Origin of the sequence: Acidovorax lacteus, assembly GCF_039540375.1 — a bacterium.
GTDB lineage: Bacteria > Pseudomonadota > Gammaproteobacteria > Burkholderiales > Burkholderiaceae_C > Acidovorax_G > Acidovorax_G lacteus.
This window is the reverse complement of the sequence record NZ_BAABEX010000013.1, coordinates 1-57,274: the sequence shown is the minus strand read 5'-3', so window position 1 is coordinate 57,274 and position 57,274 is coordinate 1. Positions and strand designations below refer to the sequence as shown.

45 protein-coding genes and 1 riboswitch (1 of these 46 cut by a window edge) are annotated in these 57,274 nt (G+C 68.3%); of the genes, 19 read left to right on the top strand and 26 right to left on the bottom strand.

Features of this window, described 5'->3' with window-relative positions; translation table 11 throughout:
* Both ABD866_RS09630 and ABD866_RS09625 read right to left on the bottom strand, forming a co-directional pair.
* On the bottom strand, positions 1–1,148 hold the 5' portion of the coding sequence (locus tag ABD866_RS09630; protein ID WP_345063885.1) for an ABC transporter substrate-binding protein. 436 nt of this gene lie to the left of the window's left edge; the window shows 1,148 of its 1,584 coding nt (coding positions 1–1,148); its start codon is at positions 1,146–1,148; the stop codon falls past the left edge of the window.
* A gap of 121 nt (positions 1,149–1,269) precedes the next feature.
* Complete coding sequence (locus ABD866_RS09625) at positions 1,270–1,908, bottom strand: LysE/ArgO family amino acid transporter (protein ID WP_425549571.1); 639 nt, start codon at positions 1,906–1,908, stop codon at positions 1,270–1,272.
* Positions 1,909–1,972: 64 nt separating this feature from the next.
* Here ABD866_RS09625 and ABD866_RS09620 point away from each other — a divergent pair, with 64 nt between their 5' ends.
* A complete protein-coding gene (locus ABD866_RS09620; protein ID WP_345063878.1) occupies positions 1,973–2,878 on the top strand; it encodes a LysR family transcriptional regulator ArgP in 906 nt (301 codons plus the stop codon).
* Between the two features lie 230 nt (positions 2,879–3,108).
* Here ABD866_RS09620 and ABD866_RS09615 read toward each other — a convergent pair whose 3' ends face one another.
* The gene (locus ABD866_RS09615) at positions 3,109–3,933 is read right to left on the bottom strand and encodes a hypothetical protein (protein ID WP_345063875.1); all 825 of its coding nucleotides are present in this window, start codon (positions 3,931–3,933) and stop codon (positions 3,109–3,111) included.
* Complete coding sequence (gene alr / locus ABD866_RS09610; RefSeq protein ID WP_345063872.1) at positions 3,930–5,054, bottom strand: alanine racemase; 1,125 nt, start codon at positions 5,052–5,054, stop codon at positions 3,930–3,932. The genes ABD866_RS09615 and alr overlap by 4 nt, the downstream gene beginning before the upstream one ends.
* Positions 5,055–5,185: 131 nt before the next feature.
* Between alr and lplT the strand changes: the two genes are divergently transcribed.
* The 3 genes from lplT to ABD866_RS09595 all read left to right on the top strand — a co-directional run bounded on the left by lplT (position 5,186) and on the right by ABD866_RS09595 (position 7,992).
* Positions 5,186–6,490, top strand: a complete 1,305-nt coding sequence (lplT, locus tag ABD866_RS09605) for a lysophospholipid transporter LplT (protein ID WP_345063869.1) — start codon at positions 5,186–5,188, stop codon at positions 6,488–6,490.
* A gap of 44 nt (positions 6,491–6,534) precedes the next feature.
* Positions 6,535–7,425, top strand: coding sequence for a DMT family transporter (locus ABD866_RS09600; RefSeq protein ID WP_345063867.1), 891 nt, complete (start codon positions 6,535–6,537; stop codon positions 7,423–7,425).
* A gap of 81 nt (positions 7,426–7,506) precedes the next feature.
* Positions 7,507–7,992, top strand: coding sequence for a glutathione peroxidase (locus ABD866_RS09595; RefSeq protein ID WP_345063863.1), 486 nt, complete (start codon positions 7,507–7,509; stop codon positions 7,990–7,992).
* A 19-nt stretch (positions 7,993–8,011) separates the two neighbouring features.
* On the opposite strand, the gene ABD866_RS09590 is transcribed toward ABD866_RS09595, so the two are convergent.
* The 7 genes from ABD866_RS09590 to ABD866_RS09560 all read right to left on the bottom strand — a co-directional run bounded on the left by ABD866_RS09590 (position 8,012) and on the right by ABD866_RS09560 (position 15,211).
* On the bottom strand, positions 8,012–8,998 hold the full coding sequence (locus tag ABD866_RS09590; protein WP_345063860.1) for a sensor domain-containing diguanylate cyclase: 987 nt from the start codon (positions 8,996–8,998) through the stop codon (positions 8,012–8,014).
* A gap of 197 nt (positions 8,999–9,195) precedes the next feature.
* Positions 9,196–9,792, bottom strand: a complete 597-nt coding sequence (locus ABD866_RS09585) for a ProQ/FINO family protein (RefSeq protein WP_425549570.1) — start codon at positions 9,790–9,792, stop codon at positions 9,196–9,198.
* Positions 9,793–10,051: 259 nt separating this feature from the next.
* Positions 10,052–11,287, bottom strand: coding sequence for a glycolate oxidase subunit GlcF (glcF, locus tag ABD866_RS09580; protein ID WP_345063854.1), 1,236 nt, complete (start codon positions 11,285–11,287; stop codon positions 10,052–10,054).
* Between the two features lie 31 nt (positions 11,288–11,318).
* Positions 11,319–12,428: a glycolate oxidase subunit GlcE gene (gene glcE, locus ABD866_RS09575; protein ID WP_345063850.1), complete on the bottom strand. Its 1,110-nt coding sequence runs from the start codon at positions 12,426–12,428 to the stop codon at positions 11,319–11,321.
* A gap of 201 nt (positions 12,429–12,629) precedes the next feature.
* Positions 12,630–14,066, bottom strand: a complete 1,437-nt coding sequence (amt, locus tag ABD866_RS09570) for an ammonium transporter (protein ID WP_345063846.1) — start codon at positions 14,064–14,066, stop codon at positions 12,630–12,632.
* A 31-nt stretch (positions 14,067–14,097) separates the two neighbouring features.
* Complete coding sequence (glnK, locus tag ABD866_RS09565; RefSeq protein WP_005800325.1) at positions 14,098–14,436, bottom strand: P-II family nitrogen regulator; 339 nt, start codon at positions 14,434–14,436, stop codon at positions 14,098–14,100.
* 43 nt (positions 14,437–14,479) lie between these two features.
* A complete protein-coding gene (locus ABD866_RS09560; RefSeq protein ID WP_345063840.1) occupies positions 14,480–15,211 on the bottom strand; it encodes a TorF family putative porin in 732 nt (243 codons plus the stop codon).
* 195 nt (positions 15,212–15,406) lie between these two features.
* Here ABD866_RS09560 and ABD866_RS09555 point away from each other — a divergent pair, with 195 nt between their 5' ends.
* Positions 15,407–16,942, top strand: coding sequence for a YifB family Mg chelatase-like AAA ATPase (locus ABD866_RS09555; RefSeq protein WP_345063838.1), 1,536 nt, complete (start codon positions 15,407–15,409; stop codon positions 16,940–16,942).
* A gap of 10 nt (positions 16,943–16,952) precedes the next feature.
* Here ABD866_RS09555 and ABD866_RS09550 read toward each other — a convergent pair whose 3' ends face one another.
* The 4 genes from ABD866_RS09550 to ABD866_RS09535 are packed head-to-tail and all read right to left on the bottom strand — an operon-like array spanning position 16,953 to position 21,669.
* Positions 16,953–17,693, bottom strand: coding sequence for an ABC transporter ATP-binding protein (locus ABD866_RS09550; protein ID WP_345063835.1), 741 nt, complete (start codon positions 17,691–17,693; stop codon positions 16,953–16,955).
* Positions 17,690–18,484 carry an ABC transporter ATP-binding protein gene (locus ABD866_RS09545; protein WP_345063832.1) on the bottom strand — a complete coding sequence of 265 codons (795 nt, stop codon included), beginning with the start codon at positions 18,482–18,484 and terminating at the stop codon, positions 17,690–17,692. The genes ABD866_RS09550 and ABD866_RS09545 overlap by 4 nt, the downstream gene beginning before the upstream one ends.
* A complete protein-coding gene (locus ABD866_RS09540) occupies positions 18,481–20,385 on the bottom strand; it encodes an ABC transporter permease (RefSeq protein WP_345064472.1) in 1,905 nt (634 codons plus the stop codon). Before ABD866_RS09540 ends, ABD866_RS09545 begins: the two co-directional genes overlap by 4 nt.
* A gap of 42 nt (positions 20,386–20,427) precedes the next feature.
* Positions 20,428–21,669: an ABC transporter substrate-binding protein gene (locus tag ABD866_RS09535; protein ID WP_345063829.1), complete on the bottom strand. Its 1,242-nt coding sequence runs from the start codon at positions 21,667–21,669 to the stop codon at positions 20,428–20,430.
* Between the two features lie 221 nt (positions 21,670–21,890).
* On the opposite strand from ABD866_RS09535, the gene ABD866_RS09530 reads away from it, so the two are divergent.
* Entirely contained in the window at positions 21,891–22,664 is a 774-nt protein-coding gene (locus tag ABD866_RS09530; protein ID WP_345063827.1) for a ferredoxin--NADP reductase, read from the top strand.
* 105 nt (positions 22,665–22,769) lie between these two features.
* On the opposite strand, the gene ABD866_RS09525 is transcribed toward ABD866_RS09530, so the two are convergent.
* Entirely contained in the window at positions 22,770–23,549 is a 780-nt protein-coding gene (locus ABD866_RS09525; RefSeq protein ID WP_345063825.1) for an outer membrane lipoprotein, read from the bottom strand.
* A gap of 321 nt (positions 23,550–23,870) precedes the next feature.
* Here ABD866_RS09525 and ABD866_RS09520 point away from each other — a divergent pair, with 321 nt between their 5' ends.
* The 3 genes from ABD866_RS09520 to ABD866_RS09510 all read left to right on the top strand — a co-directional run bounded on the left by ABD866_RS09520 (position 23,871) and on the right by ABD866_RS09510 (position 25,580).
* A complete protein-coding gene (locus tag ABD866_RS09520; RefSeq protein WP_345063822.1) occupies positions 23,871–24,134 on the top strand; it encodes a PepSY domain-containing protein in 264 nt (87 codons plus the stop codon).
* A 14-nt stretch (positions 24,135–24,148) separates the two neighbouring features.
* Complete coding sequence (locus ABD866_RS09515; RefSeq protein ID WP_345063820.1) at positions 24,149–24,697, top strand: cytochrome b/b6 domain-containing protein; 549 nt, start codon at positions 24,149–24,151, stop codon at positions 24,695–24,697.
* A gap of 88 nt (positions 24,698–24,785) precedes the next feature.
* Positions 24,786–25,580 carry a transporter gene (locus tag ABD866_RS09510; protein ID WP_345063817.1) on the top strand — a complete coding sequence of 265 codons (795 nt, stop codon included), beginning with the start codon at positions 24,786–24,788 and terminating at the stop codon, positions 25,578–25,580.
* A gap of 15 nt (positions 25,581–25,595) precedes the next feature.
* Here the strand turns inward: ABD866_RS09510 and ABD866_RS09505 are convergent, their stop codons facing one another.
* Positions 25,596–26,531 carry a YihY/virulence factor BrkB family protein gene (locus tag ABD866_RS09505; protein WP_345063814.1) on the bottom strand — a complete coding sequence of 312 codons (936 nt, stop codon included), beginning with the start codon at positions 26,529–26,531 and terminating at the stop codon, positions 25,596–25,598.
* Between the two features lie 158 nt (positions 26,532–26,689).
* On the opposite strand from ABD866_RS09505, the gene ABD866_RS09500 reads away from it, so the two are divergent.
* Entirely contained in the window at positions 26,690–27,862 is a 1,173-nt protein-coding gene (locus ABD866_RS09500; protein ID WP_345063811.1) for a serine hydrolase domain-containing protein, read from the top strand.
* Positions 27,863–28,057: 195 nt separating this feature from the next.
* On the opposite strand, the gene ABD866_RS09495 is transcribed toward ABD866_RS09500, so the two are convergent.
* From ABD866_RS09495 to ABD866_RS09480, 4 genes are all read right to left on the bottom strand, one after another.
* A complete protein-coding gene (locus ABD866_RS09495; protein WP_345063807.1) occupies positions 28,058–32,224 on the bottom strand; it encodes a beta strand repeat-containing protein in 4,167 nt (1,388 codons plus the stop codon).
* Between the two features lie 606 nt (positions 32,225–32,830).
* Positions 32,831–37,036 carry a beta strand repeat-containing protein gene (locus ABD866_RS09490; protein WP_345063804.1) on the bottom strand — a complete coding sequence of 1,402 codons (4,206 nt, stop codon included), beginning with the start codon at positions 37,034–37,036 and terminating at the stop codon, positions 32,831–32,833.
* A gap of 321 nt (positions 37,037–37,357) precedes the next feature.
* On the bottom strand, positions 37,358–40,078 hold the full coding sequence (gene metH, locus ABD866_RS09485; RefSeq protein ID WP_345063801.1) for a methionine synthase: 2,721 nt from the start codon (positions 40,076–40,078) through the stop codon (positions 37,358–37,360).
* Positions 40,079–40,115: 37 nt separating this feature from the next.
* Positions 40,116–40,207: riboswitch (S-adenosyl-L-homocysteine riboswitch) on the bottom strand.
* A 54-nt stretch (positions 40,208–40,261) separates the two neighbouring features.
* Positions 40,262–40,684, bottom strand: a complete 423-nt coding sequence (locus tag ABD866_RS09480) for a PACE efflux transporter (protein WP_345064469.1) — start codon at positions 40,682–40,684, stop codon at positions 40,262–40,264.
* A gap of 152 nt (positions 40,685–40,836) precedes the next feature.
* Between ABD866_RS09480 and ABD866_RS09475 the strand changes: the two genes are divergently transcribed.
* From ABD866_RS09475 to ABD866_RS09465, 3 genes are all read left to right on the top strand, one after another.
* Entirely contained in the window at positions 40,837–41,742 is a 906-nt protein-coding gene (locus tag ABD866_RS09475) for a LysR family transcriptional regulator (protein WP_345063798.1), read from the top strand.
* A 97-nt stretch (positions 41,743–41,839) separates the two neighbouring features.
* Positions 41,840–42,688 carry a PPK2 family polyphosphate kinase gene (locus ABD866_RS09470; RefSeq protein ID WP_345063795.1) on the top strand — a complete coding sequence of 283 codons (849 nt, stop codon included), beginning with the start codon at positions 41,840–41,842 and terminating at the stop codon, positions 42,686–42,688.
* A gap of 189 nt (positions 42,689–42,877) precedes the next feature.
* Positions 42,878–44,179 (top strand): Glu/Leu/Phe/Val family dehydrogenase, encoded by a 1,302-nt coding sequence (locus ABD866_RS09465; protein WP_345064467.1) that lies wholly within the window; start codon positions 42,878–42,880, stop codon positions 44,177–44,179.
* Positions 44,180–44,879: 700 nt separating this feature from the next.
* Here ABD866_RS09465 and ABD866_RS09460 read toward each other — a convergent pair.
* From ABD866_RS09460 to ABD866_RS09440, 5 genes are all read right to left on the bottom strand, one after another.
* Positions 44,880–46,265 (bottom strand): immunoglobulin domain-containing protein, encoded by a 1,386-nt coding sequence (locus ABD866_RS09460; RefSeq protein WP_345063792.1) that lies wholly within the window; start codon positions 46,263–46,265, stop codon positions 44,880–44,882.
* A gap of 420 nt (positions 46,266–46,685) precedes the next feature.
* The gene (locus ABD866_RS09455; protein WP_345063788.1) at positions 46,686–47,834 is read right to left on the bottom strand and encodes a hypothetical protein; all 1,149 of its coding nucleotides are present in this window, start codon (positions 47,832–47,834) and stop codon (positions 46,686–46,688) included.
* 413 nt (positions 47,835–48,247) lie between these two features.
* Complete coding sequence (locus ABD866_RS09450; RefSeq protein ID WP_345063785.1) at positions 48,248–49,312, bottom strand: homocysteine S-methyltransferase family protein; 1,065 nt, start codon at positions 49,310–49,312, stop codon at positions 48,248–48,250.
* Between the two features lie 21 nt (positions 49,313–49,333).
* Positions 49,334–49,837 carry a GNAT family N-acetyltransferase gene (locus tag ABD866_RS09445; protein ID WP_345063782.1) on the bottom strand — a complete coding sequence of 168 codons (504 nt, stop codon included), beginning with the start codon at positions 49,835–49,837 and terminating at the stop codon, positions 49,334–49,336.
* Positions 49,831–50,292 carry a rhodanese-like domain-containing protein gene (locus ABD866_RS09440; protein ID WP_345063780.1) on the bottom strand — a complete coding sequence of 154 codons (462 nt, stop codon included), beginning with the start codon at positions 50,290–50,292 and terminating at the stop codon, positions 49,831–49,833. Before ABD866_RS09440 ends, ABD866_RS09445 begins: the two co-directional genes overlap by 7 nt.
* 106 nt (positions 50,293–50,398) lie before the next feature.
* On the opposite strand from ABD866_RS09440, the gene pdxR reads away from it, so the two are divergent.
* The 6 genes from pdxR to queC all read left to right on the top strand — a co-directional run bounded on the left by pdxR (position 50,399) and on the right by queC (position 57,029).
* Positions 50,399–51,874 (top strand): MocR-like pyridoxine biosynthesis transcription factor PdxR, encoded by a 1,476-nt coding sequence (pdxR, locus tag ABD866_RS09435; protein WP_345063778.1) that lies wholly within the window; start codon positions 50,399–50,401, stop codon positions 51,872–51,874.
* On the top strand, positions 51,871–53,799 hold the full coding sequence (gene recQ / locus ABD866_RS09430; RefSeq protein ID WP_345063775.1) for a DNA helicase RecQ: 1,929 nt from the start codon (positions 51,871–51,873) through the stop codon (positions 53,797–53,799). The genes pdxR and recQ overlap by 4 nt, the downstream gene beginning before the upstream one ends.
* A gap of 97 nt (positions 53,800–53,896) precedes the next feature.
* Positions 53,897–54,745, top strand: coding sequence for a hypothetical protein (locus ABD866_RS09425; RefSeq protein WP_345063772.1), 849 nt, complete (start codon positions 53,897–53,899; stop codon positions 54,743–54,745).
* Between the two features lie 19 nt (positions 54,746–54,764).
* Positions 54,765–55,964 carry a threonine ammonia-lyase gene (locus ABD866_RS09420; RefSeq protein ID WP_345063769.1) on the top strand — a complete coding sequence of 400 codons (1,200 nt, stop codon included), beginning with the start codon at positions 54,765–54,767 and terminating at the stop codon, positions 55,962–55,964.
* Positions 55,965–56,086: 122 nt separating this feature from the next.
* Positions 56,087–56,230 carry a hypothetical protein gene (locus ABD866_RS09415; protein WP_345063766.1) on the top strand — a complete coding sequence of 48 codons (144 nt, stop codon included), beginning with the start codon at positions 56,087–56,089 and terminating at the stop codon, positions 56,228–56,230.
* A 97-nt stretch (positions 56,231–56,327) separates the two neighbouring features.
* Entirely contained in the window at positions 56,328–57,029 is a 702-nt protein-coding gene (queC, locus tag ABD866_RS09410) for a 7-cyano-7-deazaguanine synthase QueC (RefSeq protein ID WP_345063764.1), read from the top strand.
* Positions 57,030–57,274: the final 245 nt, after the last annotated feature.

Sequence of the window (57,274 nt, the reverse complement as noted above, 5' to 3'; positions counted from 1 at the left end):
AACTGCTCGTCGTTGATGTAGCGGCCTGCGCTGCACGCGAAATCGACCTCAAAGCCCTGCGGATAGCCCGCCTCGGCCAGCAACTGCTGGGCGGCCTTGGGGTCGTAGGGCCAACGCGCGTCGGCCTTGGCCGTCCAGCCGTTGACCTGGCGCGCAATCAGCGTGCCCGTGGGCTGGGCCAGGCCGCGCAGCACCACGCGCTGGATGCTCTGGATGTCGATGGCCTGGTACAGCGCCTTGCGCACGCGCTGGTCCTTCAGCGGGTTCTTGCCCTTCACGTCTGAGCCCGGCAGCTCGTCACGGAACTGGTCCAAGCCCAGGAAGATGGTGCGGTACTCGGGCCCTTCGAGCACCTGCAGGCCCGGGGTCTGGCGCACGCGGGCCAAGTCCTGCAGGCTCGGGTCGATCACGAAGTCCACCTCGCCCGACAGCAGCGCCGCGGTGCGCGTGGCGTCGGCCTTGATCGGGGTGTAGACGATCTCGGTCACGTTGGTCGGGAACTTGCCCTTGCCCCACCAGTGCGGGTTGGGCTCCAGCACCACGCGCTGGTCGGGTGTCCACTGTTTGAGCTGGAACGGGCCGGTGCCCAATGCATTGCGGTGGGCGTAGGTTTCGTCCTTGGTCTTGATGTCCTTGGGTTCGAGGGACTTGTGCTTCTCGGCCCAGGCGCGGCTCATGATGCGCAGCTCGGTGAGCTGGTTCACGAGCACGGGATTGGGCACCTCTGAAAAGATGTCCAGCGTGTGGCTGTCCACCTTCTCCACGCGGTCGATGCCCAGCGTGTAGACCGCAAAGTTCGAGCTCTTGGCCTTGGCGCGCTCCAGCGAGAACTTGGCATCGTCGGCGGTGAACTCGCTGCCGTCGCTGAACTTCACGCCCTTGCGCAGCGTCAGGCGCAACTGCGTGGGCGACACGCGCTTCCATTCGGTGGCCAACGAAGGCTCGGGTTTGAAGGTCTGGCTGTTGTACTCGACCAGGGTGTCGTACACCGCGGCATGCATCGTGTTGTTCACGCCCACGTTCTGGGTGTGAATGTCCCAGGAGGACACATCGACGGCGCGCGTCCAGCGGAAGGTCTTGGCCTGCAGGGCAGAAGCCGGCAATGCCAGCGCCAGCGCAGCGGCCAGCATCAGGGGAGGGAATCGCATGGTGTCAAAAAAGCCGCCCCGCGGGCGGCCAAAGGTTGGAACGTGCCCGCATCATCCTGCAGCCACGCTGCAGAAGGAACGAATTTGTCGTTGTATGGATATGCGCCGCGGCCCGCTGCGCTCAGAGCACACCGGCCATCAACGACACCGCGAGCAGCGCCATCGTGAGCGCAATGCCGCCATCGAGCCACTGCCAGGCACGCGGCTGCGCAAACCAGGGCGCCAGGCGCCGTGCGCCCTGCCCCAGCAGCACGAACCAGCACAGGCTGGCCATGGATGCGCCCAGCGCAAACGCCAGCTTGCCCGGCGCAGCGTAGGGGCTGGCCAACGTGCCCAGTAGTACCACGGTGTCGAGGTACACATGCGGGTTGAGCCAGGTGAGCGCCAGCGTGGTACCCACCACCTGGCCCCAGGGCGCGCCAGTGCCGCTGGCCGTGGCCGTGAGCGCCTGCGGGCGCAGCGCCCGGCGCAGCGCCAGGCTGGCGTACCACAGCAAGAAGGCCGCCCCCAGCCAGCGGGCCGCCTGCGCCAGTGCAGGCACCGCGCTGGTGAGCGCGCCCAGGCCCCAGACCCCCACCTGGATGAGCAGCGCATCCGACAACGCGCACAGCGCAACCACGGTGCCCACATGCTCGCCGCGCAGGCCCTGGCGCAGCACAAAGGCGTTCTGGGCGCCGATGGCGACGATCAGCGCGACGGCGGCGGTAAAGCCGTGGGCGGCCGCGGCGGCCAGCAGGTCTGACGGATTCATGCCGCGCATGCTAGGGGGCGGCGCCTCGTTACGCCAGCTATACTTTTTTGCGATCCGTTAGCCATTTTCACGCATGCTCGACTCATCCCAGCTGGCAGCTTTTGCCGCCGTGGTTCGCGAAGGCAGCTTCGAGAAAGCCGCCGCCACGCTGCATGTCACGCGCTCGGCGGTGTCGCAGCGCGTGAAGCTGCTCGAAGAACGCCTGGGCCAGGTGCTGGTACAGCGCAGCAGCCCCTGCCAGGCCACGGCAGCGGGCCAGGCGCTGCTGCGCCACGCCCGGCAGGTGGCCCTGAGCGAGGCCGACACCCTGCGCACGCTGGGCGCGGCCCCGGAGGCGGGCGGCGCCCACGGCGCCCACCTGGCCGTGGGCGTGAACGCCGATTCGCTGGTCACCTGGTTCATTGCCGCGCTGGCGGCCGCGCAGCAGGCGCTGCCCGGCACCACGTTTGATGTGCTGGTGGAAGACCAGGACCATTCGTCCGACCTGCTGCGCGAGGGCCGCGTCATCGGCACCGTGACGGCCGAGCCCCGCGCCGTGCAGGGCTGCGAGGTGCACGCTTTAGGCACCATGCGCTACCGCGCCGTGGCCAGTCCGGGCTTCATGGCACAGCACTTTCCGGGCGGCGCGGTGGATGCGGCCCACCTGGCGCGCGCACCCATGCTGGTGTTCAACCGCAAGGACGGCTTGCAGCACGTGTTCTTGCGCCGCATCACCCGCCGCGCGCTGCAGCCACCCGTGCACTGGCTGCCCTCGCCCGAAGGCTTTGTGCGGGCCGCGCAGGCGGGCATGGGCTGGGGCATGGTGCCCGACGGGCTGCTGCACGGCGGCCCCGCAGCGCATGGCCTGGCCGAATTGCGGCCCGGCGCGCCGGTGGATGTGCCGCTGTTCTGGCAATGCTGGCGGCTGCACGCGCCAACGCTGCAGGGGCTGACCGAGGCCATCCGCCAGGCCGCGGCGCAGGCGCTGCAGGCAGCCTGAAGGGGCGGCACACCCAGGGCGGGCAGCCGCCAGGCGGCGTATTGAAGGCCCGCGCGCTGCCGCACCAGCCCCCCTCCTGCACATGCCGCCATCCCATCCAGCGCAAGAAGCCCTGCAGGCCACCCGATAGCCTGCAGGCCCGGTTTTCAAGCCTTTTTGGTCGCTAAACCAGCAAAGCAGAGCACGAGCAGCTATTAAATTAATAGCAAACTCGCCCGACAGGCCGATCGCTACAGGCCCTGCAGATGCCGCAGCGCGCCCAGCAGCGAACCCGTGCCGGGCAGGTAGTGGTCGATGGCTGCGCCCAGGGCCACGGCGCACAGCAGCGCGCCGAGCATGGGCTTCCAGGTCAGGCGCACCGCGGCCTGCAGCCAGCCCGCGCGCTCCACCCCCATGGCCGCACGCGCGGCGGTGAAGGAAAACGCCAGCTCCACCGCCACGGCCAAGAGCGCGTCGGTGCCGAAAAACAGCCAGGCCAGCGAACCCGCGCCCATGACCAGCAGGGTGCCGATCACGAAGATGGCGATCACCGGCACCACGACCACCGCGCCTTCGTCGCTGTCGCCCAGCGCGCTGGCGGCCGATCCGGCGGCATCGGCCAGCAGGCTGCCGCCCTCGCTGGCCACATCGGCCGCGGCGTCGCGGCCCAGGTCGCCCAGATCGACCGCGCCGCGCCCAGGCACAGGGGCCGAGCCAGGCTCACAGCCCCGGCCGGATGACCAGCTCAGGTCGGGCAGGTCGCCGTCCCAGCCGCTGTCGCGTCGGCCGTCGTCCGGGCGCACCAGACGTTCGGCCCACCAGCGCAGCACCAGCAGGTAGGCGCCGTAGCCCAGCGCCAGCGTGAGCGCGTAGCGCCAGGCCAGCGCCTCCACCCCCAGCACGCGCAGCAGCGCGGCCGATGCGGCCATCACCGCCATGACGAATGCGCCGATCAGCAGGCCGTGCAGGCGCAGCGCATGGCGCTGGCGCAGCTGGTCGGCCAGCGAGACAGTGCTGGGCAGGCGCATACCACGCCAGCCCGAGCGCCGCTTCGATGCGGGGGTTGGGCGGCTCATGCCGCGGGAGCGTCCGGTTCGACCACCACGGGCACGCGCTGCGCCAGCGCGCACATCAGCTCGTAGCCAATGGTGCCGGCCGCCTGTGCCACGTCGTCGATGGGCAGCACGGCGCCGCTGCGGCTTGCGCCCCAGAGCGTGACTTCGCTGCCCACCCCGGCGGGCACACCTGCGGCGTCCAGCGGGGCCAGGTCCACGGCCAGCATGTCCATGCTCACGCGGCCCACGGTGCGCGTGCGCACGCCGTTCACCAGCACCGGCGTGCCGGTGCCGCAGTGGCGCGGGTAGCCGTCGGCATAGCCGCAGGCCGCAATGCCGATGCGCATGGGCTGCTCGGCCGTGAAGCGCGAGCCGTAGCCCACGGTGTCACCGGGCTGGAGCTGTTGCGTGCCGATCAGGCGCGTGGCCAGCGTCATGGTGGGCTGCAGGTGCCAGTGGCCGACGTCGTGCTCGGGGTGGTCGGGCGCACTGCCGTACAGCACGATGCCTGCGCGCACCCAGTCGGCCCGCACCTCGGGGGCCTGGGCATGGCGCAGCACGGCGGCGCTGTTGCTCAGGCTGCGCTCGCCGGGCAGGTCTTGCACGGCCGTGGCAAAGGCCTGCACCTGGTGGGCAATGCCGCGCGGGCCGTCGGCGTCGCTGAAGTGCGTCATGTGCGAAATCTCGTCCACCTGCGGCAGCGCATTCAGCCGCGCCCAGGCGCTGCGGTAGCGCTGCGGCGCAAAGCCCAGGCGGTTCATGCCCGAGTTCAGCTTGAGGAACACGCGGTGCGGCACCTGCGTCTTGTGCGCGGCCAGCATGTCGATCTGCTCGTCGCAGTGCACCGCATGCCACAGCGACAGGCGCGAGCACAGCTCCAGGTCGCGCGGCTCGAACACGCCTTCAAGCAGCAGGATGGGCCCGCGCCAGCCCAGGTGGCGCACGCGCTCGGCCTCGGCCAGGTCGAGCAGCGCAAAGCCGTCGGCACCGCGCAGCGCTTCAAACACACGCTCGATGCCGTGCCCGTAGGCATTGGCCTTGACGACGGCCCAGACGCGGGCATCGGGCGTGGCGTGGCGCACGCGGGCTAGGTTGTGGCGCAGGGCGGTGGTGTGGATGGTGGCGTGGATCGGGCGGGGCATGGAAAGTACCGGGTCGAATGGCGGGATTCTGGCACCGACGCCGCTGGACCCCGTGATATAACCGCCTGTCGTTTTCGCCCGGTCCCTATCTTTCACACGGCATCAGCGCCGCTGATGTCCACAGCCTTTCGATGAAGCGCGGTTTCTACACCATCATGTCGGCGCAGTTTTTCAGCTCGCTGGCCGACAATGCCCTCTTCGTCGCGGCCGTGGAACTGCTGCGCACCGGCGGAGCCCCCGAATGGCAACGCGCGGCCCTGGTGCCGATGTTCGCGTTGTTCTATGTGATCTTGGCGCCCTTCGTGGGCGCTTTTGCCGACAGCCTGCCCAAAGGCAAGGTCATGTTCGTCAGCAATGCGATCAAGGTGGTCGGCTGCCTGATGATGCTCTTCGGCACGCACCCGCTGGTGGCCTATGCGGTGGTGGGTTTGGGCGCAGCGGCCTACTCGCCCGCCAAGTACGGCATCCTCACTGAACTGCTGCCCGCTTCGCAGCTCGTCAAGGCCAACGGCTGGATTGAGGGCCTGACCATCGCGTCGATCATTCTGGGCGTGCTGCTGGGCGGCCAGCTCGTGGGCCCTGCGCTCGCAGGCTCGCTGCTGTCGATCGACCTGCCCATGATCACCACCGGCATTGACACCGCACCCGAAGCCGCCATCGCGTCGTTGATTGCGGTGTACGCGATCGCCGCCTGGTTCAACACCCGCATCCCGCACACCGGCGTGGAGATGCGTCCCATGCGCAGCGACCCGTCGCGCAGCGCGCTGGCCAATGCGCTGGCGTTGATCCCCGACTTCTGGGGCTGCAACAAGCGCCTGTGGAACGACAAGCTCGGCCAGATCTCGCTATCGACCACGACGCTGTTCTGGGGCGTATCAGGCAACCTGCGCTACATCGTGCTGGCCTGGAGCGCCGCTGCCCTGGGCTATAGCACCACGCAGGCTTCGGCCCTGGTAGGCGTGGTGGCCATCGGCACGGCCGTGGGCGCGGTGGTGGCGTCCATGCGCATGCGCCTGGACATGGCCACGCGCGTGATCCCGCTGGGCATCGCCATGGGGCTGCTTGTGATCCTCATGAACGTCATCTCCAATGTCTGGGTGGCGGTCCCCTTCCTGATCCTGCTGGGTGGCCTGGGCGGCTTCCTGGTCGTGCCCATGAACGCGCTGCTCCAGCACCGCGGCCACAACCTGATGGGCGCGGGCCGCTCGATTGCCGTGCAAAACTTCAACGAGCAAGCCTGCATTCTGGGCCTGGGCGCGTTCTACGCGCTGTCCACCATGTTCGGACTCTCGGCCTTCGGTGCCATCACGGCCTTTGGCATCGTGGTGGCTGGCACCATGTGGCTGATCCAGCGCTGGCACCAGCACAACACGGTGCACCACAGCGAACAGCTGGAGCACCTGCTGCAGATCGCGCGGCACGATACCCACCACTGAACGGCGTTCGGCCCAGCGCCGGACCGCACTGCACCCAGCCCTGTGTGACCCACCACCTGCTGCCGGTTGTCGCCTTGGTCTTCAACGCCTTCGTATGGGGGCTGTCGTGGTGGCCGTTTCGCCAGTTGCATGGCTCCGGGGTCCACCCGCTCTGGGGCACGGCCTTGCTCTACGTGGTGGCCCTGGGGGTGCTGCTGCTGGCGCGGCGCACAGCATGGACCGCGGCCCGTGCGTACCCTGCACTGTGGTGGCTGGCCCTGAGCGCGGGCCTGACCAATCTGTGCTTCAACTGGGCGGTGACGGTGGGCGACGTGGTGCGCGTGGTGCTGCTGTTCTACCTGATGCCGGCCTGGTCGGTGCTGCTGGCCTGGCGGCTGCTGGGCGAACGCCCGACCGCGCCTGCACTGCTGCGCCTGGCCCTGGCGTTTGCCGGAGTGGTGCTGGTGGTGGTGCCCGCCGACGCTCAGTGGACGCGCCTTCTGCAGGGCCTGTCGCTGGCCGACGCCCTGGCGTTGGTGGGCGGCCTGGGCTTCGCGTTCACCAACGTCACGCTGCGGCGGCTGCAGGCGGTGCCCGGCGATGCGCGCATGCTGGCGATGTTCGGCGGCTGCATGGTCCTGCCGGGTATGGCGGCACTGCTCGGCACAGCCTGGGGTACGTTGCCTGGCTTGCCCGAGCCCGCCTGGGGCTGGGTGCTGGTTGCACTGGGCCTGGCGGCCGCGTTCATTGTTGGTAACCAAGCGCTGCAGTACGGCGCCGCGCGGCTGCCGGCTGGCACCACGGCGCTGGTCATGCTGTCGGAAGTGGTGTTCGCAAGCGCCTCGGCCGTGGCACTGGGCGCCGCCGCTCCGGATCTGCGCACCGCACTGGGCGGTGCGTGCATTGTGGGCGCTGCGCTGCTGGCAGTTGCCCCGATACGGCGCACACCCGCCTGAGCCTGGACCGCAGACTCAAGACCCCACGCGCCACGCGCCGTCTGCCGCGCCCTACGATGGGCTTTTGTCTGCACTGCTGCCATGACCACCGCTTACGACTTTGACGCCGTGATGATCGACGGCACCCCGGTATCCCTGCGCCAGTTTGAAGGCCAGGTGCTGCTGATTGTGAACACCGCCAGCGCCTGCGGCTTCACGCCGCAGTTTGCGGGCCTGGAAGAACTGCACCAGCGCTACGGCAGCCAAGGCCTGGTGGTGCTGGGCTTTCCCTGCAACCAGTTCGGCAGCCAGGACCCGGGCAGTGACACCGAAATCGCCGGTTTTTGCCAGCGCAACTACGGCGTAAGTTTCCCGATGATGTCCAAGATCGCCGTCAACGGCCCCGAGGCCACGCCGCTGTACCGCTGGCTCACCGAGCAGGCCCCTGGCATCCTGGGCAGCAAGGCCATCAAATGGAACTTCACGAAGTTTCTGGTGGGCCGAGACGGCCAAGTGCGCAAGCGATACGCCCCGCAGGATGCACCGGCCAAGCTGTCCAAGGACATCGAGGCGGCACTCGCGGCCTGACTGCGGGCCGGCAGCGGTATCAACGCCCCCGGCTGCGCTCGCGCTTGTGGGCCAGCATTGTCTTGTCCGCGTCTGCCCAGGCCTGGGCCAGTCCGTGGGGGGGGTGTCGCAGCGCCAACCCAACCGAGGCCTCGACCCCGGCCGACTGAAGGGCCGTGAGCAGCCTCTCATGCAACTGGTGCGCACCCGGGGCATCGCATTCGACGGCCACGAGACCGAACTCATCGCCCCCGAGCCGGGCCAGCACATCAAAGTCCCGTGTGACGGATTGCAGGGCTGATGCGGCCGCCACGATGAGCGCATCGCCTGCCGCATGCCCCTGGCGGTCGTTGACCGCCTTCAGCCGATCCAGATCGATCACGAATACAGCCGCCGCGTGACCGTAGCGGCGGCAACGGTCTTCCTCACGGTCCAGCAGCTGGTCCCAGGCCCGCCGATTGAGCAGTCCGGTGAGCGCATCGGTCATTGCCTCCAGGTGCAGACGCTCGCTTCGGCGCATTTCCTGGGCAAGGCGAAGCTCATGGTGCAACAAGGTGCTGAGCAACGCCGCCAGCAGCTCAATCAGGGCCTGTTCCTGCCGGATGGCATCGGGCTGCACGTCCGGATCAATCGCGCAGAGCGTGCCAAACAATGTGCCATCGGGGTAAGTGAGCGGCACACCGATGTAGGCCCGGATGGGCAGATCCTGGCGTATGGGCATTGCCGCGTAGGCGGGCACAAAATCAGAGTCCGGGGCCACGCGGGGGCCGTCCCCCCGTACCATGCGCGAACAAAACGAATCGGCCCATCGGAACACACTGCCTGGCTGAACGCCGTAGGCTTGATCCTCGGTCTGCAGCACGATCCAGTCGTCACCCTGCGTGCGTGTGAGCATCCAGAGCCCAAAGCCCAGCCGCTCGCGCAGAAAGGCCAGCACCGCCCGGCCCGCCGACACAAAGTCGCGGAGCCCGGACAGGTCGCCCAGTGCATCGACCACCGACGCGGACGGAGTAGAGGACAGGGACAAAAACCTTCCTTGCAAGAAACCGGCACCTCATGGCCTGGGAACAGGCCGCGCCTACTGCGAGAAAGCCGAACGAACTGGCAGTGCCCGCGAAGCGTCAGGTCCATCCTGCCTTGCTGGGCCTGTTGCACCGCATCGTACGCCGCCGCCACGCGCGCCGCAAACCCCCCAGGGATGCGGGGCCAAGCGATCTGAATGGCTCAGTGGACGGCTGGTGCCGGCTGGCGCTCGCGCAGCCGACGCGCGCGCTCCAGCGTTTGCTGGGTCGCACCCAGAGGCAATCCATACATCTCGGCAAACGCTTCTGTCGTCTGTTCGCTGCTCTCGAAGGCGCGTAGCAGTGCTTCGTCTTTTGCAGCCCGCTCGGCCCATTCCGCCAGCGCCTCATCTAGCTGTGCCTGAGCCTGTGCGTCACGATGACCGACACGGGCCACATAGTCTTCGCGGGTCAGACCCGATGCCTCGAACGCCTGGATCAGGCGGCGACGCAGCTTGGCGGCCAGATCCTCACCTTCGCGCGGCTTGCGGCGACGGAACACTTCAAGCAGCGCGTGGTGCACGTGCTCGGGGGCCATGTCCTCGACCGGCTGGCCTGACAGGTCGTGCCGGCGCTGGCCTTCGGCCACAGCCTGCAGGTAGCGCGTGGAACGCGTGTGCCAACCCAGTGCCGCCTTCAGCTCGTCGCGGGCAAACAGGCCTGGGTGCGCCTCCATCAGATCCTGGAAAACGCCCCGCTTGAGCGGCCTGACCACCGCGCCAAAGAGCTGCGGATACAGCACCGCGAGTTGCTCCAGCAAGGGGGGGCCACGGCGTACGGGGCGCTGAGCCAACGGTCCATCGGCCATCGGAGCCCCGGCAGGCGTTGTGCGGCGCCCCCGGCCGCGCGCCGGGCCACGCGGAGTGGAAGGCGCTGCAGACGCAGGCGCAGTGGGCTCGGCAGAAGGAGAAACAGGCAGGGCGGTATCGGTCATGGCCAACGCACAGGTGGGGCAACAAAACCCCGCATCATGCCAGCAAGCGCCCACGGCCCGCCGCCCCGCGCGCGGCGACGGTGGCTCAGGCAAGCGCCTGGTCGAGCAGCTCTACCCAATGGCGCACCGGCACATCGGTGCCACTTTGCAAGTGGGTGATGCAGCCGATGTTCGCCGACAGCACGGCGGTGGGTGCCTCGCCCGGCCAGGCCTCGGCCAGCACGTCCAGCTTGCGGTCGCGCAGCGTGGTCGCGATCTCGGGTTGCAGCACCGAGTAAGTGCCAGCCGAGCCGCAGCACAGATGGGCCTCGCGCGGTGCGGCACGCAGGCGGAACCCCAGACGCGTCAGATACTGCTCCACGCCGCCACGCAGCTTCTGGCCATGCTGCAAGGTACAGGGCGGGTGAAACACCAAGGGCCCGGCCGGAGGCTGCACACGCCCCTGCAAGGCGTCTGCAATCTCGGGCAGCAGCTCGGAAAGATCGCGCGTAAGGGCGCTGATGCGGCGCGCTTTCTCGGCATAGGCCGGGTCGTGTTCCAGCAGATGGCCGTATTCCTTCACGGTCACGCCGCACCCCGAGGCGTTCATCACCAACGCCTCTACGCCTGGCTGTTCCACCAGGGGCCACCAGGCGTCGATGTTGGCGCGCATCTGGGCCAGACCACCGTCCTGGTCGTTGAGGTGGAACTTCACCGCGCCACAGCAACCCGCGTTGTCGGCCACCAGCGACTCGATGCCTACCGCATCAAGCACGCGCGCGGTGGCCGCATGGATGGACGGCATCATCGCGGGCTGCACGCAGCCCCTGAGTAGGATCACCTTGCGCGCATGCCTGCGCCCGGGCAGGCGGCCAGCCGGCCGGGCGGCGGGCACCTTGGCCTGCAGGCTTTCCGGCAGCAGACCGCGCACGGCCTGCCCAACCTTCATGGCGGGGCCGAACAGCGGCGAGGGAAGCCCTTCCTTCAACACCCAGCGCACCGCCTTCTCGCGGGCAGGGCGGGGGACTTTTTCATCCACGATCTTGCGGCCGATGTCGACCAGATGGCCGTACTGCACACCACTGGGGCAGGTGCTTTCGCAGTTGCGGCAGGTCAGGCAGCGGTCCAGGTGCAATTGCGTCTTGCGCGTGGGCTCGGCACCTTCCAGCACCTGCTTGATGAGATAGATGCGGCCACGCGGCCCGTCAAGCTCATCGCCCAGTAGTTGGTAGGTGGGACAGGTGGCGGTACAAAAGCCACAGTGCACGCACTGGCGCAAGATGGACTCGGCGGCCCGCCCGTCTTCACGGGCCTGATATTCGGGAGCAAGTTGGGTCTGCATGGCTGCATGCCTTGAAAAGTCGCAGGAGTCACTACCAGGTCGACGCCACACGCCCGGGGTTGAAGATGCCCTCGGGATCGAAGGCGTGCTTGAGCCGCGCATGGACGGCTTCGAGCGCTGGAGACAGGGCTGCGCCCCAGTGGCTGGCCACGGGCCCGGCGCCCGCGGGCCCGCGGATCAGTTGCGCATGCCCGCCGACCGCCAGCGCGCGGGCCTGCAAGGCCTCCCCCGCGGCCAAAGGGGCCTGCACCCAGCGAAGTCCTCCATGCCATTCGATCAGCGGCGGCGCGATGCCTTCGGGAAGGGCCAGCGCCGGAGCCGCCTGCGGCACCGAAAGGCGCCACAGCGCATGGTCTGGCTGACGTTGCGCAAACCAGGGCAGTGTCTGCTCGCGACAGGCCACCCAATCAGCGCCGGCCTCAGGGCCGAGGCGCTCGCCCCCGAGCGAGCGGCAAGCCGATTCGACCGCGGCGGCGGCACCGCGCAGGCGCAGGTACAGCACGCCCTGCCCTGGTGACTCTTCGAGCCAGCAGCTCGCGTTGAGCGGCAGCGGCTGCGCGCCCCACAACTGCAGCCGCGCGAGAGCCGTGGCCTGATCGCATTCGAATCGCAGGGTGGCTTCAGCCGGCGCCACGGGCAGCACCTTGAGACTGACCTCGGTCAGCAGGCCCAGCGTTCCCCACGCGCCCACCACGAGGCGTGAGACGTCATAGCCCGCCACGTTCTTCATCACCTGCCCCCCGAACTGCAGATGCTCCGCACGTCCATTGACAAGCCCCACCCCCAGCACGTAGTCGCGTACGGCGCCCACGCTGGCACGTGCAGGCCCGCTCCAGCCTGCCGACACCATGCCGCCGACCGTGGCCGACGGACCGCAGTGGGGCGGATCGAAGGGCAAGCACTGCCCACTCTCGGCCAGCAATGCGTCCAGCTCGACCAGGGGCGTGCCTGCGCGCACCGTGACGACCAGTTCGCTGGGCTCATAGCTCAACACCCCGGACAAGGCGGCTGTGGACAGCACTTCCCCATGCAAGGCCAGGCCGTGAAAGTCTTTGGTGCCCCCTCCCCGGATGCGCAACGGGGTACGCTGCGCGGCGGCGACGCGGATCTGGTCGATGCAGGTGGCAAGTGCGGAGTCCATGGGCGCTGATCGTAGCGGCAGGCGCCGCCGTGGTCACAGCCCAACCCTGTGAATTTTTTGAACACGGGCGTTGCAATCGCTGCGGGGCGATGGGCAAAAAAAAGCCCGCCGATGGGCGGGCTGCAACCAGAGGAGTCTCTCGCTTGTTCTTGGGAACGCCACGGTGCCACCAGACACCGCGGCGATCGGTCACCGCCGTGGTCAGCGGTTGTAGGCGGTTTCGCCGTGCGACGTGATGTCCAGGCCTTCGCGTTCGGCTTCTTCCGTCACGCGCAGGCCCACCAGCAGGTCGGCGATCTTGTAGGCAATGAAGGCCACGACGGCAGACCACACCAGGGTGATCACCACGCTCTTGACCTGCACCCACACCTGGGTGCCCATGGAGAACGTGTCGGGCGTCAAACCGCCGGTACCGCCCAGGCTCTGGGCTGCAAACACACCGGTGAGCACGGCACCCACGATACCGCCTACACCGTGCACACCGAACACGTCGAACGCGTCGTCGGCACCCAGCAGGCGCTTGAGACCACCCACACCCCACAGGCAGATGACGCCAGATACGAGGCCCATGACGATGGCGCCCATCGGGCCTACGAAGCCAGCTGCGGGCGTGACGGCCACCAGGCCGGCCACAGCACCCGATGCGGCACCCAGCATCGACGCTTTGCCCTTGTGCAGCGCTTCGCCTGCCAGCCACGACATGGTGGCGGCACCCGTGGCCAGCACGGTGTTGATGAAGGCCAGACCAGCAGCGCCGTTGGCGGCACCGGCAGAGCCGGCGTTGAAGCCGAACCAGCCTACCCACAGCAGCGAGGCGCCCACCATGGTCAGCGTCAGGCTGTGGGGCATCAGGGCTTCCTTGCCGTAGCCGATGCGCTTGCCCACCATGTAGGCGCCCACCAGACCTGCGATACCGGCATTGATGTGCACCACGGTGCCGCCAGCGAAGTCCAGCGCGCCGTCCTTGGCCAGCAAACCGCCACCCCACACCATGTGGGCCATGGGGATGTAGCTGAAGGTGAACCACAGCACCGAGAAGATCAGCACGGCCGAGAATTTGATGCGCTCCGCGAACGAGCCCACGATCAGCGCCACGGTGATGGCCGCAAACGTGGACTGGAACGACACGAACACGAACTCGGGGATCGTGGGCAGCATCGAAGACATGGTGCTGGCCGTAATGCCCTTCAGGAACAGCTTGTCAAAGCCGCCATAGAAGGTGCCCTCTCCACCGAAGGCCAGTGTGTAGCCGTACACAGCCCACAGCACGGAGATCAGCGAAAAGATCACGAACACCTGCACCAGCACCGACAGCATGTTCTTCGAGCGGGCCAGGCCGCCATAGAACAAGGCCAGACCCGGAATGATCATCAGGATGACGAGCAGCGTGGAGGTCAGCATCCAGGCGGTATCGCCGGAGTCAAGCTTGGGCGCAGGGGCTTCGGCGGCCGGCGCTTCGGCAGCAGCGGCCGGAGCAGGAGCGGCTGCAGCAGCCTCGGGAGCAGCCACAGCGGGAGCGGCAGCGGGTGCCGGGGCAGCCGCCGCGGGCTCGGGGGTGGCCGGGGCCTGGGCCATCGACAGCGTACCGGTCGACAGCAGGCTCATCCCCAGCAGCAGGGAAGCAAGCAGTTTTTTCATGGCGTAGTTCTCCAATCTGGACCAGCGGGCCTCAAAGGGCTTCTTTGCCGGTTTCGCCGGTGCGGATGCGCACCACCTGTTCAAGGTGGGTCACGAAGATCTTTCCGTCGCCGATCTTGCCGGTGCGCGCAGCACCTTCAATGGCCTCGATCACGCGGTCCACCAGATCGTCTGCCACCGCGGCTTCGATCTTGACCTTGGGCAGAAAGTCCACCACGTACTCGGCTCCGCGGTAGAGCTCGGTGTGTCCCTTCTGGCGACCGAAGCCTTTGACTTCGGTCACGGTAATGCCTTGCACGCCGATGTCGGAAAGCGCTTCGCGCACCTCGTCGAGCTTGAAGGGTTTGATGATGGCTGTCACCATTTTCATGTTCGGATCCTCCGGTCGGGGCGCGTGACACGCCCGCAGACGATTACAGGGTTTTGGTGAGCGTGACGATCACGCGCGACTTGTTGATCGGGCCGTAGAAGGCCTTCTTGTTGGCACCTACGACGGCCGCCGTCAGGGACAAGCCGCCGCCAAAGTCGTAAGCGCCGCCCACGCTGTAGTCCATGTAGTTGGGCGTGCCCAGGCGCTTGATGTCGCTCGCGAAGCGGGTGAAACCCACCGAGGCCTTCAGCGTGACGCTGGGCATCACCTCCTGAGCGAATGCGAGGTTCAGGTAACCGGTGTTGCGGCCCTTGAGCCCGGAACCCGCCTTGGCACCAGCAAACGCAAAGTAGTCTTTGGACAGGGTGTGCGAATACTTGGCCGTCAGCGGGCCGAAGGTGGCAGCGCCATACACCTCGGTGGTGTTGCCAGCGGTGTTGCCAGGGTACAGGTACGACAGCAGGCCCACGTCGAGGTCCACATCACCGGCCTTGAACTTGTAGCCGCCGTACACATCCATCTCGAGAGAATTGCCGGTGAGCCAGTCCACGCTGGAGTTCCAGTTGCCCACATAGAAGCCACTGTCACCAAAGGCGTAGTCGAAGCCGCCTTGCAGAGCGGGCTTGAACGCACGGGCCTTGCTCGCGTCCTGGTCCTGGCCGCGGAACTTGTAGTTGGTGGTCAGGGAGACGTTGCCGGTCAGCTGGGCACTGGCCAGCAGGGGCATGGTGGCCAGCAGGGCAACGCCCAGGGTCTTGATGGATGCGCGGGTCATGTTTCCTCCGGTAGGTCTAACTAAGTAAGGGACGCAGCGCTTCAAGCACGGACCGTGCCATGCCCTTGCTGCGCCGGTGTCTTTCCCCGTTACAGTAGGAAACGCCCGCGCACCATTCGCACCGAAACGGTGCGCATCACCACCGCCAAGGTGGAAGGCGCGGACAAACGCACCCATGTGGGGAAGGAACCAAGGATGAGTCTTGCTTTGGTGCAAAGCCGCGCACTTCTGGGGCTACAAGCCGCCGCTGTCACCGTCGAAGTGCATCTGGCCAACGGCCTGCCCAGCTTCACGCTCGTCGGCCTGGCTGATGTGGAGGTCAAGGAAGCGCGCGAGCGGGTCCGCTCGGCGCTGCAGAACGCGGGGCTGGAGTTCCCGCACAACAAGCGCATCACCGTCAACCTGGCACCAGCCGACCTGCCCAAGGACTCCGGCCGATTCGATTTGCCGATTGCCCTGGGCATCCTGGCCGCCAGCGGCCAGATCGACGCTGGGCGGCTGGCCGGGCACGAGTTTGCGGGCGAACTGTCGCTGTCTGGGGAACTGCGCCCCGTGCGCGGCGCGCTTGCCACGAGTCTGGCGCTGCGGAGACAGCGCGAAGACTGCACGCTGGTACTGCCGCCTGGCAGTGCCGAAGAGGCCGCGTTGGTACCCGGAGCCCAAGTGGTACGCGTCAAGCACTTGTTGGATGTGGTGTCCGCACTCCGCCCGTCCAGCGCCGATGGCGCGGAGCTGCCGGAAGGTTGGATACCGTTGCAGGCGCGTGCACCGATCCAAGAGCAGACGGGGCCCGACATGGCCGAGGTTCGCGGTCAGCAGGTCGCACGGCGGGTGCTCGAGATCGCAGCCGCCGGAGGGCACAGCCTGCTGATGGTGGGCCCACCGGGCTCGGGCAAGTCGATGTTGGCGCAGCGTTTTGCGGGCCTGCTTCCCCCCATGACGCAGGATGAGGCCCTGGAGGCTGCCGCTATGGCCAGCCTGGCGGGGCGCTTCAGCCCGGACCAGTTTGGCCAGCGCCCGCTGGCCCAGCCGCACCATTCCGCCAGCGCGGTGGCACTGGTCGGAGGCGGCTCGCCCCCACGGCCCGGCGAAATCTCGCTGGCTCACCAAGGCGTGCTGTTTCTCGACGAACTGCCCGAATTCGCACGTGCAGCGCTGGAAGCCCTGCGGGAGCCACTAGAAACAGGGCAGATCCGCATCGCGCGAGCCGCACAACGCGCGGACTTTCCCGCACGCTTCCAGCTTGTGGCAGCCATGAATCCGTGTCCGTGCGGGCACCTGGGGTCGCGCTTGAAGAGTTGCCGCTGCACACCCGATCAGGTGGCGCGCTACCAGGGACGGCTGAGCGGCCCACTGCTAGACCGCATCGATCTGCACATCGAGGTGCCCGCCTTGCCTCCCGCACAGCTCCTGGAAACCCAACCTTCCGAGTCCAGCGCCGCCATCCGTGAGCGGGTGTGCCTGGCGCGCGAACGCGCCTTGGCACGCCAAGGATTGCCCAACCAGGCTTTGCAGGGACAGTCCCTGGAGATGTACGCCCGGCCCCAACCGTCGGCCCAGCGGTTTCTACAGGACGCCGCGACGCGCCTCGGTTGGTCTGCGCGGGCCACCCACCGCGCGCTGCGCGTGGCGCGCACAGTGGCGGACCTTGCAGGCAGTGAGAGCCTGGAAGCCGTGCATGTGGCCGAAGCTTTGCAGTACCGCCGTGCGCTGGGCAAGGCTGGGGAGTAAGGCGCCACGGTCAAATCCCCATGTGCGCACGGCGCAGTGCGGGCTCTCCGAGAAGCGCCGCCATCGTCCCTTCGAATCGCACCCGGCCTTCGTCCAACAGGTAGGCACGGTCGCACACTTCGGCGGCAAAACCGAGATTCTGCTCGGACAGCAGCACGCTCACCCCTTCGGCCTTGAGCGCGCGCAGCATCTCGGCCATCTGGTCCACGATCACCGGAGCGACGCCTTCCGAAGGTTCATCGAGCAGCACCAGCAGGGGCTGCCCCATGAGCGTGCGCGCCAGCGTGAGCATCTGCTGCTCGCCACCGCTCATGCGGCCGCCCGGCCGCGAGCGCATGGGCTCCAGGTGGGGAAACAGCGTCCACAAACGCTCAGGCGTCCAGACCGGAGCGGGTCTGCCGTCGGGCCAATGGCGCGGCGCCTGCCTTCCCACCTCCAGGTTTTCGTCCACAGTCAGGTCGGTGAAGATGCGCCGCTCTTCGGGTACATAGCCCAGGCCCGCGCGTGCGCGCTGAAACGGGGCCTCCTGCGAGCAGTCGCGCCCCAGAAAACATACTCGGCCCGCCCTGCGCGGAAGCAGGCCCATCAAGGCCTTGAGCGTGGTGGACTTGCCGGCACCGTTCCGTCCCATCAGGGCCACCGCCTCTCCGCGCCCCACCTGCAGGTGCAGGTCGAACAAGGCCTGCGCAGCGCCATACCAAGCGCACAAGCCCTGGGCTTCCAGCAAGACCGAGGAGGCCTGAGGCGTCATGCCGCGTCCTCCGCCTTGAGCGGCTCTGCCGCCTGCCGCCCCAGATAGAGGGCCTGCACACGCGCATCGGCGCGCACGGACTCCGGGGCGCCGTCGGCCACCGTCTGGCCCCGGGCGAGCACCAGCACCCGATCGGCATAGCCGAACACGACGTCCATGCTGTGCTCGGTGAACAGCACCCCCATGCCCGCCTCTCGCGCCAAGCCCCGGGTGAGCGCCATGAGCGCATGACGCTCACCCGGGGCCGTGCCCGCAGTCGGCTCGTCCATCAGCAGCAGACAGGGGTTGTGCGCAACCGCCATCGCCAGCTCCACACGTTTGACGTCGCCATACGCCAGGGCCGCACAGGGCCGCTCTGCCTGGTCGGCCAGCCCGACGCGCTGCAGCAGCGCCAGCGCCTCGGCACGCTGGTAATGGGTCGCACGGCGCCACGGAGACCATAGGCGGCGATCGCGGGACAGCAGGGCCATCTGGACATTCTCGGCGACCGTCAGCGAGCCAAACGTCTCCGCAATCTGGAAGGTGCGCCCGACGCCCAGGCGCCAAATGTGCCGTGGTGCAAGGCCGCACAGCTCCTGGCCCTGCAGGCGCACCGACCCTGCGTCGGCCCTCAGTTGCCCGTTGATCAGGTTGAACGTGGTCGACTTTCCCGCTCCGTTGGGCCCGATGAGTGCGAGCATCTCGCCTGCAGCCAAGTCAAAGTCCACACCCTGCACCGCCAGCACCCCGCCGAACGCCTTGCTCAGTCCGCGCACAGACAGCAGGGGCTGCGAAGAGACCTCCGTGCTCATGCCACGCTCCGCCGGAAGAGTCGACCCAGCACCGCCGAAAAGCGAACCTCAGACAGCCCTGCAAGACCTTGGGGGAACAGCAGCACCAGCGCCAGCATGATGCCGCCGAGCACCGCTCGCCAGTACTCGGTATGGCGGGCCACCACGTCCTGCAGCCCCATGAAGGCAAACGCACCCACCAGCGGCCCCGCCAGCGTTTGAATGCCGCCCAGCAGCACCATCACGAGGCCGTCGACCGAGCGGCCTACCGACAGCGTCTCGGGCGACACACCGCCCTTGGAAAACGCGAACAAAGCACCTGCCAGCCCGGCCGCTCCGCCAGCCATGCAAAACGCCGCCCATTGCAGGCGTCGCACGTCCATGCCCAGGGCTTCAGCGCGCAGGGGTGCATCACGTCCGGCCCGCAGGGCATAACCCACAGGCGCATGCAGCAGCCGCCGCAACGCCCACACCGCCAGCGTGCACAGCGCCAGAACCGCCCAGTACAAGTGGTGGCGGTCGGCCAGCCACGGGGCGGGCCATACGCCTGTAAGGCCATTGCTGCCGCCCGTGACAGCGTCCCACTGGAAGCAGATCGCCCAGGTGATCTGTGCGAACGCGAGCGTGAGCATGGCCAGATACACCCCGGATAGCCGTACACAGAACCAGCCATACAGCAAGGCCGCAGCACCCGCTGCCACCGGTGCCAAGGGCAGCGCAAGCTCCATCGGCAATCCAGCCGCTCGCACCAGGAGCGCCGCGGCGTAAGCGCCCACGCCAAAATAGGCCGCATGGCCGAACGAGTGCAGTCCAGCCGGCCCCATCAAAACATGCAGACTGGCCGCAAACAGGGCCGCGATCAGCAGGTCGGTGACCAGCACCGGCAGATAGGGCATCGCACTGGCCCACCAAGGCAGCGCTGCAAGCACCAGCAATAGCATCCACCAACCGGCAAGCGCCGGACGCCCTGCGAGTCGCAGGGGACGCTCGGCCACCGCCCGGATACCCGCCGGAGCCGGTGCACGGCCCATCAGCCCCCAGGGTCGCCAGACCAGCACGACCGCCATCACCAGAAACTCGACCACCAGCGTCAGCCTGGAGAACGACACTGCCACACCGGCGATCTCGACCACACCCAGCCAGATGCACACAGCCTTGGCCTGGGCGATCAAGAGCGCAGCCACGAAAGCGCCCGGCAAAGACCCCATGCCGCCAACGACCACCACCACGAACGCAGCGCCGATGGTGTGCAAATCCAGCTCCAGCGTGGCGGGCTCGCGCGGCAGCTGCAACGCCCCACCCAAGCCTGCCAGAAAGGCCCCCAGTGCGAACACACCCGTGAACAGCCAAGCCTGGTGCACGCCCAGCGCACCCACCATCTCACGGTCCTGGGTGGCTGCCCGCACCAGGGTGCCCCAGCGCGTGCGTGTGAGCAGCCACCACAGCAGGCAGAGCACCAGCGGCCCGACCAGCATGAGAAACAGGTCATACACCGGAAACGCCCGCCCGAACAGGGCGACAGACCCGCCCAAGCCCGGAGCACGGGGCCCCAGCAGTTCTTCCGGGCCAGCAGCCCAAAGCACGGCATCGCGGATCACCAGCACCAGCGCAAAAGTGGCCAGCAGTTGCAGAAGTTCAGGGGCCTGGTACAGACGCCTGAGCAGCAGCATCTCCACCAGCGCGCCCAACACCCCGACGGCCAAGGCGGCGGCGAGGACTGCAGGCCAGAAGCCCCAGACCGTGCCCCACCAGGACACCAGGCCGTAAGCGGCATACAGCCCCAGCATGTAGAACGACCCGTGCGCAAAGTTGACGATGCGCGTGACCCCGAAAATCAGCGACAGCCCCGCCGCCACCAGAAACAGCGTGGACGCACCGGCCAGACCATTGAGCAACTGACCCGCCAGACCCGACCAGTTCAGGTCCACGCCGGAATCTCCTCGCAACGCAGCATCAGGCGCACCTCAATCGGCCGGACGCCACTGCCGCACCTGCTCGGGCTTGGGCAACACCTGCGCACCATCCACGTAGCGGAAGTCCACCATCACGCCTTTGCCTCCCTCATTGCGCGTCCGGCCCACATAGCTGCCCATGGTGGACTGGTGGTCTTCGGCGCGGTAGGTGATACGACCGAACGGCGTGCCCACCTGCAGGCCCTTGAAGGCGGCGGCCAGCTTGTCGCTGTCGGCAGAACCCGCCTTGCGCAACCCCTCGGCGATCGAACGGATGGTGCTGTAACCGACCACCGATCCGAGCCGCGGGTAGTCTTTGAAGCGGCCCTGGTAGGCCGCAGCAAACGCCTTGTGCTCCGGCGTCTGGATGCCGTACCAGGGGTAGCCCGTCACGATCCAGCCGTTAGGTGCCTCGTCTTTCAGCGGATCCAGGTACTCCGGCTCGCCCGTCAGTAGGCTCACCACCTCGCGGCCCTGGAACAGCCCGCGCGTATTGCCTTCGCGCACAAAGCGCGCCAAGTCGGCTGCGAACAGCACATTGAAGATCGCATCGGGCTTGGCGTCGGCCAGCGCCTGCACCACGCTGCCGGCATCGACCTTGCCCAGCGGTGGGGCCTGCTCGGCCACGAACTCCACGTCGGGCTGCGCGGCTTTGAGCAGTTGCTTGAACGTGGCCACGGCCGACTGACCGTACTCGTAGTTCGGATACAGGATGGCCCACCGCTTCTTGCGCAGCGCCACAGCCTCGGGAATCAGCATCGACACCTGCATGTAGGTGGAAGGCCGCAAACGGAAGGTGTAGCGGTTGCCGTTTTGCCAGACGATCTTGTCGGTCAACGGCTCGCTGGCCAGAAAAAACACTTTGCGCTGCCGCGCAAAGTCGGTCAGCGCCAGGCCGATGTGCGACAGGAAGGAGCCGGTGAGCACGTCCACCCGCTCGCGTGCCAGCAGTTCCTCAGCCGCGCGCACGGCGTCGCCCGGGTTGGCGTTGTCGTCGCGCGTGACCAGTTGCAGCCTGCGCCCCAGCACACCGCCCGCGGCATTGATCTCGTCCACGGCCAGCTCCATGCCCCGGCGGTAGGGCTCCAGAAAGGCAGGCTGCGCCTTGTAGCTGTTGATCTCGCCGATCTTGAGCGGCGGCGCTTGCTGGGCCAGGCTGGGCACCAGGGGCCACAGTGCCGCAACACTGGCAACGGTCAGCGTTAGCACGCGGCGTCTGCGGGGTATCGCGCGCTCGGTCAGAGGGGCATTCATGGGCTTACTCCTTGCTCGGCGAACGGGGCGCGCCAGACCCGGATGGTAGTGCGTGTGCCGCTGCAGCCCGGCCACTTCGTCGCACGCCGCAGGAGCCCGCCCGGCAAATTGGGGACAATGGAGGGTTGCAAGCCCCCGCGCGGCACGCTCAGCATGCAGCTTGTACGCCGCACGACCGCCAGCACCCGCACCGATTTCATTCACTTTGTCCCGTCACTTCCATGAGCGCTTTTCTCGAAGAACGCGTCCTCTCGGTCCACCACTGGACGGACCGCCTGTTCTCCTTCACCACCACGCGGGACACGGCCCTGCGCTTTTCCAACGGCCACTTCACGATGATCGGCCTGCGCGTGGACGGCAAGCCCCTGCTGCGGGCCTACAGCATCGTGAGCCCCAACTACGAAGAGCACCTGGAGTTCCTGTCGATCAAGGTGCCCGATGGCCCACTGACCTCGCGCCTGCAGCACATCCAGGTGGGCGACACCATCGTGGTGGGCAAGAAGCCCACCGGCACGCTGCTGATCGACTACCTGCTGCCCGCCAAGCGTCTGTACATGGTCTCGACGGGCACAGGCCTCGCACCGTTCCTGAGCATCATCCGCGACCCGGAGACCTACGAGAAGTTCGAGGAAGTCGTGCTGGTGCACGGCGTGCGCGAGGTGAAGGAACTGGCCTATCACGACTACATCACCCAGGAGCTGCCACAGCATGAGTTCCTGGGCGAGATGGTGAGCCAGAAGCTCAAGTACTACCCCACCGTGACGCGCGAGCCCTACAAGCACCAGGGCCGCGTCACCACCATCATCGAGAACGGCCAGCTCGCCCGCGACCTGGGCCTGCCCGCACTGAACCCTGCCGAAGACCGCGTGATGATCTGCGGCAGCCCCGAGATGCTGCGCGACCTCAAACGCATGATGGAAGAGCGCGGCTTCAAGGAAGGCAACACCACCAAGCCGGGTGACTTCGTGATCGAACGCGCCTTCGCCGAGCAATAAACCCTGGGCCGCCACTCGCGCGGCCCTTCACGCAACACAGCCCCGCAGGCCCAAAGCCGCGGGGCTGTTTGCTTGGGGCGACTCGGCCCCAGTCCCGTCAGGCTCTCAGGCCGGTGTCTGGCCCACACGCACCATGCCAGGCTGCGCTGCGGGATAGGCCTCAGCCGCCGGGCCGTTGCGGCCTTCTGGCGCCAGGCGCAGGCCTTGGGCGTCCACGCGCACGGCAGCGCCCACGGCATACGGCTGGCTGCGGGTGAATTCGCGCAGCGAGCCATCGTCCATGCGCACCGCGATGCGGTAGGCCGTCTGCGTGCGCGTACGCTGCTCCACCTGGTGGCCCACATAGCCACCCCCCACCGCCCCCAGCACGGTGGCCGCGGTGCGCCCGCCGCCCTTGCCGATCTGATTGCCCACCACGGCCCCGAGCACACCTCCGGCGACAGCGCCCACGCCTGTGGCCGGGGCCGCCTGCTGAACCGGCTGCACGGACTCGACTCGGCCGCAGGTTGCGCACAGCGGTGCCACGGGCCGTGCCGTTCTGTCTGCCACCGCGGTGCCGCCGTCCCATGCGCCGGCCGCTGGGGCGACGGTCGCGGCACGCGGCGACGGAGCCGCGGGGGCAGAAGGCGCTGCCGCGCGCTGGCCGGGTGCCGCAACGCCGGTCTGCGCGGCCGTGTGCGCCACCGGCGCTGCGGGGTGTGCTGCAACGGGCGGCGCTGCCGCAGCCAGCACATCGCTGGCCGCGCTGTGCGCGGCGGTGCCAGGCGCATCGCGCCCCTGCAGCACCAGGGCCGCGGCCAGGGCCACCACGCTGGCACCCAGGGCGCCCAGGGCTGCCCACATCCAGCGGGGCGCAGCCGCAGCGCCGTAGGCCGGCGCAACCAAGAGAGAAGAACGAGGCAGTATCTGCATGTGAAAAATCCCCCTGAGGGTCTGAAGGTTCGTTGCGGGCGCAGCGTCGAAAAAGCCATCGGCCCGCGTGGCTACAACGGCCCAACGCTATCCGAGGCCCACCGGCACAGGCGACAGCTTTGTAAGCAGCCGTCAGCACAGGGGCGATCCGGCGGCAAGCGCTGCAGCAAGTTGCGCCTGCTTACACGCACGCCCGCTCTTCAGACGGACTTCAGATGCCGACGGCCCAATGCATTGCACGGGACCTGCAGTGGTTGCAGACCCCGCCTCTGACCCCCAACGAAAGGACCCCTCATGAACACGAAATCCCTGCTGGCTGGCTTGACCCTGTGCCTGGGCGCAACGGCCGCCATGGCCGGACCGACTTGCAACGTCCCGAAAGACCAGTGGATGAAGGAAGCCGACTTCAAGGCCCAACTCGAAAAGCAGGGCTACCAGATCCGCACCTTCAAGGTCAGCAAAGGCCAGTGCTACGAGATCTATGGCCTCGACAAGGCCGGCAAGAAGGTGGAGATTTACTTCAACCCAGCCACAGCCGCGGTGCTCGAAAGCAAGTGAGCCCGGAGGCCCCGATGGACGCACAGCCTCTGCGCCCTCCCCCGGGCACCCGCGTGCCGGTGTGGGATGTGTTTGTCCGCTGCTTCCACTGGAGCCTGGTGGGCTGCGTGCTCGCCAACCAGTTTGTGCTGGAGGCCGGCGAGCTCGCCCACCGCTGGACGGGCTACGCCGCCTGTGCGCTGGTGGGGGCACGGATGGTCTGGGGCCTGGTGGGCAGCCGCCACGCGCGTTTTGCCGATTTCTGGCCCAGCCCTGCACGCGTGATGGCCCACCTGCGGGCGCTGGTGCGTCGGCAGCCCCTTCACCATGTCGGACACAACCCCCTGGGGGCGCTGATGATGCTGACCCTGATGGCCCTGGTACTGGCTCTGGGGGTCAGCGGCTGGCTGCAAGGCACCGACCGGTTCTTTGGGGTGGAATGGGTACAGGACTTGCATGAGGCGTTGGCGCAAACCCTGTTGCTGCTTGCAGCCCTGCACGCTGTGGCGGCCCTGTTGATGGGCCGGCTGGAGCGCACCCACTTGTTGCGTGCCATGGTCACTGGCGTCAAGCAATTTGACTGACGTGCGCGTCCACACAACGCGGGGCCTTGCGGCGCAGGGCCAGCGCGTTATGGTTCTGTTCATTGCGTTCATACCTACAAAGGCTCCCATGCCAGCCCTCACCACACCACGCATCGTCCTGCCTGTGCTGCTGGCCCTGTGCGGCCACAGCGCCTCGGCGCTCCAACCCCTCATCACCGACGACACAGGCACACAGGGTGCCGCCGGCCATCAGCTGGAGCTGGCCTGGAGCCGCGAGCGCCTGCACGCGGGCCCGGCGCGCGACAGCGCCCGCACCTGGACGCCCACCTACACCTACGGCGCCACCGACACCCTCGACCTGTTTGCCAGCCTGGGCCACACCCGCCTGCGGGGCGACAGCGGCAGCGCACGCGGTTGGGGCAACGCCGTGCTGGGCGCCAAATGGCGCTTCTGGGCCAACGAGGCCACGGGCACGAGCCTGGCCCTCAAGCCCGAGCTGGTGCTGCCCGTGAGCGTGCAACGCGAAGCGCAGGGGCTGGGCACGTCCCGCCTGTCCGGCCAGGCCACGGCCATCGTGAGCCAGGAACTGCCGTTTGGCGCGCTGCATGCCAACCTGATGCTGGGCCGCGAACGCCACCACGACTCCGACCATGCGCAAGCCACGCTCACGCGGGCGTCGCTCGCCCCGGTGTGGAACCTGGGCGCGCAATGGAAGCTGGTGGCCGACCTGGGCGTGGAGCAGCGGCGCGAGCGCGGCAGCAGCACGCGCACCCGGTTTGCAGAACTGGGGGCCATCTACAGCCCCACCGAACGGCTCGACTGGGCGGTGGGCGTGGTCCGCGCGCGTGCGGACGACCCGCAGCGCAGCACCGCCACCACGCTGACGGCCGGGCTGACCTGGCGCTTTGGCACTGCGCCCTGAAGGCCCGCTGCGCGCTCAGCGCGCCCCCCGGGTGGCGTGCGCGGGCGCATCGGCCAGCGCCTTGGCCACGCTGGCGGCAAACAGCAGCACGGCCGACGAGAAGTAGATCCACATCAGCAGCACCACCAGCGAACCCGCCGCGCCATAGGCCGACACCACCGCCGCAGTCGAGAGGTACCAGGACAGCACCTGCTTGCCCAGCGTGAACAGCAGGGCCCCGACGACGGCCCCCGCCACAATGCAGCCCATGCTTGGCTTGGCCCCCACGCCGATGCGCATAAGCCCCGCAAACAGCGCCACGGCCAGGGCAAAGGCCGCCGCTTCGTTCACGAGCACCAGCAGCGGCGCCACGGGGGCCAGCGCCAGCCGCTCGCCCAACCAGCCGGCCAGCAGGTGCAGGGCGGTGGACAGGGCCATGGACACCAGCAGCAGAAAGCCCAGCGCCAGCACATAGGCAAAGCCGCGCAGCCGCAGCGAGGCCACGCGCCACCAGGCCGGCCGCGCGGCGTGGGCCACCGGCTGCCCCTGCGTCCACAAGCGCTCCAGGGCCGACTGCAGCTCCACAAACACGCCCGACGCCCCCGACAGCAGCACCAACAGGCCCAACAGCGATGCCAGGCGGCCTTCGGTCGGGGCCTGCGCGCTGCGCAAGGCCTGCGTCACCACCTCGGCCACCTGCACGCCCATCATGGCCTGCACCTGCGCCACCAGTTCGGTCTCCAGGTAGCTGCGGTCCAGCCACCAACCCAGCACCCCCACCAACAGGAGCAGCAACGGGGCCAGACTCAGCATGCCGTAAAACGACATCGCGGCGCTCATGCGCAGGCCGTCCGCACCCATCCACAGCCCCACCGCATGCCACAGCGACCGCCAGCCCCGCGGCGGCACGGTGGAGGGGCTTCCAGCAGGGGTGGGGGGCGCATCCGCCGCCGGGGCGCGAAAAGTCGTCATGGCACGAGCCTAGCCGCCCGCCTGTCCGGCGGCAAGCGCGCACGGCACTGCCGCGGGCTGGCCCAGGCAGAGCGCACTGGCGTGTGCCCGGCATTGGGCGCAGAGCACCGTCCTGCACCGGACAGCCGGTCGCACTGCGGCTGCCTATGATGGCTTGCATGCCCTCCGACCACACCCGTACCCCCGACACCGCCCTGGCCCCCTCGTTCGCGGCCGGCCTGCACCAGCTCGTGGACACCGGCCGCATCCCTGGTGCCGTGGTGCTGGTGCACCGGCACGGGCGCACGCTCGCGCACTTGGCGGTAGGCCAGCAGGTGCCCACCGGTGTGCAGGGCAGCGCGGGGGTGCCCATGCAGGCCGACAGCCTGTTCCGCATCTACTCGATGACCAAGCCCATCGTCTCGCTGGCGGTGCTGCAGTGCATGGAGCAGGGGCGGCTGCAACTGAGCGACCCTGTGGCGCGCCACCTGCCCAGCTTTGCCCATGCCACCGTGTGGGACAGTGCCCGCAACGCACCACGCCCGGCGCAGCGCAGCGCCACGGTGTACGACCTGTTGCGCCACACCGCGGGCCTGAGCTACGCCTGGGACACCGGCCCCGTGGCCGACCTGTACCGCGCAGCGCGTGTGGGTTCGCGCCGCCAGACCAACACCGAACTGGTGACCGCCCTGGGCCCGCTGCCGCTGCTGCACGAACCCGGCACCACCTGGGAATACAGCCGCGCCACCGACGTGCTGGGCGCGCTGCTCGAGCACCTGGACAACGCGCCGCTGGGCGAAGTGCTGGCGCGCCGTGTGCTGCGCCCGCTGGGCATGCGCGACACCGGCTTTGCCGTGCCGCCCGCGCAGGCGCATCGCCTGGCCGAGCCGTTTGCACACGACCCGGACACGGGCCAACCCGTTCAGCTCATCGACGTGCTGCGGCCCGCGCCGTTTGAATCGGGCGGCGGCGGGCTGGTGTCCACCGCAGCCGACTACGCGCGCTTCACGCAGATGCTGCTGGCCGGCGGCACGCTGGACGGCCAGCGCCTGATCGGCGCACACACGCTGGCCTTCATGACGGCCAACCACATCCAGGGCCTGCCGGTGACGGGCGACATCCTTGCGCCCGGCCACGGCTTTGGTCTGGGGGTGTCGGTGCGGCGCGCCCACGGCGGCTGCCCTTGGCCCGGCTCGCCCGGTCAGTACGGCTGGAGCGGCCTGGGGGGCACGCACTTCCTGGTGGACCCGGCCCTGGGCCTGGGCGCGATTCTGCTCACACAGGCCCCCGGGCAGTTGCGCTTTCTGGGGGAATGGTTCGCCGCGCTGGTGTACGGCGCAATCGACGCCTGAATCGGGCACCCGGCAGTGCTTGCCGGGCGTTCCATCACGATCGCGTTGCGATCGACCCGCAAGCGACCGGTGACCCCACGGCGATGGAGCCGTGATGGCGCTGCGATGGCATCGCGACCGGATAGCAGCTGCTGATTGCTACTGTTTTGATAGCTGCTCGTGCTTCACAACCAAGCACAAGCAGCCCATTTCACATCAAACCCCGGCGGCCTTGCGGCGGCGCAGCCACGCGGCCATGCCCACCACCCCCAGCGTGAGCCAGGCCGGCAGCCACGGCCCCACGGGCACGCCCGTGACACCGCCAGGCCCGAAGCCCGGGCCGCCTGCATCCACCACGGTGCCATTGGCGCTCAGGTCATCGTCGCCCAGGCCGCCATCGGTGATGCTGAAGGTGACCACGGCCCCCGCCACCGAGGCCGGAATCGTGTACCAGTGCGGCGCCGGGTTGCTGGCCGTGGGGCCGTACTTCCAGTACTGCGCGTTGGACGGCAGCGTCGACGGGTAGGTCAGGGTGAACTGCAGCGTGCTGCCCGGCGTGCAGCCCGTGGTGCTGAAGTCGAACAGCCCCTGCGGGAACTGCACCGCCGCCGGTGCGCTGCCCGCAGGCGGGCTGGCCGGGTTGCCTGTCAGCGGAATGAACTGCGAGGACGCAAACACGCACCCGGCACCGCCTCCGGTGAAGCTGGCCGTGATGTTGCCGCCTCCGGTGGGCGATGGGGCGGTGTAGGTGGCGCTGGCCGACACCGTGAGCGTGTACGCCCGGCTGCCCGTGTAGGCACCGGCGCTGCTTTCGGTGGCCGTCACCGTGAAGTTGTAGGTGCCTGCGGCCCCGACGGTGCCGCTGAGCACCCCCGCGCTGCTGAGCGTCAGGCCCGGCGGCAGCGCTCCGGCCGTGACGGCAAAGCTGTGGGGGCCAATGCCGCCTGTGGCCGTCAAGGTCTGGTTGTAGGCGGTGTAGGCTGCCGCAGCCGGCAGCGTGGCCGGTGCGACGGCAATCGTGGGCGCGCCCACCGTGAGCGTGAGCGACGCACCGCCGCTGAACGGCCCTGTGCCGGTGCTGCTGTCGGTGGCCGACAGCACCAGGTTGAACGTACCGGCCGCCGTGGGCGTGCCCGACACGGTGGCCGTGGTGGCCGTGGTGGCGGTCACCGACAGGCCGGCCGGCAGGTTCTGCACCTGATAGCCGCTGTAGGGGGCTGCACCGCCGCCCCAGGTGTAGGTGCGGCTGTAGGCGGCCCCCACGGTGGCGGTGTCGGCCGTGCCTGGTGTGGCGGTGATGGTCGGGCTGCTCACGGTGATGGACACCGTGGCGGTGCCCGAGGTGCCCGTGCCGTTGCTGGCGGTGTAGGCCAGGCTGTCGGGTCCGGCGTAGCCCGCGGCGGGCGTGTATTGCAGCGTGGCCCCGGTCACGACTGCACTGCCGTGCGTGGGCGGCGTGACGATGCTCAGCGAGGTGGGCGTGCCCCCGGTGATGTTCAGCGACAGGGTGTTGTTGGCCGAGCCGTAGGCCACGGTCGACGATGAGTTGGCCGCCACCGGTGTGGCGTCTGCCACCGTGATGCTGTAGGCCCGCGTGCCGGTGTACGGCCCGGTGCCGGTGCTGGCGTCGGTGGCGGTGATGCTGAAGTTGAAGGTGCCCACGGTGGTCGGGGTGCCGGTGATCACGCCGTTGGTGCTGAGCGTGAGCCCGCCTGGCAGCGCTCCAGCGGTGACCGCGTAGCTGTACGGCGTGGTGCCGCCACTGGCGGTGACGCTGGCGTTGTAGGCCACGGTGCGCGTGCCGCCGGGCAGGCTGGTGGACGACAGCGTGACGGTGGGCGGAGCGACCGTCAAGGTATAGGACTGGCTGCCCGAATAGGGCCCGGGGAAGGCGCTGCTGTCGGTGGCCGTGATCGTGAAGTTGAACGTGCCGCCGCCGGTGGGCGTGCCGTTGAGCAGCCCGCCCGAGGCCAGCACCATGCCGGGCGGCAGGCTGCCTGCGGTGACGGCAAAGCTGTAGGGGCCGGTCCCCCCGCTGGCGGTCAGGGTCTGGCTGAAGGCCGCGGCCACGGTGGCGCCCGGCAGCGTGGCAGGGCTCACCGTCACCGGCACGTCGTCGTTGGTGATGGTGCCTACGCCCTGGTTGTCGCTGATGGTGGCGTTGGTGGCGCCGCTGAGGTTGACGAAGAAGCTTTCGTTGGCTTCGGGCACCGTCTCACCGATCACCGGCACGGTGATGATGCGGCTGGTCTGGCCTGCGGTGAAGGTCAGGGTGCCGCTGGTGTTGGTGTAGTCGGCCGGTTGCGTGGCGGTGCCGTCGGCCGTGGCGTAGTTGACGCTGACGGTCTGGCCGCTCGCTGCGCTCAGCGTCACGGTGAACACGGCGTTGACGGTGCCCGTGTTGCCCTCCACCACGCTCACGTCGTCAATCGACAGGCTGGGCAGCGGGTCGTCGTTGTTGATCGTGCCCACGCCCTGGCCATCGACCACCACCGCGTTCACGACGTTGGTGACGTTGACGAAAAAGTTCTCGTTCGGCTCGTTGAGCAGGTCACCGTTGACCAGCACGGTGAAGGTGTAGGTGCTGCTGCCGGCCGGAATCGTCTGGCCCGTAAGGCTCTGGGCCACGTAGTCCACCCCCGCCGTGGCGGTACCGTTGGCGGTGCCGATGTCGAACGTCACGCCGCCCGGGCCGGCCGGTGCGCTGAGGCTGACCGTGAAGGTGAAGTTGGTAGTCCCGGCGTTGCCTTCGTTCGCCGTGACATCGTTGATCACCAGGTTCGGCAGGTCGTCGTTGAGGATGGTGCCGGTCGCGCTGTTGGGCACGCCCACGGTGTAGCCCGCGCCAGCGCCCAGGGTGAGCGTCACCGTTTCATTGGTTTCGATGGTGGCGTCGGCAGTGGGGTTGACGGTGATCGTGCGCGTGGTGGTACCCGCCGGAATCGACAGCGGAGACGCGATGGTCGCGTAGTCCGTGCCATTGGTGGCGGTGCCGCCAATGGTGAAGTTCACCGACGTTGCGGTGAAGGCCGCCTGGCTCAGCGTCACGGTGAAGATCAGGTTGGGCGCACCGTCTTCCGCGACATTCGCAGGCGAGACGCTGATGGTCGCGCTCGGCACGTCGTCGTTGAGGATGGTGCCCATGGCGCTGGCTGGCACTCCCACGGTGTAGCCTGTGCCCGCCGCCACGGTCATGGTCACGGTTTCGTCGGCTTCCACCGTGGCATCGATGGTCGGGTCGATGGTGAAGGTGGCGGTGGTCGCACCCGCCGGAATGGTCACGGTGGCCACGCTGCCGGTGTAGTCCACGCCCGAGGTAGCCGTGCCGCTGGTCGTGATGTTGACCACCGTGGGCGACGACAGGTTCAGGCTGCGCGTGACGGTGTAGGTCAGGTTCGTGGCCCCATCTTCCGACACGCTGGCCGGCGACACGGCGATCGTAACGGCCGGTGGTGCGCTCACGGTAAGGGTGAAGCTTTCGAGCTCGAAGTGGCTGCCAACGCCCGTGCTGCTGTCGGTCACGCGGATCGTGACCGGGTAGTTGCCCGCGGGATCGGTGGTGGTGCCGCTGACCACGCAGCCGCTGGAAATGCTGATACCGCTGGGAAAGCTGCCCGACTCCAACAGACAACTATGCGGTGCGACCCCCCCGGAGACGGTCAACGTCTGAGAAAACGAGACATTCTGGATGGCCGTAGCGGAGGTCGGGGAGATCGACATCGGCGCAGGGTTGACGGTGCCGCTGTAGCCCTTGTCTGTGAACTGCGCGGTGGGCGTGGTGGCATCGGTCGAGCGGACGGTGAAGCTGTACGCCCCGCGCTGGGTGGGTGTGCCGCTGATGACGCCACCGCTGCTCAGGGTCAGGCCCGCCGGCAAGGTGCCGCTCTGCAGGGTGTAGGAGTAGGGCGCGAGACCGCCGCTCGAGGTCAGCGTCTGCGAAAACGGCGTACCGGCGCTCATCGCCGACAGGCTGGCCGGGCTCACGGTGATCGGCGAGCTGGGCGGCTGGATCGTGACGGTGACAGTGATGTAGTCGCTGTTGTCGTCGAGCACCACGAAGGTATCGGTGCCGCCGCCAGCGGGCGAGGACCCGTTGTGGGTGTAGTCATAGGTTTCGACGGGCGCCGGGTCGCCCGGCGATGCAGTGCCGTGGGTCGGCGCGGTTTGGACAACACCCAGACCGAAGAACTGGCAGGCCGTCAGATCGACGTTGACCGTGCCGCCCCAGGCCACCGTCGCGGAGCGATTGGCACAGCCCGGATAGGTCGAGGGCTGCCCAACTGCGAAGGCCAGCATGGGCATGAACATGCCTACCGCGAACAGAAGAAACGCCAGCATGCCGACGAGGCGGCGGCCCGAACGATGATTCGAAGTCAAGCGCATGACAATGTTCCGCTGGATGTGAATGCGTGCAGCGTGCGGGGCGTCACCGTGATAGGCGAGGCCAACGGACTGCGGGAGAGAGTGAATGGGATGGCACCGCCGCAGCGGGCGGCCACATCGGCCCCAGCGCTGACAGCGGCTGTCTGTCGCGGGCAGTCTCTGGAGATGCGCAGGGCGCCGACCCGCATCGGCCAGCACAACGTGCGGACCGACGCCCGCCCTGCGCCCCAGCGCGTGCCACAGTGTCGAAGGCTAGGCCCTGACGGTTTCAGGAAATTCAGCATTGGTGTTGTCCTCCCCATGGGCGATCCGATGCACGGATACGGCATCGTCCACATGCGGTGGCACACCGGGTTCGCTGCACACAAGACGCCGAGATGCCGCGACGGTCTCGCCCGGGGCACGGCATATTACACGGCACCTCCGCCCGGAACTGTCCCCTACGCAAGTCGGGTCGACAAGGAATTTTTGCGCACCTGGCGAGCCCCACGGCGATGGAGCCGTGATGGCGCTGCGATGGCATCGCGACCGGATAGCAGCTGCTGATTGCTACTGTTTTGATAGCTGCTCGTGCCTCACAACCAAGCACGAGCAGCCTATTTCACATCAACCACCGGCGGCCTTGCGGCGGCGCAGCCACGCGGCCATGCCCACCACCCCCAGCGTGAGCCAGGCCGGCAGCCACGGCCCCACAGGCACCCCCGTGACGCCGCCAGGCCCGAAGCCCGGGCCGCCCGCGTCCACCACGGTGCCATTGGCGCTCAGGTCATCGTCGCCCAGGCCGCCATCGGTGATGCTGAAGGTGACAACCGCCCCGGCCACCGTGGCCGGAATGGTGTACCAGTGCGGGGCGGGGTTGGCCGCCCGGGGGCCGTACTTCCAGTACTGCGCCTGCGGCGGCAGCGCCGACGGGTAGGTGATGCTGAACTGCAGCGTACTGCCCGGCGTGCAGCCCGTGGTGCTGAAATCGAACAGCCCCTGCGGGAACTGCACCGCGGCCGGGGCCGAGCCCGCCGGCGGGCTGGACGGATGGCCCGTGAGCGGAATGAACTGCGCGGTCGAGAACACGCAGCCCGCCCCGCCACCCGTGAAGCTGGCCGTGATGTCGCCGCCCCCGGTGGGCGAAGGCCCGGTGTACGTGGCACTGGGTGCAACCGTGAGCGTGTAGGCCCGGCTGCCCGTGTACGGCCCCGCGCTGCTGTCGGTGGCGGTGACGGTGAAGTGGTAGGTGCCCGGCGCCCCCACCGTACCGCTGAGCAGGCCCGCGCCAGTGAGCGTCAGCCCCGGCGGCAGCGCCCCGGCCGTGACGGCAAAGCGGTGCGGCGCGATGCCGCCCGTGGCGGTCAAGGTCTGGCTGTAGGCGGTGTAGGCCGGCGCGGCCGGCAGCGTGGCCGGGGCCACGGCGATCGTGGGCGCATTCACCGTGAGCGTGAACGTTGCGCCGCCGCTGAACGGGCCCGTGCCGGTGCTGCTGTCGGTGGCCGACAGCACCAGGTTGAAGCCGCCCGCGGCCGTGGGTGTGCCCGACACCGTGGCGGTGGTGCCCGTGGTGGCCGTCACCGACAGGCCGGCCGGCAGGTTAAGCACCTGGTAGCCGCTGTAGGGCGCGGCACCGCCGCCCCAGGTGTAGGTGCGGCTGAAGGCCGTGCCCACGGTGGCGGTGTCGGCCGTGCCCGGCGTAGCGGTGATGGTCGGGCTGCTCACGGTGAGGGACACCGTGGCCGTGCCCGAGGTGCCCGTGCCGTTGCTGGCGGTGTAGGCCAGGCTGTCGGGGCCGGCATAGCCCGCGTTGGGCGTGTACTGCAGCGTGGCCCCGGTCACGGTGGCGCTGCCGCGCGTGGGCGGCGTCACGAGGGTCAGCGACGTGGGCGTGCCGCCGGTGATGGACAGCGGCACGGTGTTGTTGGACGAACCGTAGGCCACGGTGTGCGACGAGTTGGCCGCTACCGGTGTCGCATCTGCCACCGTGATGCTGTAGCCCCGCGTGCCCGTGTACGGCCCGGTACCGGTGCTCGCGTCGGTGGCCGTGATGCTGAAGTTGAAGGTGCCCACGGCCGTGGGCGTGCCCGTGATCACGCCGTTGGTGCTGAGCGTGAGCCCGCCCGGCAGCGCACCGGCGGTGACGGTGTACTGGTACGGCGTGGTGCCGCCGCTGGCGGTGACGCTGGCGTTGTAGGCCACGGTACGCGTGCCGCCAGGCAGGCTGGCAGGCGACAGCGTGACGGTGGCAGGCGCCACCGTGAGCGCGTAGGCCTGGCTGCCGCTGTACGGGCCGGGCGCGCCGCTGCTGTCGGTGGCCGTGACGGTGAAGTTGAACGTGCCGCCGGCCGAAGGCGGGCCGTTGAGCAGCCCCCCCGAGGCCAGCACCATGCCCGGCGGCAGGGCCCCGGCGGTGACGGCGAAGCTGTACGGCCCCGTGCCGCCGCTGGCCGTGAGCGTCTGGCTGAAGGCCGTGGCCACGGTGGCCCCTGGCAGCGTGGTCGGGCTCAGCGTCACGGGCACGTCGTCGTTGACGATGGTGCCCACGCCCTGGTTGTCGGCAATGGTGGCATTGACCGCGCCGCTGAGGTTGACGAAGAAGGTCTCGTTCGATTCGGGCACGGTCTCGCCCAGCACCGGCACGCTGATGGTGCGGGTGGTCTGGCCGGGGGTGAAGGTCAGCGTGCCGCTGGTGGCCGTGTAGTCGGCCGGCTGGGTGGCCGTGCCGTCGGCCGTGGCGTAGTTCACCGTCACGGTCTGGCCGCTGGCGGCGCTCAGGGTCACGGTGAACACCGCATTCACGCTGCCGCTGTTGCCTTCCACGACCGTGACGTCGTCGATCGACAGGCTGGGCAGCGGATCGTCGTTGACGATGGTGCCCACGCCCTGGCCATCGATCACCACCGCGTTCACCACGTTGGTGACGTTGACGAAGAAGGTCTCGTTGGGCTCGTTGAGGGCATCGCCGTTGACCTGCACGGTGAACGTGTAGGTGGTCGAGCCTGGCGGGATGGTCTGGCCCGTGAGCGACTGGGCCACGTAGTCCACCCCCGCCGTGGCGGTACCGTTGGCGGTGGCGATGTCGAACGTGACGCCGCCAGGGCCGGCCGGGGCGCTGAGGCTCACCGTGAAGGTGAAGCTGGTGGTGCCTGCGTTGCCCTCGTTCGCGCTCACGTCGTTGATGGCCAGGCTCGGCAGGTCATCGTTGAGGATGGTGCCGGTCGCGCTGTTGGGCACGCCCACGGTGTAGCCTGCGCCCGCCGTGAGGGTGAGCGTCACGGTTTCGTCGGCCTCGATGGTCGCGTCGGCGGTGGGGTTGACGGTGATCGTGCCCGTGGTGTTGCCCGCCGGAATCACCAGCGGCGTCACGATGGTCGTGTAGTCGGAGCCGTTGGTTGCGGTGCCGCCGATCGTGAAACCCACCGAGGTGGCGCTGAAGGCCGCCTGGCTGAGGGTGACCGTGAAGACCAGGTTGGGCGCGCCGTCTTCAGCGACCGCGGCGGGCGAGACCGTGATGGTGGCCGTGGGCACATCGTCGTTCAGGATCGTGCCCGTGGCGCTGGCCGGCACCCCGACGGTGTAGCCCGCGCCGGCTGCCACGGTCAGCGTCACGGTTTCGTCGGGCTCCACCGTGCCATCGACCGTGGGGTTGATCACGATGGTGGCCGTGGTCGCGCCGGCCGGAATGGTCACGGTGGCCACGCTGCCGGTGTAGTCGGTCCCCGCCGTGGCCGTGCCGCTGGTCGTAATGTTGACCACCGTGGGCGATGACAGGTTCAGGCTGCGGGTGACGGTGAAGGTCAGGTTGGTGGCCCCGTCCTCCGACACGCTGGCGGGCGATACGGCGATCGACACCGAGGGCGGGGGGCTCACGGTGAGCGTATAGCTCTCCAGTTCGAAGTACACGCCCGGGCCGGTGCTCGAGTCCGTCACCCGCAGCGTGACCGGGTAGTTGCCCGCGGGATCGGTGGTGGTGCCGCTGACCACGCCGGCGCTGGAAATGCTGATACCGCTGGGAAAGCTCCCCGTTTCCAACTGGTAGACGTAGGGTGCCACGCCCCCGGTGGTGGCGAGCGTCTGCGAAAACGCCACGCCCTGGATGGCCGTGCCGCTGGGCGTGGCCAGGGTCAGCGTGGGGTTGGCCACGGTGCCGGTGTAGCCCTTGTCGGCGAACTGCGCGGTGGGCGTGGTCGCATCGGTGGAGCGCACGCTGAAGCTGTACGCCCCGCGCTGCGTGGGCGTGCCGCTGAGCACGCCGCCCGGTGTGAGGGTGAGCCCGGGCGGCAGCACGCCGCTTTGCAGCGTGTAGGTGTAGGGCGCGAGGCCGCCGCTGGACGACAGCGTCTGCGAGAACGCCGCCCCGGCCGTGAGCGCGGGCAGCGTGCCCGGCGTCACCGTGATGGGCGAGGCCGACGGGTTGATGGTGATGGTGAACTGGATGTCGCCGATGCCGCTCATCGAGCCGTCGCTGAGCTCAAAGACATCGGTCCCCCCAATGCCCGTGGAGCCGTTGTGGCTGTAGTCCAGCAGCCACGCGCCGCCAGTGCCGCGCCGCGTGGTGGCGATGCCATGGTCTTCCATGTTGGCCGGGCCGGAGTTTCCCCCATCGATCCGCCCGATCCCGCCAAAGCCGGGGACCTCGCAGTCGCTGATGTCGATGGTGACCGTGCCCCCGGCGGTGACCGTGGCCGTCTGGGGCGGGCATTCGCCCGAAGTGTGCTGGGCCAGGGCCTGCATGGGCGAGGCCGCCGCCAGCACCAGCACCAGCCCCGCACCCAGGCGCGCTGCCATACGACCGAGGCGGCGCCCCGGATGTCCCAAGAAATGCAGCATGGCGGTCGTCCCTCACCTTTGGTCGCTGGATGCCTGACCGCTGCAGTGGGCCGCCCGTTCAGGCAGCGGGCCCCGACAGCGCCAGATGCCCGGTCCCAGCCGCAGAGGGCTGGTCCAGGCGCAGGCGATTACATGCCAGACGGCGGGGAAAAGCGCCCCGACACAAGTGGGGTACCCGCCAGGGCAGAAAGCCGCTACGCGTGCGGCCTGCCCATGCAAAAGCCCCCGCGGGCGGGGGCTTGCGGCCAGAGAGGGCGATAAGGAAAAATCGACCGCTCGTGCTTAATAATCAAGCACGATCAGCTATCAAAATAATAGCATTCAGAGGTTCGGCGCCAGCAGCCGCGCCAGCGCCTTTTCGTCCATGCCCCGACGCTCGGCCATGTCGTGCAACTGGTCTTCGCCGATCTTGCCGACGTTGAAGTACACGGCCTCGGGGTGGCCGATGTAGAAGCCGCTCACGCTGGCCGCGGGGGTCATGGCCAGGCTCTCGGTCAGGCCCATGCCGATGTCTTCGGCGTTGAGCACACGGAACAGGTCCGTCTTGGCACTGTGGTCCGGGCAGGCGGGGTAGCCGGGCGCGGGGCGGATGCCCTGGTACTGTTCGGCGATCAGGGCTTCGTTGCTGAGCTGCTCGCCCGCAGCGTAGCCCCACAGGTCTTTGCGCACGCGCTCGTGCAGGCACTCGGCAAAGGCTTCGGCCAGGCGGTCGGCCAGGGCCTTGAGCATGATGGCCGAGTAGTCATCCAGCGCGTCGATGAAGGCCTGCTCTTTCTTTTCAACGCCCAGGCCCGCCGTCACGGCGAACAGGCCAGCGTAGTCGGCAATACCGCTGTCTTTGGGGGCCACAAAGTCGGCCAGGCAGCGGCTGGGGCGCATCACGCCCTCCACCGCCTGCTTCTCTGTCTGCTGGCGCATGCCGTACCAGGTCATGGCCACCTCGGTGCGCGATTCGTCGGTGTAGAACTCGATGTCGTCGCCCACGCTGTTGGCCGGCAGCAGGGCCATCACGCCGGAGGCAGCGAGCCAGCGGCCTTCGATGATCTTCTTGAGCATGGCCTGGCCGTCGGCCATCACTTTGCGGGCCTGCTCGCCCACCACCTCGTCTTGCAGGATGGCGGGGTACGGCCCGGCCAGGTCCCAGGTCTGGAAGAACGGGCCCCAGTCGATGTACTTGGCCAGTTCGGCCAGGTCGAAGTTCTTGAACACGCGGCGGCCCAGGGCACGGGGTACAGCCGGCTGGTAGCCGGCCCAGGCGATGGGCGTGCGGTTGGCGCGGGCCTTGGCCAGCGGCCACAGGGGCGTTTGCTTCTTGTTGGCGTGCTGGGTGCGCACCTTGTCGTAGTCGGCGTTCAGCTCCTGCACGTAGGCCTGCACCCCGTCGCCCAGCAGGCTTTGCGCCACGCTCACGCTGCGCGAGGCGTCGGGCACGTACACCACCGGGCCTTCGTAGTGCGGCGCGATCTTCACGGCGGTGTGCACGCGGCTGGTGGTGGCGCCGCCGATGAGCAGCGGGATCTTCTTCAGGCGGAAGTAGTCGTCCTTCTGCATCTCGCCCGCCACGTACTGCATCTCTTCGAGGCTGGGGGTGATGAGGCCCGACAGGCCGATGATGTCTGCGCCCTCGACCTTGGCCTTGGCCAGGATCTCGTGGCAGGGCACCATCACGCCCATGTTCACCACCTCGAAGTTGTTGCACTGCAAGACGACGGTGACGATGTTCTTGCCGATGTCGTGCACATCGCCCTTGACGGTGGCAATCACGATCTTGCCCTTGGACTTCACGTCCAGGCCTGCGGCTTCCTGCTGCTTCTTTTCTTCTTCGATGTAGGGCACCAGGTGCGCCACGGCGCTCTTCATCACGCGCGCGCTTTTCACCACCTGGGGCAGGAACATCTTGCCTGCGCCGAACAGGTCGCCCACGACGTTCATACCGTCCATCAGCGGGCCTTCGATGACGTGCAGCGGGCGGCCGCCCTTGGCCAGCACGGCGCGGTAGGCCTCTTCGGTGTCTTCGGTGATGAAGTCGGTGATGCCATGCACCAGCGCATGCGACAGGCGCTGCTCCACCGTGCCGCTGCGCCATTCGAGCTTCTTGCTGTCGTCCTTGGCCGCGCCCTTGGCGGATTCGGCAATCTCGACCAGGCGTTCGCCTGCATCCGGGCGGCGGTTGAGCACCACGTCTTCCACGCGCTCGCGCAGGGTGGGCTCCAGTTCGTCGTACACGCCGACCATGCCGGCGTTGACGATGCCCATGTCCATGCCCGCCTGGATGGCGTGGTACAGGAACACGGTGTGGATGGCCTCGCGCACCGGGTCGTTGCCGCGGAAGCTGAACGACACGTTGGACACGCCGCCCGACACCTTGGCCCCGGGCAGATGCTGCTTGATCCAGCGCGTGGCTTCGATGAAATCGACCGCGTAGTTGTTGTGCTCTTCGATGCCGGTGGCAATCGCGAAGATGTTGGGGTCGAAGATGATGTCCTCGGGCGGGAAGTCGACCTCGTCCACCAGCAGGCGGTAGGCGCGTTCGCAGATCTCGATCTTGCGCGCAAAGGTGTCGGCCTGGCCCTTTTCGTCAAAGGCCATCACCACGGCCGCCGCGCCGTAGCGCTTGATGAGTTGCGCCTGGCGCTTGAACTCCTCCACGCCCTCTTTCATGCTGATGGAGTTCACGATGCCCTTGCCCTGGATGCAGCGCAGCCCGGCTTCGATCACCTCCCATTTGGAGGAGTCGATCATGATGGGCACGCGCGCAATGTCGGGCTCGCTGGCCAACAGGTTCAGAAAGCGCACCATGGCGGCCTTGCTGTCGAGCATGGCCTCGTCCATGTTGATGTCGATGATCTGCGCGCCGTTTTCCACCTGCTGGCGGGCCACCGCCAGGGCTTCTTCGTACTGGCCGTTGAGGATCAGGCGCGCAAACGCCTTGGACCCCGTGACGTTGGTGCGCTCGCCGATGTTGACGAACAGCGTCCCCTGGCCGATGGACACCGGCTCCAGGCCGGACAGCTTCATGGGGGGCAGGATGGGGGCAGGCATGGGGCTCACCTGTGTCGAGTAAAGGGCAACCGGGTTCAACAGGTGAGCGTCGTTGCGAAGGCGGGGCACCCAAGCCTGACGGTGCCGGCCCGGGTGGGCGGGCGCGCCGCTGCAACGCTCCTTGAGTGCGGGCGCGATTTTACGGCGGAACGCCCGCGCGCCCCGCCCGGCCTGGTGGCTGGCTCAGCCCTGGGCGGAGGCCGGCAGGCCGAAGATGCGGTCGAACACCCAGTTGAACACGAAGGTGTAGACGAGGAAGAACACGATCAGCGCGAAGTCCATCACCAGCGCTTCCCACAGGCTGACGTTGAACCACCAGGCAAACAGCGGCACCAGGGTGAACACCAGCCCGCCCTCAAAACCGATGGCGTGGGCCACCCGCCGCGCCACGCTGCGCCCGCGCACCGCCTGGCGCGACTCCCAGCGCTCGAACGCCCAGTTGAACACGATGTTCCAGACCACGGCGATCACCGAGGCCGCAACCGAGGCCACGCTGGCATGCGCGGCACTCTGCCCCGTGAGCGCGGCCAGGCCGACGGTGGCCACGGCAATCGCGATCAGCTCGTACAAGGTGACGTACACCACCCGGCGGCGCACACCCTGCAAGCCGGCTGCGGTGCGGGGCTCGGTGGTGTGGACAGCTGCGTCGGCAGCCGCGGGAGCAGTGGGCAAGGGCGATGACATGTGGGCACTGTATGCAAGGCTGACTGACAGGTAAAGTCAGGTACTTTCAGTTTTTCTGACAATTCGGCGGTGCCATGGCCTTCCATTCCGACAACGTGCAGGTCTTTCTGGCCGTGCTTGACCACGGCTCCTTCTCGGCCGCCGCGCGGGCGCTGTCGCGCGTGCCCTCGGCCGTGAGCATGGCCATCGCCCACCTGGAGGCTGAACTCGGGGTGCCGCTGTTCGACCGCAGCGGACGCGAGCCCCGCCCCAGCGCGGCCGCCCGCGCGCTGGAGCCGCAGGCGCGGCTGCTGGCCGGGCAGTTGCAGCAGCTCAATGCGCAGGCGCGATCGCTGACCCAGGGGCTTGAAGAACGCCTCACGCTGGCGATTGCGCCCGAACTGCTGGCCGCGCGCTGGCGCACGCCGCTGGCCGCCCTGGCACAGGAATACCCGCTGCTGCAGGTGGAGGTGCTGGCCGCACCGCAGGCCGACGCGCTGGCCCTGCTGCACCGCGGGCGCGCGCAGCTGGCGCTGGTGTTCGAGCGGCCCAGCATCGACGGGCGCGAGGGCTTTCAGGAAGTGGGCAGCGAGACCCTGGTGGCCGTGATCGCGCCCGACCACCCGGTACTCGGCCCCGCACGCACGCCCGGCGCACCGCTGCCCCGCCTGCGCGAAGAACACCTGACCCACACCCGGCAGATCGTGGTGGCCAGCCGCGACCTGGCACAGACCGATCCGCGCTTCGTGTTCGGTCGCCACCACTGGCGCACCGACAACCACCTGGCCGCGCTGGGCCTGATCGAAGCCGGCCTGGGCTGGGGCTGGCAGCCGCGGGCGCTGGTGCAGCCCCGCATCGCGGCCGGTACGCTGGTGGAGATGGCGTTTGAAAACCTGAGCAATGGCGTGGCGCTGTGGGTGGATGTGGTGTGGTCCAAAGAGCGGCCGCTGGGCCTGGGCGCGCGCCGCTTTGTGGCCCTGATGCAGCAGGCCGCCGCCTGAGGCCTTGCGCAGCTGCCGCTGGTGCGAGGCGCGCTGCTGCGGCATGCTGCACGGCATGGCGCCCCCGGGTGCCCCACCCCCAGCCTGGAGACTCCGCATGACCCCTTCCGTGTTCACCCGCCTGCCCCTGGCGCTGCAGCAGGCCTGGTCGCCCTGGCAGCCCGGGCCGCTGCTGCCCGGCCTGGACGCCGCCGACCCGGCCGCCAAGCCCTTCTCGCTGGGCGACAAGGCCCGCGACAAGGCCGCGGTGGAAGCCCTGGCCGAAGAGCTGGACGCGCTGCAAAACCTGTTCTACGCAGACCGCCGCCACAAGCTGCTGGTGGTGCTGCAGGGCACCGACACCTCGGGCAAGGACGGCACCATCCGCGCGGTGTTTGGCCGCATGAGCGCGCTGGGCGTGCACGCCGTGGGCTGGCGCGCGCCGCACGAGGCCGAGCGCGCGCACGACTTCCTCTGGCGCATCCACCAGCAGGTGCCGGGCGCGGGCGAGATCACGGTCTTCAACCGCAGCCACTATGAGGACGTGCTCGTGCCCGTGGTGCAGGGCCAGATCAGCGCCGAGCAGCAGCGCCAGCGCTTCGCGCACATCAACGACTTCGAGCGCATGCTCAGCGAAACCGGCACCATCGTGCTCAAGTTTCTGCTGCACATCGGCAAGGACGAGCAGCGCGAGCGTTTGCAGGCGCGGCTGGACGACCCGGCCAAGCACTGGAAGTTCAGCATGGACGACATCGCCGCGCGCCAGCGCTGGGACGACTACCGCCGCGCCTACGATCAGTTGCTGGCCGCCACGCACACGCCTTGGGCGCCCTGGACCATCGTACCCGCCAACTCCAAAACCCACCGCAACCTGATGGTCGCAACACTGCTGCGGGGCCTGCTGCAGTCGCTCGATCTGCGCTACCCCACGGGCGACCCAAGCATCGTGCACTTCACGGTGGAGTGAGCGCGCCCGCCTTTCCCCTGCGGTGGGCTTGCACCCCGCCAGCCCGCGCCAGTGCTGCATTGCAGCAAGCGGAGCGCCTTCCCAGCGTTATGCATTAAACGCATACCAGCCCAAAAAACTGGCCTTGGACAGCCCCGGGGGGGCCCGCCTAAGCTGCGCGCCATGACTTTCTCCCACAAGGAAATGACCATGTCGAACACCCCCGGCAACCTGCCCACCCATGCCTTGCCGTCCTACCTGCAGGCCGACCACCTCGGCCCCTGGGGCATCTACCTGCAACAGGTGGACCGCGTCACGCCCTACCTGGGCAACCTGGCGCGGTGGGTGGAGACACTCAAGCGTCCCAAGCGCTCGCTGATCGTGGACGTGCCGATCGAGTTGGACAACGGCACCATCGCCCACTTTGAGGGCTACCGCGTGCAGCACAACACCAGCCGCGGCCCCGGCAAGGGCGGCGTGCGCTTCCACCAGGACGTGACGCTGTCGGAAGTGATGGCCCTGTCGGCCTGGATGAGCATCAAGAACGCAGCCGTGAACGTGCCCTACGGCGGTGCCAAGGGCGGCATCCGGGTCGATCCCAAGAAGCTCTCGCGCGGCGAACTCGAACGCCTGACGCGCCGCTACACCAGCGAAATCGGCCTGGTGATCGGCCCGACCAAGGACATCCCCGCACCCGACGTGAACACCAACGAGCAGATCATGGCGTGGATGATGGACACCTACTCCATGAACGTGGGCGAAACCGCCACGGGTGTGGTCACCGGCAAGCCCATCCACCTGGGCGGCTCGCTGGGCCGGCGTGAAGCCACGGGCCGCGGTGTGTACACCGTGGGCGTGGAAGCGGCCCACCACATCGGCCTCAAGATCGAAGGCGCACGCGTGGCCGTGCAGGGCTTTGGCAACGTGGGCGGCATTGCGGCCAAACTGTTCGCCGAAGCCGGTGCCCGCATCGTGGCGGTGCAGGACCACACCGGCACCATTGCCAACGAAGCTGGCCTGAACGTGACCGAGCTGCTGCGCCATGTGGCCGACAACGGCGGCGTGGGCGGCTTCCCCGGGGCCGAGAAGATGGAACCCGACGCCTTCTGGGGCGTGGACTGCGAAATCCTGATCCCCGCCGCGCTCGAAGGTCAGATCACCAAGGCCAACGCCGGACGCATCCGCGCCAAGATGGTGATCGAGGGCGCCAACGGCCCCACCACCCCCGAGGCCGACGACATCCTGCACGATCAGGGCGTGCTGGTGCTGCCCGACGTGATCGCCAACGCTGGCGGCGTGACGGTGAGCTACTTCGAATGGGTGCAGGACTTCTCCAGCTTCTTCTGGACGGAAGAAGAGATCAACGCCCGCCTGGTGCGCGTGATGAAGGAAGCCTTTGCCGGCGTCTGGCAAGTGGCCCAGGAGCACAAGGTCAGCCTGCGCACCGCCACCTTCATCGTGGCCTGCCGCCGCATCCTGCACGCCCGCGAAATGCGCGGTCTGTACCCCTGAACCTGGCAACCGATGCTCCGCACGCGCCCGGCACGCCCCGGCGCGGCGGCCACCCCATGCGTGGGTGATGCGCAGAGTGGAGCCCTGCGCACCTGAACTTCGCGCCGCTGGCGCACCGTTCAGCCACTTCGGCCACCGTCGTCTTCGGGCGCGGTGGCCTTTTTTTGTATCAGCGTCTCCGGATCTTGCCTTCGGATCCCGAAGTGTTCTGGTGAGCGCTTAGTGGCAACGCAGCGAGGGGCGATCATTGCCACAAACCACACAGCTGCGCACTGACCCGTTCGGTGAACTGACTGGCGCAGGCTGCGCAAGGCATTTCAACCAGGGCGTCATGGGACATCTGCGTCGGCATGGAGATACCGCCGGCATTGATCATCGTGAACAGGGCCTCCCTAGGCAGTGGGATCGAAGCCATGCGCAGGCAGATCCGGCATATCGAACGGACCATCGGGCGCCTGAAGATCGACGGGTGATGGTCTGCTAGTCCATCGAAAGGGCGCGGGGCGATGCGCTGCGAATCGTGATTGCCATGAGGAGCGCATCCCCTCCCTCTTGATCCTGGCCGCGTTGCGGCTTCGACGCACCCGATTGGTGGCTGTCAACCCAAGAGCCCGCTAGGCGCTGGTCGACGCCCCCGTCGGACGCACAGCCGTCTGGTGCTGAGAACTTGACGGTACAGGGCGAAAGCATCGAAGCCCTCTCAGAAAGGCGAGGGGTCCGCTGGCAACAACACACCAAAAAATCTCGGTCCGGCCGCATCCCAGCCTTCCAGGTAAAGCTGCCCGTCCGACCCAATGCCGATCCACTTCGACGTTCGACCCAAAACACCCGGAGATCCGAACTGTGTCTTCTCCTGCGAGCCCCACGTCCCGGCCACGGTCAGCACGTTGCCCTCGGCATCCACCTTGCGTACCAACGTGCTTTGCGCCGACTTGTAGAGAAAGAACACACTGTTGCCACGTGCCCCCATTCCCCAGGTGATTCCGTTGGTCTGGGCAGGAGTGCGCACCGAAATCATCTCAGCCTTGCCATTGCGCACCCGGACCCATTGCTCACCATACAGCTGGTACGCAGCTGCAACGCGCGGACTGGAAGTGACCAAGGTTGCGTATACCGTTCCATCGGCAGTCACCGCAACGAGACCTTTCGAACGCAATACAAAATCGTAGGGCACCCCCCCCGCAGTCAACGGCTGCTGTCCGCTCACCTGATAAAGCGTCGTGATCTGAAGACTGCCTGCAGTGATTTTCAGAACGTCACCTGTCTTTAGGTCGACGGTATAAAGATTGCCCGAAGTATCGCGTGCCAAACCACTCGGAGTGATCCTGTCAGATTCAAACAAGGGGATAAACTGACCGGAGACAGGCTCCAGGCGATAAATCCCGCCGCCCACGGCCTGATACGTATTGATGTTGAGGGCCACGCTTGCGATCAGACACCGGGCCACCAGGATCTCACGGGTCGCCGGGTCTTCCCATACGGCGATCTGGGTATAGGTGTTTGGCACCCGGGGCAGTCGGAATGTCTCTGTCACGCTGCCGTCAGCGCGGCTGCGCCTGAGTACATAGTCTCCCGCTTCGAATGCGGCCGCGTACACCCAAGCCCCAGTACCGATCGCGATGTACCCGAACTCTGCAGGGCTGGTCGACTCGGGCGACGCGTAGGCCGTGAGGGACTCTGACCAATCCGATGCAACCACCTGACCCGCGGCATGCACGCGGAGTACGGCAGAGCGCGAATGGACAGCACCAACTGCGTTGGTCAAGACCACACTGAACCGTGCTCCATGGTCAGATCGCAATGCGTTGGACACCACCAAAGAACTGCTAGTAGCACCCTCGATGACAGTTCCATTGCGAAGCCACTGATAACGCAACTGGGTCTCGTTCTGGGCAGTTACCGTGAAACGCGCCGTCTCCCCCTCGGTCACCACAGCGTCCTGGGGCTCCAGCGTGACGACCGGAAGGGACGCAGGATTGTCTCCACCGCCCGAACAGGCGCTCAAACCAACACCCAGGGCCCACAACCCCAGCGCCCGACGTCCGATCGGGCGACCGTATTCTGAAAATGAATCTATTTGCTTCATATTGTTTCAACTTGCCACAAATCATTTGAAACCAACGCAGATTGGATGAACGATATCCAAGACGCTTAGATGGCCATCATATTGTTTGTGCCCAAAAGCCTACCAAGCATTTTTCACCATCATTCAAAAACAAATATCTGCGAAACGCACCCATGGCAATACTGCTGCGCTGAACGGATCGCACGGTGATGCGTGCTTACGCCTGATTCGCCTCCGCTACGGTGTAACTCGTGCCGAACCGGCGGCAGGTATCGCTAGTTTCGCAAGGGATGGACACACCATCCCGGGCTCTCACCGGTTCGCTTCGCCCCCTATGCCGAGACTGGCGTGCGCAAACAGCACATGCATCGGTGAGGGGCGCTTGACCAGGCCGCATGCCGCCCCGGCGCGGTGGCTTTTTTGTGGGCCCGGGCCTGGGTGTCAGTCTGAGGGGACGGCGGGCGACGTGGCCGGCGGCTCCAACCCTGGCGCGGTGGGCCGCTGGCCCGGTTCATCACCGGCCGCCGTCAGGGCCGCGGCGGGGGCCACCGGCCGCACGTCCAGGCAGAACGGCTGGGCACAGGGCGCGCGGCCCTCGTAGGGGCAGCCTGCGCGGTCGCACAGGGTATGGGGCGCGTCCAGCACATCGGCATCGGGCCGGTGGCCGCTGGCCTGGGCGGCGGCCATCTGCGCCCAGGCGTCGGTGCGCGGCTGCAGGGTGTCGCGGCCGTACACCAGGGGCGGCACCCAGGGCGCGAGTTCCAGCACCAGCAGGCCGCTGCTGCGCTGGCCCTGTGCATCGGCCAGCAGCAGCGCGTACGCGCCCGCCTGCAGGCTGGCACCGGCCCCGGCAAAGGCCGCCTGCACCGCAGCCGGACTGCTGCCGAGCAGTGCCGCCGGGGTCGGGCCTGGCAGCAGCAGGGTGAGCACGCCTTGGCGGGGGCCGTCGGGCGTGTGCAGCACAGCGGGCGCGCTGCGCCAGGGTACGAGCATCGGCAGACCCGCCCCCTCGTCCTGCAACGCAGCCGCCGCGGGCAAAGACGGCCAGGCCTGCGCGGCCAGCAGGCGCGGGCCAGGGGTTGCGCCTTGGGCCTGGGCGGGGCTGGGCCACAGAGCGGGCAGTACGGCCTGCAGCAAGGCGGCCATGGGACGCGGCACGCCCGCTGCAGGCCATGCGGGAGGCAACGCCCCGGGCGCAGCGGGCGCGGCCACCCCCGCAGGCCCGGGTGCACTGGCCAGGCCAGGACGCGGCAGCACCGCAGGCTGCACCCCTGCGGGTGCCGCCGCCCCGGGCAGCCCCTGCGGCGCGCGGCCCGACCACGACACCTGGGCCGACGGGCTGGGTGCCGCCGGGGGCCGCCCGGCGGCGGCCCCGGCCCCCGGGACGGGCGGCGAAGGCACAGGGACTGCGGCAGGCGATGTTGGGGCGGGTGGGGGCAGCGCGCCCTCAGGCCCGGGACGCAGACCGCCCAATGCGTCGGCGGTGCCGCCCTTGCCCAGCAGCGCAGCCTGGCGCTGGAGCGCGGCTTCGGCCAGGGCCAGCGCCAGGGGCGCGGCTGCAGTGCGCGGGGGGTCGATCGGGGCGGCCATGGTGTGTCGGGCGGCAGATGCTGCCCATTGTGGCGGCGCAGTGCGCGCTGCGCCAGCCACTCGCCGCAAGCCTTGCCGAATGGCCCCGTTCTGCTATTGAATCAATAGCTGCCTGTGCTTGATTTTGCTGGGCCACAGGCCGATTGGAGGCTCACCCGGAATGCCATCGCCAGCATCGCCGCTCGCCAGACCCGGGGGATGCCCGGCGGCCCTCCACTGCCGGGCGGCACGCCTTGCTGCAAGCCACCAAACGCTATCAAATTCAGAGCGGCTCGTGCTTGACTCTGCTGGGCTGCCGGGCGATCGCACGGCGTGGCACATGCACAGCACCACCGACACAGCAGCACTGCACACCCTGCCCAGGCCGCCGCCAGGGCGCCGGGTGAGGGCTGCGCAGCCTCAGGCGACGGGGCTCAGGCCGCCTCGCGGTAGAACAGGGCGCGCGTGCGCAGCGGGGCCACGGCCTGGCCGATGGCGGCGATGTGGTCGGGCGTGGTGCCGCAGCAGCCGCCCACGATGTTGACCAGGCCCTCGGCCGCAAACTCGTGCAGCAGGCGGCTGGTGACTTCGGGGGTTTCGTCGAAGCCGGTGTCGCTCATGGGATTGGGCAGGCCGGCGTTGGGGTAGCAGCTGATGAAGGTGTCTTCGGCCACGCGGTTCAGCTCCTGGATGTAGGGGCGCATGAGCGCCGCACCCAGTGCGCAGTTCAGGCCGATGGCCAGCGGCCGCGCATGGCGCACGCTGTGCCAGAAGGCGGTGACGGTCTGGCCCGACAGGATGCGGCCCGAGGCGTCGGTGACGGTGCCGCTGATGATGAGCGGCAGGCGCTCGCCGCTGGCCTCAAAGTATTCGTCGATGGCGAACAGCGCGGCCTTGGCGTTGAGCGTGTCGAAGATGGTTTCCACCAGCAGCACATCGGCCCCGCCTTCGACCAGCGCGGCGGTCTGCTCGTAGTAGGCGGCGCGGAGCTGCTCGAAATCGACGTTGCGCGCGCCCGGGTCGTTCACATCGGGGCTGATGCTGGCCGTTTTGGGCGTGGGGCCGAGCGCGCCCGCCACAAAGCGCGGCTTGTCGGGCGTGCTGTACTTGTCGCAGGCGGCGCGCGCGAGCTCGGCCGAGCGCAGGTTCATCTCGCGGGCCAGATCGGCCATGTGGTAGTCCTCCTGCGCGATGGTGGTGGCGCCGAAGGTGTTGGTCTCGACCAGGTCGGCCCCGGCCGCGAGGTAGGCCTCGTGGATGTCGCGGATCACGTCGGGGCGCGTGAGGCTCAGCAGTTCGTTGTTGCCCTTCACATCGCGCGCAAAGTCCTTGAAGCGGTCGCCCGCGCCATCGGGGCCGCTGTAGCCCTCGCCGCGGTACTGGGCTTCGCTGAGCTTGAAGCGCTGGATCATCGTGCCCATGGCACCGTCGAGGATGGCGATGCGGCGGGCGAGGATGTCGGGCAGTTGCGCAGCGCGCGTGTAGGCAAGCGATTTCATGCCCCGATTGTAGAAACCCGGTCAGGCGCCGGGCGGGCAAGGGCTTTGCCCGCATGCCAGGGTGTAGCGCTGCTTGGTCAGCCTCGTGGCACCCAGCCGGTCGTAGAACCGGATCGCGCCCTCGTTCCACACCGGGGTTTGCCACTGCAGCTGTGCGAAGCCCAGCGTGCGGGCGTGGTCGACCACAGCGCAGAGCAGCGCCTGGCCCAGCCCATGGCCCCGTGCCGCAGGGTCCAGGTACAGGCAGTCGAGGTGCAGAAACGGCCGTGCCGCCAGGGTGGCGTAGTCCACCGTGGCGCTGGCGTAACCCACGATCTGCGCGTCACGCAGTGCCAACCACGCGTGCAACCGCCCGCTTTGCAGCGCCTCGGCCAGGCGCGCTGCATGGCCGTCGGTGCAATGCGCCAGGCGCTCGTAGGCCGCATGGGCGGCGCACAGGCGGGCCAGCGCCGCAGCATCGCCCGGCCACGCGGGGCGTACCGCACCACCCGCAGGCCGCGGCAGGCAGGTGCCAGTGGTCAGCATGCGCACTCGATGGCGGGGCGTGCAGCCGGCATGCGGCCAGGCTCAGGGCCTGTGGCCACAGGCTGGCCGTCGCGGATCCAGAAATCAAGACCACCCAGCATTTCCTTGACCGTGAAGCCCAGGCGCGCCAGTTTGTAGGCGCCCTTGGTGGAGCCATTGCAGCCAATGCCATCGCAGTAGGTGACATAGACCTTGCTGCGGTCCAGATGCGCCGTGGTCTGCGCGTCCATGGTGCGGTGGGGAAAGCTCAGGGCACCGGGTACGTGGCCCTGTTCGTAGTGCGCGGGCGAGCGGGTGTCGATGACCACGATGGCGTCAATGCCGTTGCGCAGGTCTTCCGCCACATCCCAGGCGTCGGCATGGAAGCTGAGCTTGGCCGCCATGTAGTCGCACGATTGCGCAGGGGTGGCGGCAGGAAAGGCCAGAACACTGGAGGCGGGGGCAGGATGGGTCATGGTGGCTCCTCAAAGTCATGCGGGGGTACAGCCGCTGTCTGCAGTGTGGGCTCAATTGGCCTTATAAATAAGACCAATTTCAAACCATCAATAAGACCCATACGCCATGACCACGATCAAGCCGCGCCTGCTGCTGTCGCTGATGGACACCCAGGCCGCTGGCGGGCGACGGGCACGGCTGTGCGCCGCCCTGCGCGAGGCCATGCGCAGCGGGCAGGCCACGCTGGGCGAGCAGTTGCCCTCCAGCCGCCACCTTGCGCAAGACCTGGGGCTTTCCAGGGTCACCGTTGAGGCCGCCTATGCGCAGCTGGAAGCCGAGGGCTACCTGCGCCGCCAGGTGGGCCAGGGCAGCTTTGTGGCGATTGACATGCGCGCCACCGGACCCCGCCCCAGCGGCCGCCCTGTGCGCGCAGCGCCGCCTGCGGATGCGCCGCCGCTCTTGTCGGCACGCGGGCGGCGCATGGTGGACACCGGGGGCTGCCGCGAGCCCGAACACCCCCGCGCATTTGTGGCGGGAAGTCCCGATCTGCAGGCGTTTCCCACCGCGCTGTGGCGGCAGCTGCTGCAGCGGCGGCTGCGGCAGAACGCCGAGGCGCTGATGTTTTATGGCGACCCCCAGGGCCTGCCCGCACTGCGCGAGGCGATCGCACGCTACCTGGGCCAGTCGCGCGGGGTGCGTTGTCATGCGGGGCAGGTGCTGGTACTCACGAGTTCGCAGCAGGCGCTGCAGCTGCTGTCGGCCGCGCTGCTCGACGATGGAGACACCGTCTGGATGGAGGACCCCGGCTACGCAGGCGCCCGCACCGCCTTCTGCGCCTACGGTGCCCGGATGGTGGACATACCGTTGGACGAGCACGGAGCCACGCTGGACGCGACCCGCCCGCCCGCGCGGCTGATTTACCTCACCCCGTCGCACCAGTTTCCGACCGGTCGGGCCATGTCGCTGCCGCGCAGGCTGAGCTTCATTGCGCACGCACGGGCCAGCCGAGCATGGCTGATCGAGGACGACTACGACAGCGAGTTCCTGTACGACCACCAGTCCACACCGGCGCTGCAGGGGCTGGACGACCATGGCCAGGTGATCTACATCGGCACCTTCTCGAAATCGCTGTTTCCGTCGGTGCGGCTGGCCTACATGGTGCTGCCCGAAGCACTCGTCGCCCCGCTGGTGACCGCACGCACCATCTGCGACGGACATCCTTCGCAGCCCATGCAGGCGGTGGCCGCAGACTTCATGGACCAGGGACACTTTGCGGCCCACCTGCGGCTGATGCGACAGCTCTACCGCAGCCGACGTGACGCGCTGCTGCAGGCGCTGCACAGCCATCTGCCCTGGGCCAGCCCCATGGACCACCGTGGCGGCCTGCAGATGGCCGTGCGTCTGCCCGACGGGTGCGAGCAGGCCTGTACCCGGCAGGCCGCGGCGCTGGGCATTGCCACGCCCAGCCTGGGGGAGCTGTACCACGCCGCGCCAGCCGTCGACGGCTGGCGCCTGGGCTTTGCCGCACTACCGCCCGAATCCATCGACGCGGCGGTGCGCACGCTGGCGCGCGTCAGCGCTCATGGACAATACCGCCCATGAACGTGATCGAAGTTTCTGCCGAGGGCGACACCTTGGGTGCCTGCTCCGCCGTACTGCACGAAGTCTTCGGTTACACGGCCTTCCGCGGTGCGCAGGCGGACATCGTCACGCACGTCAGCGATGGCGGTGACGCCGTGGTGCTGATGCCCACGGGCGGCGGCAAGAGCCTGTGCTATCAGGTGCCAGCCATCGTGCGCCAGCAGCGGGGCCGTGGGGTGACCATCGTGGTGTCGCCGCTGATTGCGCTCATGCACGACCAGGTGGGCGCGTTGCACGAGGCCGGTGTGGACGCGGCCTTCCTCAATTCGACGCTCGACTTCGATGCCGCGCAGGACGTGGAGTGGCGGCTGCAGACCGGCCAGATCACGCTGCTGTACGCCGCGCCCGAGCGCCTGACCACGCCGCGCTTTCTGGGCCTGCTGGACAACCTGTACGCGCAGGGCATGCTGTCGCTGTTCGCCATCGACGAGGCGCACTGCGTGAGCCAGTGGGGCCACGACTTCCGCCCCGAATACCGCGCGCTCAGCGTGCTGCACGAACGCTTTGCCGGCGTGCCGCGCATCGCGCTCACGGCCACGGCCGATGAACTCACGCAAAGCGACATCGTGGAGCGGCTGCAACTGCAGGATGCGCGCCGCTTCGTCAGCAGCTTTGACCGGCCCAACATCCGCTACACCATCGTCGAGAAGAAAGAGCCGCTGGTACAGCTGCTGCGCTTCATTGAGCGCGAGCACGCGGGCGAGGCGGGCGTGGTGTACTGCCAGTCGCGCCGCCGGGTGGAAGAAACCGCCGCCGCGCTGTGCGACGCGGGCCTCACCGCCCTGCCCTACCACGCGGGCCTGCCGGCCGAAACGCGCCAGCTCCACCAGGACCGCTTTTTGCGCGAAGACGGCATCGTGATGGTGGCCACCATCGCGTTTGGCATGGGCATCGACAAGCCCGACGTGCGCTTTGTGGCCCATGTGGACATGCCCAAGAACATCGAGGGCTACTACCAGGAAACCGGCCGCGCGGGCCGCGACGGCCTGGCCGCCGACGCCTGGATGGCCTATGGCCTGCAAGACGTGGTGCAGCAGCGCCGCATGATCGACGAAAGCCCCGCACCCGACGCCTTCAAGCAGGGGCTGCGCGGCAAGCTCGACGCCCTGCTGGCGCTGGCCGAGGCCACCGACTGCCGCCGCGTGCGGCTGCTGGCCTACTTTGGCGAGGTGTACGGCGCCGGCCCCGAGGGCGACGGTGTGCCGCGCATGGCCTGCGGCAACTGCGACAACTGCCTGAACCCGCCGGCCGTGTGGGACGGCACCGATGCCGCGCGCAAGCTGCTGTCCACCATCTTCCGCGCGCACGAAGCCAGTGGCCTCACGTATGGCGCGGGCCACATCCTCGACATCGTGCGCGGCAAAGAGACCGACAAGGTCCGCCAGTTCGGCCACGAGCGGCTTTCCACCTTCGGGCTGGGCGCGCAGTATTCCGAAGCGCAGTTGCGCGGCGTGCTGCGCCAGTTGCTGGCCACGGGCGCCCTGGGCCTGCACACGGTGGTGACCGAGCAGGGCCACAGCTTCGACACGCTGTGCCTGACCGAAGGCTCGCGCGGCGTGCTGCGCGGCGCAGTGCCCGTGCACCTGCGCGAAGCCAGCGCATCGCCCAGTGCGCGGCGCACGCGCCGCACCAGCACCACCCCGGTGGCCGCGGCCAACCTGGGGCCCGATGCGCAGGTGCGTTTCATCAACCTCAAGGCCTGGCGCGCCGAGGTGGCGCGCGAGCACAACCTGCCCGCGTACGTGATCTTCCACGACGCAACACTGGCCGCGATTGCCGAGCGCAATCCTGCGTCGCTGGACGACCTGCAGGGCATCAGCGGCATGGGGGCGAAGAAGCTCGAAGCGTACGGGGCCGAGGTGCTGCGGGTGTGCACGCAGGCCTGAGCGGGCGCGCACGCCGCGCAGGGCTTGACGGATTCGGGTTTACCGGCGCACCCAAAGCCGGTAAGGTCGGCGTTTTGCCAACCGATCAGGAGTTTCCGTGTCGCTGCTGTCCCGTCTTCTTGTCACCGCTGCCACCCTCTGGGCCCTGTCGGCACAGGCCTTTGCCCCACAGGCCGGCACCTGGATCGTGAGCGCCGAGCTGGACGGCAAGCCGGGCCGTGGCATGGCCATCGACGTGCAGAACGACACCTTCGTCATGCAGATGTACGCGTACGAAAGCTCCGGACAACCCACCTTCTACCTGGCCGTCGGCACGCTGAGCAACAACCAGGTGGCGGCGCCCCTCACGCGCTACGAAGGCGGTCGTTTTTTTGGGAGCGCGCCGCGCTCCGGCGTGCTGGCCGGCAATCCGGGCACCGTGCGCATGCGCTTCACCAGTGGCATTGCGGGCTTTGTGACCTTCCCGGGCGAGCCGGAGCGTGCCATGCACCGGGTGAACTTTGCGTACCCGTTTGCTCAGTCGAGCCTGCGCGGCGTGTGGTCCTTCAACAGCCTGGGCAGCATGGGCCTGACCGCCGAGGCGGTGCAGCTCACGACATCGGCCGGCAGCACCAGCGGCGGCAACGGCATTCTGGCCACCAGCGACGGCCGCTTTGGCTGCGAGCACCAGACCAGCGGCGAACTCGCGGGTGGGGTGCTGTGCGTCAAGCTCAACGGTTCGGGCCAGGTGCAGCGCGCATATTTCTTTGTGTACAGCGTCAACGAAGGCGAGGGCTATATGCAATCGGTGGGCGTGGCTGATGACCAGTTGCTGTCGGTACGCCGCCTGACCACCCCCTCGGGCGTGGGCACGGGCATCGTGATCAAGGAAGAGCCGGCCAGCCCGGCCGACCTGGGTCAGCTGCAGCAGCGCCTGGCCGAAGCCGCGCTGCGCCTGCAGCGCTGAACCAAAGGATCGACACACCATGCTCACCCTGCAAGACATCCAGCACGCCGCCGCCCGCCTGCACGGCCAGGTGCTCGACACGCCCTGCGTCGAATCGCGCACGCTGTCGGAAATCGTGGGCGCGCAAGTGTTTCTCAAGTTCGAGAACCTGCAGTTCACGGCCTCGTTCAAGGAACGCGGCGCCTGCAACCGCCTGACCCTGCTCACACCCGAAGAGCGCGCGCGCGGTGTGGTGGCCATGAGCGCGGGCAACCATGCGCAGGGCGTGGCCTACCACGCGCAGCGCCTGGGGCTGCGGGCGGTGATCGTGATGCCCCGCTTCACCCCGGCGGTGAAGGTGGAGCGCACGCGCGGCTTCGGAGCCGAGGTGGTGCTGCACGGCGACACGCTGGAAGAAGCCCGCGCCCACGCCTATGCGCTGGCCGATCAGCAGGGCCTGACCTTTGTGCACCCGTACGACGACGCGGCGGTGGCCGCCGGCCAGGGCACGCTCGGGCTGGAGATGCTGCAGGCCGTGCCCGACCTCGACGTGCTGGTGATTGCCGTGGGCGGCGGCGGCCTGATTGCCGGCGTGGCCACTGCGGCCAAGGCGCTGCGCCCGGGCATCGAGGTGGTGGGCGTGCAGACCACGCGCTTTCCGGCCATGGTCAACGCCATCAAGGGCACGCAGCATCCGCAGGGCACCTCGACGATTGCCGAGGGCATTGCCGTGGGAACGCCGGGCCAGATCACGCGCGAGGTGGTGGCGCGGCTGGTGGACGATCTGCTGCTCGTGGACGAAGGCGATATCGAGCAGGCCATGCTGATGCTGCTGGAGATTGAAAAAACCCTGGTCGAGGGCGCAGGCGCTGCCGGCCTGGCCGCGCTGCTGCGGCATCCGCAGCGCTTTGCTGGCAAGCGGGTGGGTCTGGTGCTGTGCGGCGGCAACGTCGATCCGCTGCTGCTGGCGGCCATCATCGAGCGCGGCATGGTGCGCTCGGGCCGGCTCGTGCGCATCAAGGTGAGCGCACGCGACGTGCCCGGCGTGCTGGCCCGCATCACGGCCACCGTTGCCGACGCCGGGGCCAACATCGAGGAGGTGCACCACCAACGCGCCTTCACGATGCTGGCCGCGCAGAACGTCGATATTGAGCTGGTGCTGCAAACGCGCGGCGCAGCGCACATCCAGGACGTGCTGGAGCGCCTGCGCACGGCGGGTATGCAGGCCGAACGCCTGTGAGCAACGCGCTCTGGCGGTGTGATGGCCGCGCCAAAGGGCCGTGCAGCGCAGGGGCTTGGCCACCGGTGCGGGCGGCCCGCTAGAATCACGGCAGTTTGTCTGCCCTCAAGGAAGATCCCACCATGTCCGATCACAACCACACGCACGCCTCTGCCCACTCCGACGATCCCGTCGAGCGCATCGTGGAAAAGATGCCCGTGGTGCTGCCCGTGGTGGGCGGCGTCATGATGTTCCTGCTGGCCTTCATCGCCATCTCCATGGCCTGAGCGGCGTCCCGCCGATCACGCCACGCCCCGCACCGCGGGGCTTTTTTTCGTCCAGCGCCGGGGCAGCCCATCGCCCCGGCCCAGCCAGGAGCTTTCCATGCGCAGCGGCCACGCCCTCGTTCTGTTTTCCGGTGGCCAGGATTCGGCCACCTGTCTGGCCTGGGCGCTCACGCATTTCGCGCGGGTCGAAACCGTCGGCTTTGACTACGGCCAGCGTCACCGGGTCGAGCTGGCGCAGCGGCAGGTCGTGCTGGCCTCGCTGCGCGAGCGCTTTCCCCAGTGGGCGCCGCGGCTGGGCGACGACCACGTGCTCGACCTGGCCGTGCTCGGCCACATCAGCGACACCGCGCTGACCCGGGATGCCGCCATCCGCATGACGGCCGAAGGGCTGCCCAACACCTTCGTGCCCGGGCGCAACCTGCTGTTCTTCCAGCTCGCGGCCGCCATTGGCTACCGCCGCGGCCTGCACACCCTGGTGGGCGGCATGTGCGAGACCGACTTTTCCGGCTACCCCGACTGCCGCGACGACACACTCAAGGCCCTGCAGGTGGCGCTGTCGCTCGGCATGGGCCAGCGGTTCACGGTCGAGACCCCGCTGATGTGGCTGGACAAGGCCGCCACCTGGCAGATGGCGCTGGAGCTCGGCGGCCCGGCGCTGGTGGAGCTGATGGTGGAAGACACGCACACCTGCTACCACGGCGACCGCACGCACCGCCATGCCTGGGGCTACGGCTGTGGGCAGTGCCCCGCGTGCGAGCTGCGGGCCGCTGGCCACGCACGCTGGCAAGCGGCAGGCTGACCGACCGCCACCGCGCGGCCCGGGGCGCGCCCGCAGGGCAGGGGCCGCCATGCGCTGCCAGCGGCAGGAGCCTTCCGGCGAAAACCCTCCGCTTGATTGATTCGGTAAACGCTACTGATTTGATAGCTGCTCGTGCTTATATAACAAGGGCGGTTTCAAGTCCAAGCGCAACACTTGTATTGGTTCAATGCACCGAATCAGGCTGCTGCGTCAGGCGCTGCAGATGTTGGGCATACACCTCCAGC

What these genes read in the sequence shown, in the direction of transcription:
- ABD866_RS09510 (WP_345063817.1), top strand. Translation starts at nt 24,786, where the DNA reads ATGCCAGCCCTCACCACACCACGCATCGTCCTGCCTGTGCTGCTGGCC.
- ABD866_RS09450 (WP_345063785.1), bottom strand. Translation starts at nt 49,312, where the DNA reads ATGAAATCGCTTGCCTACACGCGCGCTGCGCAACTGCCCGACATCCTC.
- ABD866_RS09415 (WP_345063766.1), top strand. Translation starts at nt 56,087, where the DNA reads ATGTCCGATCACAACCACACGCACGCCTCTGCCCACTCCGACGATCCC.
- ABD866_RS09455 (WP_345063788.1), bottom strand. Translation starts at nt 47,834, where the DNA reads ATGGCCGCCCCGATCGACCCCCCGCGCACTGCAGCCGCGCCCCTGGCG.
- recQ (WP_345063775.1), top strand. Translation starts at nt 51,871, where the DNA reads ATGAACGTGATCGAAGTTTCTGCCGAGGGCGACACCTTGGGTGCCTGC.
- queC (WP_345063764.1), top strand. Translation starts at nt 56,328, where the DNA reads ATGCGCAGCGGCCACGCCCTCGTTCTGTTTTCCGGTGGCCAGGATTCG.
- glnK (WP_005800325.1), bottom strand. Translation starts at nt 14,436, where the DNA reads ATGAAAATGGTGACAGCCATCATCAAACCCTTCAAGCTCGACGAGGTG.
- ABD866_RS09420 (WP_345063769.1), top strand. Translation starts at nt 54,765, where the DNA reads ATGCTCACCCTGCAAGACATCCAGCACGCCGCCGCCCGCCTGCACGGC.
- ABD866_RS09490 (WP_345063804.1), bottom strand. Translation starts at nt 37,036, where the DNA reads ATGCTGCATTTCTTGGGACATCCGGGGCGCCGCCTCGGTCGTATGGCA.
- ABD866_RS09495 (WP_345063807.1), bottom strand. Translation starts at nt 32,224, where the DNA reads ATGCGCTTGACTTCGAATCATCGTTCGGGCCGCCGCCTCGTCGGCATG.
- ABD866_RS09465 (WP_345064467.1), top strand. Translation starts at nt 42,878, where the DNA reads ATGTCGAACACCCCCGGCAACCTGCCCACCCATGCCTTGCCGTCCTAC.
- ABD866_RS09545 (WP_345063832.1), bottom strand. Translation starts at nt 18,484, where the DNA reads ATGAGCACGGAGGTCTCTTCGCAGCCCCTGCTGTCTGTGCGCGGACTG.
- ABD866_RS09500 (WP_345063811.1), top strand. Translation starts at nt 26,690, where the DNA reads ATGCCCTCCGACCACACCCGTACCCCCGACACCGCCCTGGCCCCCTCG.
- metH (WP_345063801.1), bottom strand. Translation starts at nt 40,078, where the DNA reads ATGCCTGCCCCCATCCTGCCCCCCATGAAGCTGTCCGGCCTGGAGCCG.
- ABD866_RS09460 (WP_345063792.1), bottom strand. Translation starts at nt 46,265, where the DNA reads ATGAAGCAAATAGATTCATTTTCAGAATACGGTCGCCCGATCGGACGT.
- ABD866_RS09505 (WP_345063814.1), bottom strand. Translation starts at nt 26,531, where the DNA reads ATGACGACTTTTCGCGCCCCGGCGGCGGATGCGCCCCCCACCCCTGCT.
- ABD866_RS09475 (WP_345063798.1), top strand. Translation starts at nt 40,837, where the DNA reads ATGGCCTTCCATTCCGACAACGTGCAGGTCTTTCTGGCCGTGCTTGAC.
- ABD866_RS09440 (WP_345063780.1), bottom strand. Translation starts at nt 50,292, where the DNA reads ATGACCCATCCTGCCCCCGCCTCCAGTGTTCTGGCCTTTCCTGCCGCC.
- ABD866_RS09560 (WP_345063840.1), bottom strand. Translation starts at nt 15,211, where the DNA reads ATGACCCGCGCATCCATCAAGACCCTGGGCGTTGCCCTGCTGGCCACC.
- pdxR (WP_345063778.1), top strand. Translation starts at nt 50,399, where the DNA reads ATGACCACGATCAAGCCGCGCCTGCTGCTGTCGCTGATGGACACCCAG.
- ABD866_RS09620 (WP_345063878.1), top strand. Translation starts at nt 1,973, where the DNA reads ATGCTCGACTCATCCCAGCTGGCAGCTTTTGCCGCCGTGGTTCGCGAA.
- ABD866_RS09550 (WP_345063835.1), bottom strand. Translation starts at nt 17,693, where the DNA reads ATGACGCCTCAGGCCTCCTCGGTCTTGCTGGAAGCCCAGGGCTTGTGC.
- ABD866_RS09530 (WP_345063827.1), top strand. Translation starts at nt 21,891, where the DNA reads ATGAGCGCTTTTCTCGAAGAACGCGTCCTCTCGGTCCACCACTGGACG.
- ABD866_RS09445 (WP_345063782.1), bottom strand. Translation starts at nt 49,837, where the DNA reads ATGCTGACCACTGGCACCTGCCTGCCGCGGCCTGCGGGTGGTGCGGTA.
- ABD866_RS09555 (WP_345063838.1), top strand. Translation starts at nt 15,407, where the DNA reads ATGAGTCTTGCTTTGGTGCAAAGCCGCGCACTTCTGGGGCTACAAGCC.
- lplT (WP_345063869.1), top strand. Translation starts at nt 5,186, where the DNA reads ATGAAGCGCGGTTTCTACACCATCATGTCGGCGCAGTTTTTCAGCTCG.
- glcF (WP_345063854.1), bottom strand. Translation starts at nt 11,287, where the DNA reads ATGCAGACCCAACTTGCTCCCGAATATCAGGCCCGTGAAGACGGGCGG.
- amt (WP_345063846.1), bottom strand. Translation starts at nt 14,066, where the DNA reads ATGAAAAAACTGCTTGCTTCCCTGCTGCTGGGGATGAGCCTGCTGTCG.
- glcE (WP_345063850.1), bottom strand. Translation starts at nt 12,428, where the DNA reads ATGGACTCCGCACTTGCCACCTGCATCGACCAGATCCGCGTCGCCGCC.
- ABD866_RS09535 (WP_345063829.1), bottom strand. Translation starts at nt 21,669, where the DNA reads ATGAATGCCCCTCTGACCGAGCGCGCGATACCCCGCAGACGCCGCGTG.
- ABD866_RS09625 (WP_425549571.1), bottom strand. Translation starts at nt 1,908, where the DNA reads ATGCGCGGCATGAATCCGTCAGACCTGCTGGCCGCCGCGGCCGCCCAC.
- ABD866_RS09595 (WP_345063863.1), top strand. Translation starts at nt 7,507, where the DNA reads ATGACCACCGCTTACGACTTTGACGCCGTGATGATCGACGGCACCCCG.
- ABD866_RS09515 (WP_345063820.1), top strand. Translation starts at nt 24,149, where the DNA reads ATGGACGCACAGCCTCTGCGCCCTCCCCCGGGCACCCGCGTGCCGGTG.
- ABD866_RS09520 (WP_345063822.1), top strand. Translation starts at nt 23,871, where the DNA reads ATGAACACGAAATCCCTGCTGGCTGGCTTGACCCTGTGCCTGGGCGCA.
- alr (WP_345063872.1), bottom strand. Translation starts at nt 5,054, where the DNA reads ATGCCCCGCCCGATCCACGCCACCATCCACACCACCGCCCTGCGCCAC.
- ABD866_RS09615 (WP_345063875.1), bottom strand. Translation starts at nt 3,933, where the DNA reads ATGAGCCGCCCAACCCCCGCATCGAAGCGGCGCTCGGGCTGGCGTGGT.
- ABD866_RS09470 (WP_345063795.1), top strand. Translation starts at nt 41,840, where the DNA reads ATGACCCCTTCCGTGTTCACCCGCCTGCCCCTGGCGCTGCAGCAGGCC.